This window comes from Marinobacterium zhoushanense (genome assembly GCF_014641945.1).
GTDB lineage: Bacteria > Pseudomonadota > Gammaproteobacteria > Pseudomonadales > Balneatricaceae > Marinobacterium_D > Marinobacterium_D zhoushanense.
On record NZ_BMIJ01000001.1, the window covers coordinates 230,687 to 287,479 of the forward strand.

The window sequence follows — 56,793 nt, forward strand, 5'->3', positions numbered from 1 at the left end:
AGGTACTGCGCGATGTCTACCTGGCCGTCGATGCCAGGAAACCGCTTCGCCTTCGAACCATCAAAATGATGGAGGTGATCCGGGAGTGCGTACAGCAGGAGAACTTGGTCCAGCACTGGATCGGCACGCCGATCAATCGTTAGACAGGATAAGGAACAAGATGGGGAGTAACCAAGGGAAACTGGGGGTGGCCCCACCAGCCTACATCCCGGCACACGAGTCGACCGCTGTGGCTGCTCCCTTCCGGGCCTGACCAGGTTCACGGTGTATCGTTGCGAGAGGACCGGCAGAGCCACCATAACGTGGCTTTCGCCCTGTTCCGGAAAGGCGCAAGAGCCTTGTAAATCGGAACAGGCGCGCAGTATAAGCATCGCGCTCGGTGAATGCAAACGCCAAACGTAACGCCAGACAATGAGGGTTACTCTGCGGGTTTCGACTGTCCCAGACGCTCGACAATCCCCTTCGCTACCGACTTGATCAACGATTGATCGACCTGATCTAACGGCAGCGGACGGCACAGCCGCTGCGCCTGCAACCCGGTACGCGCCGTAAACAGCCCGGCGCCCAGCCCCTGCCCGGCTCGCGCCGACAGGGTCGCTGTCAGCGAGCTGCCCAGCGCCGCCGATCCGGCGTCGATCGCCATCTCGCTGAGTCCGGCGAAGGCCAGGTTGTGCAGCACCCGTTTCAGCAATATCCACTGCGTCGACGCCCCCGGCGCGACACCGTAAATGCCGGCAACCTCACGCAGCATGCGCAGATTGCGCCAGCCCACCAGCAGCATATCGAAACTGGCCCAGGGACTCAGCGCCACCAGCACACCGGACTCGACGGCATAACGCTGAACGCAGCGTCGCGCCCGTTCATCCTGTTCACTGAGCGCATGATGGGACAGGTAGCGCACGATCTCGCTGTCGCTATAGGCCGAATCGAGCAGCCGAATCGTTTCGTTCAACCGCTGCTCCTCCGGAGTGTTGCGGTAGTGTCGTTGCAGTTCTCGGAGCAGCGCACTGGCGCCGCCCTGCCCCTTGTGCTGCAACAAAGCCCTGGCATCCGTCTGAATCCGCTCGATCTGGCTCAACTGGCGCAAGCCCCTGAAGCTGCGCCAGAGTTGCACGCTGCCGCTAATCGTCAGCAGCAGCAACAGGCTACTCACCACCGCGCCCAACGCCGGATGGGTAGTGAAGGACCAGTCCAGCAGGCGGTAGAGCTCGATACTGACACCGGAAACCAGCACGGCACCTACCGAGATACCGAACAGGCGACGCCAGCCGCCGCGACCCTTTCTACTCGGGCCGCGACCCGCATCCGCGGTCTCGTCATCGGCACCAACATCACTAACCTGCTGCAGCGGGAACTCCCGAGCCGGCAATTCAGGCGATCTGGTCGGTGCTGCCGCATCGAGCTGTTTCGGGTCCAGCAATATCGGCTTGCGATACCCGTCGGCCTCACTCATCGAAACTGATCCCCGGTCATATACTCCAGCAGCTGGTCGAGCCGGATATGGTGTGATGGCTGCAGCTCGTTTTGCGGCAGTCGCCTGGGTGCAAAGTCGATAAAACGGAAACGCTCCTGGGTCCAGTCTTCGGCACGCGGCAGTTCGGTCGGCACCTCCCCCGGAAACAGCGCGATCTCCTCGTCGCTATCCTTGCGCCAGCCGCGCAGACAGGAGAGGGTTTGACCGTCGACCTGCGCCTCGGCGGCCTGGGTCGAGCGCACGGACGCAATTGCCATGCAGCGCGTAGCTATCCCCTCGAAACCCATATCCCGCTGTGCATCCTGGATCATCAGCTCAAGGAAACGGTCCAGATTATGGTGCTGATTTGCCGTCACATGGTCGGCCTTGGTCGACGCGAACAGGACACGGTCGATCCGGGGTTTGAACAGACGGCGTAAAAAGCCGTTTCGCCCGTAATTGAAGCTCTGCAATATCCCGTTGAGCGCCCGCTGCATATCCTCGAAACAGGCCTCGCCCCGATTCAGGGTCTTGAGGCAGTCCACCAGTACCACCTGACGATCAAAGCGGGAGAAGTGGCGCAGATAGAAAGGTCGCACCACCTGTTGCCGGTACTGTTCATAGCGCGATTTTAGTAGCGCAAGGAAACTGCCATCCGGAATAGCCCCCATCGGCCAGGAGGGCAGAACCAAGGGGAAGAGCTGCAGCAGTTCGGTGCCCTCCAGCTCGCCCGGCAACACGCAGCGGCCCGGCTGCAGAAGGCTCAGCGCATAGGGGTCAGATCTGAGCCTGTGCAGCAGTCTGGTGTAGGTTCCACTGAGCTCCTGCAACAGTGCCGGTTCGGCCGGCGCATGCCAGTCGACCTGCCGCAATCGCGTCAGCCAGTCCGACGCCACCGACAGGCGCGGCTCCTGCTCAAACAGCCGCTGCTGGCTCGCACACCACTGCTCAAAGCTCAGCTCCAGCATCGGCAGATCGAGCAGCCACTCGCCCGGATAGTCGATAATATCGAGATAGAGCGTGGCCGACTCACCCAGCACTCGACGCAGGCCCGGAGGCCGGCGGTAACGGATCGCCAGCCGCACCTCAGACAGCTCGCGGGTAGACGCTGGCCAATGCGGAGGCTCACGACCAAGGCCCGCTATCGCCTGCTGCAACGGAAAGGGGGTACCGGATTCATCACTGAGATCTCGGGAGCCGATGATCCTGCCACTAGTGGCCACATCAAAGAACGGCAGCGAGCCGCTTCTGTGTGCATGCAGTAGGTGATGCACCAACGCGCTAATGAACACGGTCTTGCCACTCTGACTAAGGCCCGTCACCGCCAGGCGAAGGTGGTGCTCCGTACTTTGCTCGGCCAGTTCGGCCAGCCTGTCGCGCAGCTGCTCTACGCGCTGATCACCGATCCAGGACTTCAGCCTGCCACCGATACCCATGGCCTCCCCTTACTCAGTCTGGCTCTGAAACTGCGATAACTCATGCCCGATGCAACGGCTGACTCAAAGTGTGACCACTCTGACCGCAAGCCCCACCAACAGCGCTCCGGTTGCTCGCTCTACCCACGTCGCACGCCGGCGTAACGCCTTCAGCAAACGTGGATGGGACAGCATCAACGCCACCAGCGAGTACCAGGCACCGTCAACCAGCGTGGCGGTCAAGATCATCACCCACTGTGTCAGACTGCTCTGATCGGCGCTGACGAACTGGGAGAACAACGCCATGAAGAACAGCGCCAGCTTGGGGTTCAACAATGAAATCACGGCACCGGCGCGTGCAGCCCCCAGCAGAGAGTGCACCCGGGCTTCGCCCACATCCAGCGCCCCCGCCTCGCCGGCATGACGCCAGGCCTGAACGCCCATCCACGCCAGGTAGGCGGCACCGGCCCAACTCAATGCGGTAAACACCAGCTGCTGCCCGGTCACCAGCAACGCCAGGCCATGTACGGTCAAAAACGCCCATAGTCCCACGCCTAAGGCGTGCGACAAGCCAGCGACGACACCGTGCCAGCGGCTGTTCCGCACCGTCTCTCGCAGCACCACGGCAAGACTGGGTCCCGGCGACATCGCGCCCATCAAACAGACCAACAGCAGCGAGCCCCACAACATCCACGACATATTCCACACCTTTCCCTGAATGAGCTATCGTCAGATATTATCCACCCTGACAGGTATCCTGTCACACCGATCAGATTTCCGCCGGGCCTCCACGGCAGCGGCAGCATGAGGTATAGTGCCGCCCTTGATGTAACAACGATATTTCGGGTATCAGCATGGCGATTTCACTCCAGGACCAGCTCCTCAAGGCGGGTATAGCCAACAAGCAGCAGGCCAAAAAGGCCAAGCAGCAGAAAAAGAAAGAGAAGAAGGGACAGGCCCCGGCCGACACTGGCGACCAGCAGGCGGCACTGGAGGCCGCACGCAAGGCCAAAGCGGAGAAGGATCGGGAGCTTAACCGTCAGCGCGAGGCGGAGCAGGCACAAAAGGCGGCTACCGCCGAGGTGCGCCAACTGCTCAACCAGCACGCGGTACGCCTGCCCGCGAATGGCGAGACCCGTTATAACTTCGTCCACGAGAAAACGATCAAATCGCTCTGGATCGACGAGTCGCTGCTTAAACAGCTGGCCCGCGGTCAGTTGCTGATCGCGTTCTTCGACGGCCGCTATCAGGTGGTGCCAGCCGAGATCGGTGATCGCATTGCCCAGCGTCTGGCCGATGTCATACTGCCGCGTCCGGAGTCGGAACAGCCGGCGGAGGACGATCCCTATGCTGAATATCAGATTCCTGACGATCTGATGTGGTGATCGATCGGCTCCGGTAAGGGTATACTGTCGGAAACTTAGTTTCCTTTAATCAGACAGTGTTTCTCGACCGGAGCCCTTTCGATGCCCGATCAACCCCGCTTTCTCCAGTCAGACAAACAGAGCCTGCAGGTGGAGCTTGCCGATATCGATGCACAGGTGGAGCCCCTGCACCTCGGTCAGCGCGTGCGTGAGATACGCCTGAGTCAAAACCTTACGCTCGAGGAGGCAAGCAAGCTTACCGGCCTGGCCCGCTCGACACTCTCGAAGATCGAAAACGAGCAGATCTCCCCCACATTCAGCGCCGTCACCAAACTGGTCAATGGATTGGGCATCGATATTCCGCAACTGTTCACCCAACCCAAGCGCGATCGCGCCGCTGGCGGTCGTCGCGACATTACCCGCTCCGGCGAGGGACGCCCGCATCCGACTCCCACCTACGAACATGAGCTGCTGTCGACCACCCTGAGCAGCAAGAAGATGATCCCCTACCGTACCGTTGTGCGCGCCCGTGCATTCGAAGAGTACAAAGAGTGGGTGCGCCATGACGGGGAAGAGTTTCTCTACGTCCTCGACGGCCAGGTAATGCTGTACACAGAATTCTATGAGCCAATCCTGCTCGGAGTCGGCGACAGCGCATATTATGACTGCGAGATGGGACACGCCCTGGTATCGGTGGGCGAAGAGGATGCTTCCGTGCTCTGGGTCACGGCTTAGCACTGGCAATCATCGCGTCGGCGCTTTAATGTTGCGATAAATAATTACGAACGCGCAAGGGAACGCTTAATGTCTCGCATCAATACCGATGACCTGCATATCCTGCTGATCGAGCCCTCGTCGACGCAACGCAAAATCATCATGCAGCAGCTGACCGGTGAGCATGTCGGCGCGATCGACGCAGTCAGCACTCAGGCCGAAGCGATCAGTTTTCTCGGCCGCCTGCGTCCGGATCTGGTGATCAGTTCGCTGCACTATGAAGATGGCTCGGCCGACCAGCTGCTGCGCCATATACGTTCAAACTCAGCCCTGTCCGACCTTCCGTTCATGCTGATCTCAAGCGAGAGACGACGCGCACAGCTTGAGATATTCAAACAATCCGGCGTCGTGGCCATCCTGCCCAAGCCGTTCAACCAGGAACACCTGACCAAAGCGCTCAATGCCACACTGGACCTGCTCGATCAGGACGACATTGAGCTGGAGATGTTCGATGTGGACAGCCTGCGGGTGCTGGTGGTCGACGACAGCCGCATGGCGCGCCGCCATATCATGCGCGTGCTCGGCAACCTGGGCATACGCCACCTGATCGAAGCGGAAGATGGCCGCGAGGCGATCGAGCGCCTGCAGCGGGAAATGGTGGATCTGGTCGTAACCGACTACAACATGCCCGAGGTAAACGGCGCAGAGCTGGCCGAGTTCATTCGTCACTCCGAGCTACATGCCCATCTGCCGATTATGATGGTGACCTCAGAGGCCAACGATGCCCATCTGCGCAACATCAGCCAATCCGGCGTCGACGCGCTGGCTGACAAGCCGTTCGAACCGAATATGGTCAAGCAGTTGCTGATGCGCCTGCTCGACCGGCAGTAGGTCACACACCTACCCTTTACTCGTGGTGGTAGTAACGGGGCACCCGGGGGGTCAGACAGGTTACCAGGGTGTAGGGGATGGTGTCGCACCAGGGTGCCACCTCTGACGCCGGCAACTGCTTGCCGAACAGTTCGACGCGATCACCGATCCGGGCTTCCGGCAGATCGGTCAGATCGATCGTCATCATATCCATCGACACCCGACCGGCGACCGGCACTCGCTGCCCGCGCACAACCACCGGAGTACCATTCCTGGCATGACGGGGGTAGCCGTCACCGTAGCCCATGGCGATCGTGCCGATGCGGGTTGGCCGTTCGCAGACGAAGGTACCGCCGTAACCGACCCTCTCACCCACAGCCACCTCACGGATTGCGATGATCTCGGTGCTCAGCGTCATCGCCGGCTGCAACTGGTCGGCCACCGGCTGTGGCGCCATGAACGGCGTCGCCCCGTACAACATCATCCCCGGTCGCAGCCAGTTCCGGTGAGCCGTTGGCCAAGCCATGACCGCTGCCGAGTTACTCAAGCTGGCGGCAAGACCCGAGCTACCTGCCAACGCTTCGAAACACTCGATCTGCTGCGCTGTAGCGGGCTGGTCCGGTTCATCCGAACGGGCGAAGTGGGTCATCAGGATCACCTCACTTACGCAGGACAACGCCTGCAGACGCTCAACCATCGACGGCACCTGATCCGGTGCGAAACCCAGACGGTGCATGCCGGTATCCACCTTCAGAAATACCGGGAAACGGCTCTTCATCTGCGCCTGCTCCAGAGCGCACAACTGATGCTCGCTATGCACCGCCGGCCAGAAATCCTGGCTATCCACCAGCGGCAGCTCGGCTTCGTCGAAGCAGCCCTCGAGCAGCATGATCGGCTTACGGATACCGGCGGCACGCAGCTCCAACGCCTCCTCGATACAGGCCACACCAAAAGCTGGAACCTCGGGTTCAAGCGCCCGGGCAACGGCGATCGCGCCGTGGCCATAGGCGTTGGCCTTGACGATAGCTGCGGCACGCGCCCTAGGCGCCTGCGCACAGGCCAGTCGGTAGTTATGCCGGATCGCGTTCAGATCCACATCGGCACGCACCTTTCGACTCATTAAGATCCTCCTCCGCCACAGCCGATTAGCCGGCTGTCACCATAATGCCTTCTACTTCAATATCCACGCCTTTGGGCAGTTGCTTGACGGCATAGGCTGCACGCGCCGGGTACGGCTCTTTGAAGTAACGCCCCATGACGCTGTTCACCTGGGCAAAATGATCCATGTCCGACAGCAGGATGGTCAGTTTGACGATATCGGCCAGGGAGCCGCCTGCCGCCTCTGCTACCGCACTCAGGTTTTCAAATACCTGTACCGCCTGAGCCTCGAAGGACTCGGTAACGACCTCCATGGTTTCCGGCACCAGGGGGATCTGCCCCGACATGTACACGGTGGTACCGACCTTAACGGCCTGCGAGTAGGTGCCGATCGCCGCCGGCGCCTTGTCTGTGCTGATAATGCTCTTATTGGACATAGTAAATCCTTTCAATAATGCTTCTGGAATGGGTCAGGAAGCGGCGGAGGACCTGACGCCAGTATCATCCCCTATGCGACCCACTGATCGCCAGCCCCAATCCGACATGCAGATACACATTACTCATACCCGAGTAGCGGGAAGCGCCACTTTGCCTTATCTTGTAGCAGCCGACGCATAACGATTGACCGCTGGCACCAACCGGGATTGAGATTAATTCTAAGCGATCAGACGAATTAATTTTTTGCGAATTTACAGAAAACTCGATAAAATAAACCGGTTAATAAAAGTTTATTGGCGAAAAATACTGAATTATGGCCAGTTTGCAGAAAACAAGAAAACTCGACCGAATCGACCGCAATATCCTGACGATCCTCCAGGGCGAGGGGCGCATCTCCTATACGGAGCTGGCCGACAGGGTTGGTCTATCGACCACGCCCTGCATGGAGCGGGTCAAGCGACTGGAACGCGATGGCGTGATTACCGGGTACCATGCCAAGGTGAACCCGGAGATGCTCGATTTCAATCTGCTGGTCTTCGTCGAGATTGCGCTCTCCTATCAATCGCCCGATGCGTTCGAAAAGTTCAACCGGGCGGTCGATACCCTGCCCTACATTCTCGAGTGCCACCTGGTATCCGGTGACGCCGATTACCTGCTCAAGGCGCGTTTGCATGATATGTCCCAGTACCGCGAACTTCTGGGCCAGATGCTGCTGACCCTACCCGGTGTCAAGAACTCGAAGAGCTATATCGTCATGGAGGAGGTCAAGGAGCAATCCGAACTTCCGACCGACATATCTGCCAGGGGCGAGTGAACCTCCACTCGCCCTGTTCCGCTTGCACCGCCCGCTCCTCTCCAGCCAACCCGGCATATAACCCGGCAAAATCCGTCCCGCGAACCTATGCTAACTTCGTCAGGCAGGGATCGCGCCGCCTTGTTCAAAAAATTTTTTATCCAACTTTAATAGACAGGATAAGATTTAATTTTTAGGATTTGCGCCTTCTGACCTTAAAAACACTGCTACTTTTTATAAAAGCAGTGATAAAAACCATAACAACAACCCATATCAGGCCAGGTCAGCTGATATCTCTAAACTGCGGAGACTCACCATGGCGGCAATTGAATCCATGATTTCGAGTATTAACAGCATCGTCTGGGGTCCGATGATGCTGATCCTGATTCTCGGTGTTGGCTTTTTCCTATCCCTGGGATTGAAGCTGATGCCAATCCTTAAGATCGGCACCGGCTTCCGACTCCTCTGGAGCGGACGTACCGCCTCTGCCGAAGACGCCAGCAAGGGTGAAATACCGCCCTTCCAGGCCTTGATGACAGCACTCTCGGCTACCGTGGGCACCGGCAACATCGCCGGCGTGGCAACCGCCATATTCCTCGGCGGGCCCGGCGCCCTGTTCTGGATGTGGATCACGGCGTTGATCGGCATGGCCACCAAATACTCGGAAGCGGTACTGGCGGTGAACTACCGGGAAACCGATGAAAACGGTAACCATGTCGGCGGCCCGATGTACTACATCCGTAATGGCCTGGGTAAAAACTGGGCCTGGATGGGCGTGGCATTCGCGATCTTCGGCGCCTGTGCCGGGTTCGGTATCGGCAATACGGTACAGTCAAACTCCGTAGCCGCGGTACTTGAGAGCAACTTCCAGATCCCGACCTGGGTCAGCGGTATCATCATCGCGGTGCTGGTGGGCGCCGTTCTGCTCGGTGGCATCAAGCGTATCGGTAGCGTCGCCGGCGCCTTGGTACCGTTTATGGCAATCTCCTACATCCTCGCCGGACTAGTGGTGCTGGCGATCCAGGCCGACCAGGTGCCGCATGCGCTGGCGTTGATTTTTGAACATGCGTTTTCGCCCATCGCCGCCGAGGGCGGCTTTGCCGGCGCAGCGGTCTGGGCCGCCATCCGGTTCGGTGTGGCGCGCGGTGTCTTCTCCAACGAGGCCGGACTGGGTTCCGCACCGATCGCACACGCCGCCGCGCAGACCCATAATCCGGTACGCCAGGGCCTGGTCGCCATGCTCGGTACCTTCATCGACACGCTGATGGTCTGCAGCATTACCGGTCTGGTCATCGTCAGCTCCGGTGTCTGGACTGGCGGTGAATCCGGTGCCGCGTTGACCAGCGCCGCTTTCGCGTCGGCGCTGCCGTCGTTCGGCAACTATCTGGTCGCCATCGCACTGGCCATATTCGCCTTCACCACCATCATCGGCTGGTCTTTCTATGGCGAAAAGTGCGTCGAGTTCCTGTTCGGTGTCAAAGCGATCATGCCCTACCGCATCCTGTGGATTCTGGCGATCCCGGCAGGTGCCGTGCTGAGCCTGGATTTCGTCTGGCTGGTGGCAGACACATTGAACGCCCTGATGGCTATCCCCAACCTGATCGCGCTGGCACTGCTGAGTCCAGTGGTGTTCAAACTGACCCGCGACTACTTCGATACCCACTGATCTTTAAGGCGGCCCATTCGGGCCGCCCTCCTCGCCATGCCCCTTCCTGCAGCGAACGCGCTATACTAGCGCGCTTTCAATTGCGCGGATCCCAACATGCAACGCCTGGATATGCTGCTGGTTCAACGAGGACTGGTCGATAGTCGCGCGCGCGCCCAGCGCCTGATCAAGGAGGGCCGGGTACGCGTGCAGCTCGGTCACTGGCAGTGTGTGCAAAAAAGCGGGCTCAAACTGGCCGACGATACGCCGATCGAAGTGGAGGCCAGCGAGGAGGATCGCTATGTGTCACGCGGCGCACTGAAACTGGCACCGGCACTTGACCGCTTCGCAGCCGACTTGAGCGGCCTGATCGCCATCGATGTTGGACAGTCGACCGGCGGCTTTACCGACTGCCTGCTGCAACACGGCGCCGCACGGGTTGTCGGCATCGAGGTCGGACACGACCAGCTCGCCGAGCGGTTACGCCAGGATGCCAGGGTGGTCTGCCTGGAGGGGTATAATGCACGTCAATTGGGCACGGAGCTGCTCGAGTATACGGAGGACAGGGGCTTCGACCTGGCGGTGATGGACGTTTCCTTTATCTCCCAGACCCTGATCCTGGACTCACTCGCGCCACTGATCCGCCCCGGTGGGCTATTGGTGACACTGGTAAAGCCCCAGTTTGAAGTAGGACCCGAGCATGTCGGCAAAGGCGGTATCGTGCGTGATACCAGCCTATACCCGCAGGTTCGCAAGCGCATCGAGACACAACTGAGCATGCTGGGATTGGAAACGCTGGATGTCAGCGACAGCCCGATCCTGGGCGGCGACGGCAACCGCGAGTTCGTGCTGGTGGCACGCAAACAGACTACAGAGACAGCAACATGCAGATAACCCTGGATCGCCAGATCGAACAAAGCCATGATGGCATCAAGGCGACAGACCTTTTGGCGCAAGAGAGCGGGCTGTCACGCCAGCGGATTAAGGATGCGATGAGCAAAGGCGCCGTCTGGCTCAAGCGCGGTCGCAGCCGCAAGCGCTTGCGCAAGGCCACGGAGGTGCTGCGCAAGGGTGACCATGTCCAGCTTTATTACGATGCGGATCTGCTGGCACGCAGTGCCGACGCGCCCAAGTGCCTGCATGACGCCGGCGGCTACTCGGTCTGGTTCAAACCCGCTGGGGTACTGGCCCAGGGCAACGACTTTGGCGACCACCTGTCGCTGCTGCGGATTGCCGAGCTCAGCCTTGAGCCCAAACGTGCCACCTTCCCAGTGCATCGACTCGACCGCGAAACCGCCGGCCTGATGCTGATCGCGCACAAAGCCGGTGTCGCCGCCAAGCTATCTTCGATGTTTCAGGAGCGGCAGATCGGCAAACGCTATCGTGCACAGGTGTTAGGCCAGCTGGCGGAAAGCGGCACCATCGACACCCGCCTCGACGGCAAGCCGGCGCTGACCCGCTACCGCGCTATCGCCTACGATCAGACCCGTAATGTCAGCCTGGCCGAGATCGAGATCGATACCGGGCGTACCCACCAGATCCGTCGACACCTGGCCGCCATCGGCCATCCGGTGATCGGCGATCCGCGTTACGGAGAGGGCAACAAAAATGAGGAGGGGTTGCAACTGTTCGCCACCGCACTCGCCTTCACCTGCCCGATACGGCGCCAAGCCGTCAGTTTCGAGCTATCGGAAGCCTTTCTGCGTGAGAACTGCCGATACACCTTTGTTTCCGCCAGCTAGTTTGTTTCCGCCAGCCAGGTGGGCAGCTTGACAGAACAGCGGAACCGCTCTCAGGCCCTGTTTCAGATGCGCTGAACGATTCTCTCGTCAGCGCCCAACTGAAACAGAGGGATACCCTGCCCCTGGGCGCTTAGCATCTCGACAATCCGCTCGCTGTCGACCGCTTTGGAGAACAGGTAGCCCTGGCCCAGCAGGCAGCCCTCCGCGATCAGATCATCGACATTCTGCACAAACTCTATCCCCTCGGCGATGACCTGCAGATCCAGACTCTCGGCCAGATTGACGATACTGCGTATGATCCGCGGGTCCTTGGGGGTAATGTTCAGGTCCTGGATAAAGCTGCGATCGATCTTCAACTTATCCACCGGCAGCCGCTTGAGATGATTCAGTGACGAGTAACCGGTGCCGAAATCGTCCAGTGCAATCTGCACGCCCAGCGTTTTGAGGTTATGCAGGGTATCCGGGGAGCTCTCAATATCACGCATTGTGGTATCTTCCGTCACCTCGACGATCAGACGCTCCGGCGGCATGCCTGTCTCCCGAAGCAGGCGGGTTAGCGATGCTGCCAGATCATGCAGTACATACATCGACGGCGAGATATTAACGGCGACACATACCGTCTCGAGACCCAACGAAACCCAATACTGATACTGAAGACAGGCTTGCTTGATAACCCACTCGTTCAACTCCAGCGCCAGCCCATATTGCTCAGCAATTGCCACCACCTCCACGGGAGAGACATAGCCATACTGAGGATTGTGCCAGCGAAGCAATGCCTCAACCGAAACAATCTTGCCGGAGTCGAAGGCGACAACTGGTTGGTAATGAAGCGATAACTCATCGCCCTGAATTGCCGTTTTCAACTCCCTGGCCAGCGTATTCGCGCGCTGTAGAGAGTCGTTCATCTCTGGCTCGAAACGGCGATAACTGACACCGCCGTCACGCTTGGCCCTGTACATCGCCAGATCGGCATTGATCTGCACCTGAGAAACATCATCCGCGTCGACTGGATAGATGCTGACGCCCAAACTGGCTGAAGGGTAGACGCGGCTGCCACTCAGCACCATTTCGTGACCGATCCGCCCACACAGCGTCTTGGACAGCCGGGTACAGTCATCCGCCTGCGTTATCCGCTCCTGTATCACCAGAAACTCATCCCCACCCAGCCGAGCTACGGTGTCGTTCGGACCGATACTGCCACACAGGCGTTGCGCGACCTGCTGCAACAGCTGGTCACCGTAACTGTGCCCCAGTGTATCGTTTATCTCTTTGAAGTTATTCAGATCAATGACATGAACACCCAGCAGAGTGCCGTTCCGACTGGCATCTCTCGCCGCGGACTTAAGTTGTTGATTGATAAATTTTCGATTGGGAAGACCGGTCAATTCGTCGTGCAACGATTGGTGTCGGCTTCGACTGCTCTCCCGTATCAGCATCAGAATCAAAAGGGTACCGCTCAGCACCAGACCGGTGATCGATACGCTGACAAGCCAATTGAGCTCAAAGACACGGCGGATCCTTTCCAGCGCCTCCGGACCGTTATAACTGTCAACGTTGAAGGCTCGAACTCGCGCTTCGAAGGGACGCAGTCGATCCACAAGCGGGTCCGCGACAGCGGCTTCACCCGGCTTTAGCGATAGCACACTGGGTTCGATAAGGGTTAACGTTGCCTGCAGCTCATCCAGCAACGCTACTGCGCCGGGCACTTCTCGAACCTCGCTGGTTTCACTGCCCTCCTGTAGAACTTCGATGCGACTCCACAGCAGGTCAAAACGCAGCGCCAACTCATCCGCAGTCCCGCGCCCTGCTCCGACCGTTTCCAGCATATGCGTAAACCGGAGCAGCTCGAACGCAAGTTCAGAGGCTGCCCAACCGCCCCCTTTCTGGGTTACGGTCAGTAACTGCGCGGTTTCCACGTGACGCTGATAGCTGATCAGGGTACTGGCGGCAAACACCACCACCACACACAGCAGCAATACAACGCGCAGCACCTGGTAACGCGGCATCAGTGGATCTCAAGTGAGCGCAACTGCCAAACCATGTTCGCTTCATGACGTGGCCGGTCAGCGGCGGAAAAGGAGTCCATTGGATAGACAATCCACAACGGTCCCTTGTCGCGAACTCGCATATGACTGCCGTTCAGCTTAACGGCGATCAGCACCGGCATATCGGCCAGCTCTTTGAGGTCGATGGTTGCGTGATAGTCGTTCAAGGCCACGGCACGTAACGTATCGCCCTTGGCGCCCAGCGACTGGAGCAGCTCTTTGAGCGCCACGCCCTGAAAACGCTGCGTCCCCTCGGTCCAAGGCGTCACCATCTCAAGCTCATACAGCGGGTAGGACTCCAGCATTGCAAGATCAAAATCGGATCGCTCCGGCGCATTGGTCTTGGTTATGTTTCCGCTCACACTGAGGATAACGCGCCCCTCCGGGGCTGATAGAGGTGCACTCCAGCCCAGCGGGCCAAGCAGCATTGCCGCCAAAAAGAGGAGGGTGCTGAGTAACACTCGCATAAGTAATAAAAACCTCTAGAGTTGGATGCACGCAGGCCTCCAACCGCACTTTTATGTGAGTCAGGGCATCAATACCGAAACCGATAATGAGTTAGTAGAACGAATATCCCCGCCCTTGTCCACCGCCCCCCCTAACCGAACCAGCCCTTACCGGCGTCAAACCCTCATCTGCCGCTTAAGCTCCATGCGCCTGAGAAACTCGGCCATAATCTCGTGGTACAACGCACCGCCCAACTGCAGGTCTTCCACCCCGGAATCGATACTCGGATTGTCGTTGACCTCGATCACCACCACCCGATCCCCTGATTGTTTGATATCCACGCCATACAGACCATCGCCGATCAGGCGCGTCGCTTTCAGTGCCACATCCAGCACCTTGCGTGGCACCTCCCAGATGGCTGGCGTATCGAAGCCACCGGAATCAGGTTCTCCGCCCCCTTCATGCCGATAGATCTGCCAGTGATCCTGCACCATGAAATAGCGACATGCATAGAGAGGTTTGTTGTTCAACACTCCGATGCGCCAGTCGTAATCGGTGTACATGAACTCCTGTGCCAGTATCAGCGACGAGTTATGGCGTAAATGCTTGAGTTCACGCGCCAGCACCTCCTCCGACTCGGCCTTGACCACACCGCGCGAGAATGCGCCATCGGGTATCTTCAACACCACCGGCAGACCGAGGGTTTCGATGATTGTCGTCACCGTTTCATGACGGGCGTCGCTGACGATCAGCGTCTTGGGCGTTGGAACCTTATGGGTACGCAGCAGATCGGCCAGATACACCTTGTTGGTACAGCGCAGGATAGAGGTCGGATCGTCCATCACTACCAATCCTTCGGCGGCGGCCTTGCGGGCGAACCTGTAAGTGTGATGATCGATCGACGTGGTCTCTCGGATGAACAAGCCATCATATTCGGCCAGGCGCTGATAATCCTGCTTGCCGATCAGCTGCACATTGATGCTCAGGCGCTTGCCGGCGCGGACGAAGCGTGCAATTGCCGCCCTATCGCTCGGCGGAAGCTTTTCCTTGGGGTCGACCAGCATGGCGAGATCGTAGCGGTAATGTTTACGTGCTCGCGGTTTGCGCCAGATACGATTGCTGAAGCGGTCCAGGGCCTGGGCAAACCGCTCCTGATCACTCTCGAGCCTCAGGTCACGCAACGCCCCCTGACGTATACGCTGGATATGCCAGCCACGATCCCGCACCAAGCGAACCTCGAGCAGAGGGATAGGGAAACGCTCAAACAGCTGATGCGCCAGGGGTGCCAACTGCGGGGTATCGATTTCACCGAAAAAGACCTTGAGATCCAGACGTTCGGACTGATCACCATCGGCCAGAGCCAGGCGGTCCAGTGCCGCTTCAACGCCTTCAAGCTCCAGCGACCACAGCGACTTTCGCCGCAGATCATTGATCACCTGAACCGAGGGGATCACGTTATGCCCTCGCGCCTCGGCCAACAGCGAACAGTAATACCCACGCCCCAGGGCACGGGAGTTGCGACAGCAGTTGATCACGCGGGTACGCGCCCTACCCTCCGCAGCCGGTAACGCCATGTACTGCTCAAACGAGATCACATCCCGGCTGGGGAAATAGGGTGCCCAGTCATCAAGATCATCTACCACAACGTAAAAACCGGCCATCTATCGCCCTCCAAAGTTGTCGCTGGAAAGTATGCGCGCGGTTCGCGTCACTGCCCATCCCAAGGCGGAAATTCTTCTGCACAGACGCCGTGGTTTTTGCCCTTCTGGCGGTGTAGCATCAAGCCAAACCCTGCTGAGTCCCTCCCGCCATGGACAACATTCTGATACGCCCGGCACAGCGCAGCGACCTGGACCGGCTCTGCCAACTCGAGCGGATCTGTTTCAATGGCGACCGCCTCTCACGACGCAATTTCAGCCATATGCTGAAATCCGAACATGCGGACCTGATCCTTGCCGAACAGGATGATCTGATCGGTGGCTATGCGCTAGTGCTCTACCGCTCCGGCACCAACCTGGCACGGCTCTACTCGATTGCGGTAACACCACAGTGGCGCGGCCAAGGGGTGTCCTCGCGGTTACTGGAGGCCGCCGAGCAGCAGGCGTTAGGCCATGAGAGTGCGTTCATGCGGCTGGAGGTAAGCGTGCTCAACGAAAGCGCTATCCGCCTGTACGAGCGCAGCGGTTACCACCGTTTCGGCCAGATCGCCGCCTATTACGAAGATGGCAGCGACGCCTGGCGAATGGAAAAAACCATCCGCAGGCGAGCGCAGAGGCCACAGCCGCGTACCGAGTACTATGAACAGAGCACCCCGTTCACCTGCGGTCCGGCCAGTCTGATGATGGCGATGAAACGCCTGGATCCGCAACGCTCGATGAGTCGCATGGAGGAGCTACGGATCTGGCGGGAATCGACCACCATTTACATGACCTCCGGGCACGGCGGCTGTTCCCCCCACGGCCTGGCCTTGAGCGCCTGGCAGCGCGGATTCGATGTCAGTCTATTCGTTACGCCGGCCAATACGCCCTTTATCGACAGCGTCCGCGACCCGCAGAAAAAGAGCGTCATCGAGCTGGTGCATGACGACTATATGCAGCAGATAGGGACTACCGGTATCGACCTGGTCAACGCCGAACTGGATCTAAACACGCTGGTCGGTCGACTGCAGCAGGGCGCGGTGGCGGTCACGCTGATCAGCACCTGGCGGCTCAACCGCAACAAGGCACCCCATTGGGTCGTGATCGGGTCTGCGGATACACGCCATGTGTATATCAGTGATCCGGACTTCGATCGCGATCCCTGGCATAGCGAGACCGACTATATCGACGTTCCGGTAGGGCTGGAGGAGTTTCAAGCGATGGCACGCTTCGGCCGCAGTCGGCTCCGCGCAACGCTTTTATTGACAGGCAAAACGAAAAAACCCGCCTGAGAAATGCAGAACTCAGGCGGGAAACCTGGACGGTTCGTAAACCGTTTCGGTTACGCTTCTTTCCAGCGAAGTGTCAGTCCGCCTGTCGACGCAGGAAGGCGGGAATATCCAGGAAGTCCATATCGTCGGTACCGGTACGTTTCATTTCGGTCGGTTCCGGTTTCACTGCGCGATCTTCGCTCTGACGATTACGCATGACCGTCGGCAGCTCCATCTGCGCAAAGTCGGTGGTCACATTCTTGGCCACACGGGTCGTTGTGGTCGCTGTGCCGCCGTTGGCGACCCGAACCGCCTGGCTCTCGGCCTTCGCCAGACCGGTGGCCACGACCGTTACCTTGATCTCCTCGCTCATATCGGGATCGATAACGGTACCGACCACGATGGTGGCGTTTTCTGAGGCATACTCCTCAACCAGATCACCAATTTCGGAAAACTCACCAAGACCGAGATCCATACCTGCGGTAATGTTGACCAGGATGCCGCTGGCACCCTTGAGGTCCACATCCTCCAGCAGCGGGCTGTTGATCGCCGCCTGGGTGGCTTCCTGTGCACGGTTATCGCCCTTGGCCCGACCGGTACCCATCATCGCCATGCCCATCTCGGACATCACGGTACGCACGTCGGCGAAGTCGACGTTGATCATACCCGGACGGATGATCAGGTCGGCGATCCCCTGCACCGCACCCTTCAATACATCGTTGGCGGTACTGAAAGCCTGGATCAGACTGCAGTTCTTACCCAGAACCGGGAGCAGCTTCTCGTTCGGGATGATAATTAGAGAGTCGACACTCTCCTGCAGCTCGCGAATGCCCTGATCCGCAACCTTCATCCGCTTGCGCCCTTCGAACGGGAACGGACGGGTCACCACGGCCACGGTCAGGATTCCCATCTCGCGCGCAACTTCAGCTACGATGGGCGCCGCCCCGGTACCGGTACCACCCCCCATGCCGGCGGTGATGAACACCATATCGGCTCCGGCAAGCGCCTCGGCGATACGATCACGATCTTCCAGCGCCGCCGAACGGCCCACTTCCGGATTCGCTCCGGCACCCAGCCCCTTGGTCAGCTCGCCACCGATATGCAGCACGGTGCGTGCGGCCATCTTGCCCAGCGCCTGAGCATCGGTGTTGGCGCAAATGAACTCCACCCCTTCAACTTCAGAGCTCACCATATGATCGACGGCATTGCCACCACCACCGCCAACACCGACGACCTTGATAACTGCACTCTGCGGTACGCTATCAATCAATTCAAACATCTCTGCGTCTCCTTCCAGGTTTTGCATGTCCCGCTCTGACGTCGGGTTGGTTCTGCATCTACTCATTTTTGTTGTACCGGATCCGTCACCACTCGACCCGACACTCGCGGAGCCCAGAAAGGCGGCTCCGCGACTAAAAGTTTCCCTGCAACCAGGCCTTCATGCGCCCGAACATATCCGGGAACTGAAAGCTGCTGCGCTCTTCTACCGGTTGCTGCCGACGCGCCGCCAGCGGCTCCTGCTCAACCGCGCCTATCGACTGTCGAGCGTAGTGCAACAAGCCAATCGCCGTCGCGTAGATCGAATTGCCGAGCAGATCCTCCATTCCTCTGACCCCCTGCGGTTTCGACAGGCGCACCGGCATATGGAAAATCTCTTCAGCGAGTTCGACCGCTCCCTCCATCTTCGAGGTCCCGCCGGTCAACACAATACCGCCAGCAATAAGATCCTCGAATCCGGAGCGTCGGATCTCCGCCTGAATCAGGTTGAACAACTCCTCATACCGGGGCTCAACCACCTCAGCCAGCGCTTGACGAGATAGATCGCGAGCCGGTCGATCACCCACGCTGGGTACCTTGATCACTTCGTCGGCACGGGTCAGCTGAGCCAGCGCACAGGCGTATTTGATCTTCAGCTGCTCGGCGTTGACCGTCGGTGTGCGCAACGCCATCGCAATGTCATTGGTCACCTGGTCACCGGCAATCGGTATCACCGCCGTATGACGGATAGCACCATGGGTATAGATGGCAATATCGGTGGTACCACCGCCAATATCGACCATGCAGACCCCGAGGTCGCGCTCATCGTCCGTCAGCACCGCCTGGCTGGAAGCCAACTGCTCCAACACCACAGCATCCACCTCCAGTCCACAGCGGCGGATGCACTTCTCGATATTCTGTACCGAGTTGATCGACCCGGTGACCAGATGTACTTTCGCCTCCAGGCGCACGCCGGACATTCCCAGCGGCTCCTTGATCCCCTCCTGATTATCGATCAGGTACTCCTGCGGCAGAATATGCAGGATCTTCTGATCTGCCGGAATCGCCACCGCTCGGGCTGCATCGATCACCCGCTCCAGATCGTACTCGTTGACCTCCCGGTCTCGCACCGCCACGATGCCATGAGAGTTCAGACTGTTTATATGGCTACCGGCAATACCCACTGTCACCGAGTGAATCTTGCAACCGGCCATCAACTCAGCTTCCTCGACCGCACGCTGAATGGAGCCTACGGTCGACTCGATATTGACCACGACACCACGCTTGAGCCCCTGCGAAGGCTGGGAGCTGAAGCCGACAATTTCGATATCGCCACCCGGCGTCACTTCACCGACCAAACACACCACCTTGGATGTGCCGATATCGAGCGCCACAATCATGTTATTTGCAATCGTCATAGTCGTTTGAGTCGGCTGTCTGTGTTAACAGGTATAAATCGTAACTGCAGCACCGAAACCCTCATTTTCAAAAAGTTTTACAGCAAGAAACGCGCCACTCTTGAAAACCCATTTTTGATGCTGTCTGTAGAGCAAGTATTACGTAGACCTGTTTAAAAAATCAACAAATCCATAATGTGTCATATCGGCAGAACTTTGCCGCACTAAAGGGGAATTTCTTTTTATTTCAAGCCGCTAAGGAAGGTAGAGGTGAAAAGATTTGCCGCTTACCAAAAGCAATATCAAAAAACTTTCATGAATAGATAAAAAGTAAAAATCAATATTTAATTTTGAATAAAACACGAAATATCAATATTGAATTTTGATTAAACACCAAAATATCATTTTTTATTTTTGATTAATCACAAAAATTCACAATGTACTTTTGATTTTAGAATCCCAGCAAGAAACAGCAGTGATTTCACTGAGACGGTCATATTGGCGGCAGGTAGAGCAGTTGCTGCCAGATGAACAATGGCATCAATAGAGCAGGCGTGGCGGATTTAGTTCCTATGCGCGGGGAGCATCAGTCTGGCCAACAGCATCACGGCATACCAGCAAAGCACCATGCTCCATAAGTCATGGGAGAGAAAATGGGCGCCACGCAGCTGCTGCGAGAGCCCAAACAGTAGGCCGCCGCCTAATCCCACCGCCAGCGCGGCATAGCGCCAACGAGGTGCCGCTGTTTTCGCCGCGAAGTAAAGTGCCAGCCAGGCATAGCCGGCACTAGCGTGACCGGCGGGGAAGCAGACCCCGTCACCACCGCCCTGCAGCAACTGCTGCAACAGCGGCAGATAGACCTGAGTTCCACCAAAGGGTTGCAGGTTCCAGGGGCATTCGACTCCTGTCATCTGCTTAGCCAACGCCACCAGCAAACTGGCCGCGCCGGCGCTACCACAAGATACCCCAAAACACGGCGCCACCGGGTCAACCCAGGATGCCACCAACTTAAAACAAGCATGCCCATCATGCCGAGCAGCAACGCAATGCTGAGATCCCGCCCTCCCTTATGGATCAGTTCACCGAACAACCAGCTGTCTCGCAGCGCCCAGCCATAGCCCTCCTGAGCGTAGAGCCAACTGGCGAAAAGCAGATCCAGCTGCTCCATACTGATGATCGCCTGTAGCAGGATGGCGAGTACAAGCGGCTGCAGCAGTAGCTGACGCCCCTGGCTGAGCAGACAAAAGCTAGAGCCAATAGCTGCAGTTGGTACGCGTATATTCATCGCTGATCTCCCCACCTGGCCCGTCAGGCGCCAGGGCGAACAACGGCCTGCTCGCCTGCTGACAAGCATTCAGCGTAGAGGTATGCCTGTACTGGCTTAAGGGGATATTAAGCTGTTGATCGATGAGCTGCGTTTTGCCCGGCGCGCAAAAAACGTTGGCTAACGACAGATGTCGCGCCGTTCAGCACACGCGCTCACGTAATGACGAAGGCACCAGCTCCGGCCTGGTGATCAGGTAGTCGCGTATACTGGTGCGGCCATCGGCGAGGAAGCTGGTATCGAGAAAGTTATCCAGTACCTCATCGCCATGTGCCGCCGCGGAGACGAGGCAAAACTTCAGATAACGTGGAAAGGGCAAAATATCATCGCGCCAGATTGCGCCCTGATAATGGCGCCCAACCCGCTCGTGGTACTCATCCTCGGTCACGCATTTGTTCAGCCGATACTCCAGATCGGTATAGCCGGTGCACATGCGCGCGGCGATCTGCGGCCGGCCCTCCAGATCGATAGGCACCACCTCGATCCAACGATAGCGGTGCTCCCGCTCGTACAGCTCGGTGAACTGGTCGACCGGGCACTCAAACTGGGCGGCGATGATCGATATCGTTGAGCAGGGTTCGGTGGAACAGGAGGAGACCTCGAGACTGTCGGCTGGCTGACCATGACCGGCGATGAACACTATTCCCACCTTGTTAAAGATGCGGCGAAAACCGGGCACCCTGACCAAGCGGTAGTCGTTCAAGCCCGGCACTGTATCCCGCGCCGACCGCTCCGACAGTAATGACCCAAACCCTACAACCGAGATCATCGCCTCCTCCCGCGGTTACCAATAATAGTAGAGCGATACTGCCGCCAGCAGCGTCAACGGAAGCATCAGTATCAGCGCCTTCAGATCGCCGAGCACACGCTGAAAGATCAACAGATGCACTATCGGGAAGGTAATAAACATACAGGACAGCGGTATCCACCAATGCAGTTTCAGAAAGCCAAACGCCATCGCACCCAGCAGAGTAAGCGCGCCGAAGTTCCCTGCCATGATCACCGTGATCTGCCCATTCGGCTTCTGCATGAACGCAGGCCGCTTCTCCTGGGGCTGCTTGTTCAACGCCCCGGCACTGAGCGCTGCGGACATCGATACGATTCCCGCGAAAAGAAAGATGTAGAGTGGTTCGGCCATGGCGCCTCCTTGTGTATGAGTCGCCAATTGTAACGGCAGATAGCAACAGATGATATTTCAGCAGGCATCGGCTAACGGCCAAAAATGGTAAACTGGCACCCTTGATTCACCCGACTTTTCATTCACCACTATTAGCGTTCCCCCTATGCCCGAATTTCTTGTTGATGAAGCTATCGAAGACTACGCCTACCTGCAAACCAGTGCCGAACCGCCGCTGTTGCAGGAACTGATCGATCAGACCAACCTGAATATGGGCTGGCCACAGAAGCTCTCCGGCCGTCTGGTGGGCCGTACGCTGAAGCTGCTGTCGGCGATGGTCAGGCCAAAACAGGCACTGGAGATCGGCATGTTTACCGGCTATTCGGCGCTGTCTATCGCCGAGGGGATGCCGGACGATGGCCGCCTGGTCTGCTGCGAAACCAACCCTCGTGCCATCGAATTCGCCCAGGGTTTTTTCGACCGCAGCGAACATGGCCATAAGATCGAAGTGATCTTCGGCCGAGCCCTGGAAACCATTGAGAAACTGGACATGGCACTCGACTTCACCTTTATCGATGCCGACAAACGCAACTATCTTAACTACTATGAGCGGGTCAAGGAGATGACCCGTCCAGGTGGGCTGATCGTGCTCGACAATGTGCTCTGGTCCGGCAAGGTGTTGCAGCCCGAGTCGGAGATCGACGATATTCTGGTGGAGACCAACCGCCGAATCGCCGCCGATCCGGACGTGGAGAATGTATTCTTGACCCTGCGCGACGGTCTGAACGTGGTACGCAAAAAGGATTGATACCCACGACAGGGAGACGAGATGCGAAAACTGCTGTGGTTACTGCTACCCGTCCCCCTGCTACTCCTGTTGCTGTATATTGCCCTGCCCTACGTTGCCCGCTCATTGATCGAACAGTGGCTTAGCGACCAGGGCTTTCACACCCCAAGGATAGAGCTAACCCACCCCGGCTGGAGCAGTCTCGAAATCCCCTCCCTGTCGCTGTCGCAGCGAGGTGATGAGCGCCAGATCAATCTGCAGGCAAGCGACATCAGCATCCTGTTTGATCCAGGACGGCTGTTGCTGAACCGTGAAATCAGTGAGATCCGCATCCCTCGCGTGCAGATCGAGATCACCGCCGAGCGCAGTATTGAAGCCAGGATTGAGACCAGCGCGGCCGAAAACTTTGACCTCAACCAAGTGCCACCGACGCTGCTGTTCCAGTACGCACCTGCCCGCCGCCTGGTCATTGGCGAGGCCCAAATCGACTACCAAGCCCCTGACCAACCCAGCCTGAATGCGCGGGGCAATATCGACCTCACGCGTGAGCAGCTGCTCAGTCGCATGCAGCTGGATATAACGCCGCAACAGCAGGAGACCCTGGCACCGGTCTACCTGGACCTGCGGCTGCAGTCGGATCAACAACTCAGTCTGGCGCTGCTGCGTAACAACATGCTCATGGCGCAAGTCAGCGGCAAATTGAATACTGAAGGGAGCACATGGGGCGCAGCGCTTAGCAGCAATATCGAGCTGATCCCGTTACAGCAATGGTTGCAATCCCTGCTACCGAACTATCCCGTTGCCCTGACCGAAGGGCGCTTGGATGCGCAACTGACGACACACTGGCCGGCTCAACTGCCACTGGATGGCACGCAACTGATTCAGGCCCTATCTGCGGAGCTTTCCTCAAACCTGAGCCTGCGAAGCGGTGCGCTCTCGATCGATGAAATCGAAGCTGAGCATGGCGATCTGGAGCTGACTGCCCATGCCTCCCTGTCCGCCTCCGAACTGCAGCTACGGGTCCTGCCCGGTAGCAGTGTCGGGGGAAAGGCGGTCCATGCACCCGGCTGGGCCGTACAGGATATCCGCCTGCGGCTGGAGCGGCCATTTGAGCTGGTTCACTCGCTCGACGGAGCCCGAACTGAACCCGGTCCGATCCAGCTGGTGGTGACGCCGGAGGGTATGGAGCTGGATGGGGTGGACTCGCTCTCACTCTCGCCGCTTGAGGTCGGGCTGCAGATCCAACCAGTCCCCCTGGGTGTGGAATTCCGGCTCAACAGCAAAAAGCTGGATCTGGCGGTTGCCGGCAAGCAGCTGCCGAGCATTGCCACTCAACTGTCAGGTCAATGGCATCCCGACACAGCTCGCGGCACCCTGCGACTGCAGACCCAGACTCCCGAGACAGAGCTGAATGCCGACTGGCGGCTCTCCGCTACCGATTTCCACGCCGACTGGCGGGCCTCCCCGCTGAACCTGCCCAGCCTGCAGCCCCTGCTGCGGCAATGGCTGGCAGCCTGGCCCTCAGACCTGGTGCTGAATCGCGGTGAACTCAGGCTCAGCGGCCAACTGACCGGTCCCTCCCCCGGCGACGCCGCCGTGTCGGCAGCGGTCGCCCTGCGCAGTACCGATCTGACCTGGGCCGACCATATCGAGGCAGAGGGTGTCGATGCCGACCTCGATGTGCAGTACCGGCGCAACGGCAGCCTCAGTTCCGGCGGCGTAGTGCATGCCGATCTGCTGCGCACCGGCATCGATATCCGCGATACGCAGCTGGCTTACCGCTATCGCCAGAACCGGGACGGTAGTGCGCAGATGACCACCCAACCCTTGACGCTGAACCTGCTCGGCGGGAGGATCGAGCTTCCGGCAATCACCTTTGACCCAACGGCACCCAGTTTCGAAACCACGGCAACGCTGGAGCAGATTCAACTCAGCGAAGCGCTGCGCCTGTATCAACAACCGGGCCTTACCGGCGAAACGGCGCTAAGCGGTACCTTACCGATCAGGATCAAGGGCCAGGATATTGAGATCAGCAACGGTCATATCAGTAGCACTACCCCCGGCTGGATCCGCTATCAACCCAGCACAGAGTTGGAACTGGCAGCACAATCCAATCCGGGCCTGCAACTGGCGCTGTCGGCCCTGAGCAACCTGCAACTGGATCAGCTTGATCTGGGTGTTCACTACACGCCCAACGGCGATCTGGAACTGAACAGCCGCCTTCAGGGTCAGAACCCGGACTGGCAGCAGGGGCGCCCGATCGATATTACGCTCAATATCGAGGAGAACCTGTTACAGCTGTTAAGATCGCTGCAGATATCACAACGGATCGGTGAGTCACTGCAAAAGCAGCTGACACGCTGAGCCTTAAGACCCTATTAAGCTCGGCCATGAGACCCTGTAGATGACGAATTCAATAATTGCGGAGGAGTACCGACTATGCTGAAACAAGGTTCGTTCTGGCTCGCTCTGCCAATTGCGCTGCTAATGACAACCGCCTGCACACCAACGGTGCAGATTGCCGCTCCCTCGGACCCGATCACCATCAACCTCAACGTCAAGATTGAACACGAGATTCTGGTCAAGGTGGACAAGCAGATCGACACGCTGCTTGAAGAGAACAGCGATCTATTCTGAGAAAGGAAAGCATCATGAAAGTTATTAACCTGCGCGCGACATTGGCTGCTCTGCTGATTCTGCTGGCGAGCCCCGTCTTTGCTCTGACCCTGGATGAGGCCAAAGCCCGCGGCCTGGTTGGCGAGCAGAGCAGCGGTTATCTTGGAGTCGTGACCGGCAGCCCGAGCGGCGAGGTGAAGGCGTTGGTCGACGATATCAACGGCCAGCGCAAAGCGCTGTATATCGAAAAGGCGAAAGAGGCCGGCGTAGAGCTGAAGATCATGGAGCTGCGCACCGGCGAGCGGTTGATCAAGCGCGCCGCCGACGGTGAGTATGTGCGCACCCCCGACGGCAAGTGGCTCAAGAAGTAAGCCGTGTCTGCCAAGTATGCCGCGCTTGCCTGTGCTCTGCTGCTGGGCACGGCACCGACAATGAGCCGGGCTCAGCCGGGCGACGACAGTTGGACACTGAATCTGTATCTGGAGAATGACCTGTTCGCCGATACCGACCAGCAGTACACCAATGGCGTTAGAGCGTCCTGGGTCTCGCCGGTGATCGACAGCTTTATCGATGATCCGGCGATTCCCGCCTGGATACGTAGCGCCAACCGGACACTGAGCGTGCTCGATCCGCAGCCGGCCAAGTTCGAGAAGGAGCCTAGCCGCCGACTGATCATCACCCTCGGCCAGCAGATGTATACCCCGGCCGATAGGGAACGCACCACGCTCGATCCCGACGACCGCCCCTACGCCGGCTGGCTATACCTTGGCTTTGGCTACCATACGCAGACGCGGCACAAGCTCAACTCCTTCGAGGCCAACCTGGGTGTGGTCGGCCCCTGGTCACTGGCGGAGGAGAGCCAGAACCTGATACACGACCTGCGCGGTTTCAAGAGATTCAAAGGCTGGGACAATCAGCTGCACAACGAGCCCGGCATTCAGCTGATCTATGAGTACAAGCAGCGCCTGTTGTTTGGTGGTCTGTTCGACAACTTTCAGCATGACCTGATCGGCCACGCGGGCGGTAGTCTCGGTAACGTAGCCACCTACCTGAATACCGGTGCCGAATACCGCATCGGCTACAACCTGCCACTGGATTTCGGCACCTCGGCCCTGCGTACCGGTGGCGACAACAGCACCCCGATGTCGGTGGATCCGAGACTGCACAACGAGTGGGGTATCCACACATTTCTGTCGTTGGACGGCCGCTGGGTGCTGCGCGACATTTTCCTCGACGGCAACAGTTTCCGCGACAGCCACTCGGTGGATAAAGAACCTCTGGTCGGTGACGCGGCATGGGGCGTGGCCGCCACCTGGAATCACTGGAAACTGTCGTTGGCGCGCTACTACCGTAGCGAACAGTTCCGTGACCAGGACGGGAGCCACAAGTTTGGCTCCATCGCCCTCTCCTACTCGTTCCGCCCCTAGCCCTCGGACGACAGCGAATGCAGACGGCGCCACTTAATGAACTGATCTGGCAGATCGTCGCCTCGATTCCCGAGGGCAAGGTAGCAACCTACGGCCAGATCGCCACGCTGGCCGGTTACCCCAACCACGCACGCTATGTCGGCACAACGCTAAAAAAACTGCCCAAGGATACGGGTCTGCCCTGGCATCGCGTGGTCAACGCCAGGGGAGAGTCCTCGTTCCCCAAGGGCAGCGATGCCTATAAACGACAGATGGAGCGATTGGAGGCTGAGGGCGTTATCTTCCGTAACGGCAGACTGTCTTTCAGCCGGTACGGTATAGAACAACGCCCTTAGGTTCTGAAGCGTTACAGTTCGGCGTTTTCGCGGTCCAAGAGTGCTGCCGGCTCATTCTCGGCCACCGGCAATACCGCATCGATCAGTCGCGACAGGTTGTCATCGTACTCCTGTTGCTGCTCATCAGGGGCACCGAGGTAACGGCTGTCCTGCTGGATCAAACCGGACAGCAGCTCGCGGCCGAACTGACCAGGCGCGCTGAGGAAGCCCAGCGAGGGAGCGCCAACGCTCTCCGCCAGCGCCTTCATCAGATGTCCGAGGCGAAGTCCCGGACGGTCCTGGGGCTGATCCAGCTGCTGCATCTGTTCATAGCTCGACGCACTGGCATACTGACGGCTGTAACTCATGGTCAGACTCATCGAGGCCAGCTCAGAGCTGTCGAAATTGAGACCCGCACTCTGTTCAAATGCTTTCTGCACATCGCCGTCGAAGAACTCATCGGCGAGATTGGAGACATCCTTGATCAGGTTGTTCAGTGCGTCGATCTCGCCCTCATCCAGATCACCCTCGATGCTGAAACGATATTCGCTACGCTCGGAACGGCTGAGGCTGAAACTCGCAGCCAGTCCGCTCTCATCGCTCTGCAAAGCCAGGGAACTCTCCTGCTGCAGGTTGCGCGAGAAGCGAACGGTCACGGCATCCCCATCCTGGGTGCGGATGGTCAGCTCCATGTCTTCGGCATTACTGAAACGCTCGACGATCCCTAAACGAATACTGTCGCTGGAGAAGACAGGCGCATTGCCGCCCGGGGCAATTGCGGCCAGCGCGTCACGCGTCGCGGTCTCGGTTTCATCCACCTGAGCGGCGATCGCGCCCTGCAATACGCCGAGTTGATCGAGTACTTCACGCGCTTCGGCAAACCCCGCCTCGGCCCCCTCCAGTGCGGACTGGTAGAGCTTTTTCAGCTGCTCATCACTGGCCCCGCGCTGTGCAGCGGAGGCCAGTCCTGCGGCCACGAAATCACTGATGCGCGTAGCAACTTTTTCCGGCGTGAAGTCGGCACCGTTGAGCGCTTTCAGCTCATCACTGCCCATCTCGGGAATATTCTCGGCCAACTTACCGAGCAGTGTATCGATCGCCTGACGCTGCCCGTTCGGCGACGCGGTGTCGGCACTACGATTGACAACCGGGGTCTGGGTCTGAGACTGAAGACCCGACGAGGGAAAGTAGATATTGACCACGGCAAGCTCCGCGAATTTAGAGTTTACAGATTTCAGTCTAGCCTGTGCCAAGCGCTGAGGGAGCAGACCGAATACAACAATCTGGTTATCGGTTAACCAGCAGAAAACTTTAATACGTTTGTTTAGAAAATACACCCTTCAGGCTTTGCTTGTCAGCGGCCCCCATCGAATAGTAATTTCAACCGATTAGTCAGCATCAGGAGAATAAGGACAATGCCCATTGCCCCCAATATTGAGATTATCGAAGCAGACCTGGGGTTGGCCGAGCAAGCAGATGCGTTCAGGCAGTTAATAAACGAATACGCCAAGGACCCCATGGGCGGTGGTGAGCCGCTGCCGGCAGATATCCTTGAGCGCCTGCCGCTGGCTCTGGCGCAGCGCGACGACAGCTATACCCTGATCGCATACTCTGATGGCAAACCGGCCGGGCTGCTCAACGCCTTCGAGGGCTTCTCCACCTTCGCCTGCGCCCCGCTGCTCAATATTCACGATGTGATAGTCGCCAGCGCCTATCGCGGCAAGGGGCTTGCGGATCAGCTGCTGGAAGCCGCGGAAGGGATCGCCCGCCGTACCGGATGCTGCAAATTGACGCTCGAGGTACTGGAGCACAACAGCCGTGCTCAGACGGTCTACCGCCGCTGCGGTTACGCAGGTTACGAGCTTGATCCGAACTCCGGCCGGGCGTTGTTCTGGCAGAAGGTACTGAACGCTTAGGCCAGCGGATCCAGTTCACTGGGGGTCAGGTCGGCACTGCCGGCATCGCCGGTGAACCAGAGCTGGCCATCCTGAACGGTACACTGCAAACGCATCTGCCGAGCCGCCAGCTCCGTCAACGCCGCACTCTCCGCTTCAGCGATCCGCAGTACACGCAGGTTGTCAAACCGGGTCAGCGAGCGGCGTACCCCCTGCCACCAGGGATCGACCTGTTGTTCACTGCCGTAGACCAGCAGTATTACCTCCTGGGCACGAGAGCAGGCCTTGCGCAGCCGCTTCTCGCTGGGCAAGCCCACCTCGATCCAGCGCTCGATATCGCCGTTCGGCGCATGCTGCCAAAGATCGGGTTCATCGTCGACACACAAACCGCGGGTAAAGCTCAGCGCCTCATCGGCGAACAGCACGAACGCCAGCAAACGCATCATCAACCGCTCTTCGGTCTCCGATGGATGCAGGGCCAGTGTCAGCGAATAATCGGCGTAATGGTTCCGATCAAGATCGGAAATATTCAGCATCGCTTTATAAATAGTTGATTTCAGTGCCATCTGAGTGTTGATCCTGAGGTTCGCGCAAGCCAGTATTATACTAGTCTGAAAGTCATATTAGGGTTGCGAAGCGGAAGGATAGCGCCATGCCACCTCTATGGATACTGATATTTGCGCTGGGGCTATTGTGGTCCGGCTGGGATCCGAAGGATCGTCTGACCTGGCTTCTTGAGGTCGCCCCGGCTCTGGCCGCGCTTGTCTTGCTGTGGAGCACACGCTTGCGCTTTCCGCTTACACCACTGGTCCTTTGGCTGGTGCTGCTCCATAGCCTGATATTGATGGTTGGCGGCCATTACACCTACGCCGAGGTACCGCTGTTCGACTGGATAGCCGAATGGCTTGGCCAGAGTCGCAACAACTACGACAAGGTGGGACATCTTGCTCAGGGTTTCATACCCGCCCTGTGCGCGCGTGAAGTGATGCTGCGCCTGAATCTTGTCAATGGCCGCTTCTGGGTGGCGTTCTTTGTCGTCTGCTTCTGCCTCGCGCTCAGTGCCTTTTACGAGCTGATTGAGTGGTGGGTGGCGCTGGCGTCGGACGAGGCTGCCGATGCCTTCTTAGGTACCCAGGGCTACGTCTGGGACACCCAGTCCGACATGCTGATGGCGCTGATCGGAGCCGTGCTCGCACTGATCACGCTACACCGCTATCATGACCGCCAGCTGGCGCAGCTCGCCCGCTATCCCGTGCTCCCATCCACCGATTCTGCGTGACCGACGATGAGCGAAGAGATCACCCAGCGCATAGAGCAGCTTATCCGTAGCGAAGATGAGGTCGACGCTAACCTCTACGCCGAGGTATCGGAAGATCTGGAGCCGGACCAGCTCGCATTGCTGCTGGAATCCCTGCCGCGTGAAGCACGTGCCGATTGCTGGGCCCAGGTACCGGTTGAGCAACGTGTGGATGTGCTGGTCGAGATGCGTACCGAAGCACGGGCATCGCTGCTGCGTGACTTCGATAGCCAGGCACTGGATCAACTGATCTCGGACCTGGACGCGGAAACCCTTATCGAGCTGGCTGAATCCTTGCCTGGCGATGTAGTCGATATCGCTTTGGCTCGCATGGACGAGCGCCAGCGCGAGCACTACGAACGGTCGGCACAGTACGCTGAAAACGCCATCGGTCGTTACGTCGATCATCAGCTGCTGATCCTGCCGCAAAACAGCCGGGTGCGCGACGCCGTGCGCTTGCTGCGTCGCGAGACTCCGCTGCATACCCAGCACCTATGGCTGGTCGACCGCACCGGTCGCTATGCCGGAGCGGTGGAGACCCACGCCCTGTTCGGCCAACCCGACCATCTTTCGCTGGTAGAGCTTGAGGACGAGGAGTTTGAGCCCCTGCAGGCTACCACTTCACTGCGCGATGCCAGCGAGGCGTTCGAGCATGCGGAGGTCAGCGCCCTGCCGGTAGTCGACGAGAGCAACCGATTGCTTGGCCGGATGACCCAAACCCTGGCCCTCGAGCTGCTTCACGAACACTACGAAAGCAAACTGATGGCCAGCGCCGGTCTCGACGAGGAGGAGGACCTGTTCGCCCCGGTAATGCGCAGCTCACGCCGTCGCGCCACCTGGCTCGGCATCAACCTGCTTACCGCGTTTCTGGCCTCCTGGGCGATCGGTCTGTTTGAAGGCACCCTGCAACAGGTGGTCGCGTTGGCGGTGTTGATGCCGGTGGTCGCGTCGATGGGCGGCATCGCCGGTAGCCAGACACTGACCCTGATCATCCGCGGTCTGGCGCTGGGCCAGATCAGCGCCGCCAATATCAAGCCGCTGCTGCGCAAGGAGCTTAGCGTAGGCGGTCTTAACGGCGTACTGTGGGCGCTGGTGATCGGATTTGTGGCCGCCTACTGGTTTTCGAGCCCAGGCATTGGCCTGGTGATATCGCTGGCGATCGTCGTCAATATCGCCGTCGCGGCACTGTCCGGGGTCATGGTGCCGGTACTGCTGCAGAGGCTGAAGATCGACCCGGCCCTGTCCGGCTCGGTGATCCTGACCACGGTCACCGATGTGGTCGGGTTTGTTGTATTCCTGGGACTGGGCTCGCTGTTCCTGACCTGACCGGTTGATTTAGCTGCCACTCTTATCCTGACCGCCAACCAGTCTCACCGAAGCCCCATTGCCACTGGGATTTAGCTCCGCATCCTCGCCCTTCTGCTCCGCCTTGTTCAGGTACATGGCGCGATCGGCCTGGCTGAGCAGTTGACCCGCACTGGGGTAGTTATCCGGACCCGCCTGGGCAATTCCAATACTGAGCAGAATAGTGTCATCCACCTCCGCCAGGGCATCGACCAGGCGGCTAACGCAGATATCCCGCGCCTGCTCGGCATTGCAACGCGGCAGAATGATACAGAACTCGTCACCGCCGTAGCGGAACGCACTATCCTCGATTCGCGAAACCTGCAGGATCGAGCGCCCCACATTGCGCAGTATCTCATCGCCCCGCTGATGGCCTTCGGTATCATTGAACAGTTTGAAGTCATTGATATCGATGTAGATCAGACTCAGCATCTCCTGCCGATTTTCCGCCATGCGCAGATAACGGGTCAGAGCCTCGTTGAGATAACGTACTGACTGCAGCCCGGTCAGCGGGTCGGTTCGTGCCATCCGCTCCAGCTGGTGGGTACGCTCACGAACCTTCTCCTCCAATATGCGCGCGTACTCTTCCGATTTCTCACGCGATGCCTCGATCTCCGATAGCAGGCTGCGAATATAGGTTTCGAATACCAGCGTGATATCGAACATAAACACCTTTTCCAAAGCCGAGAGGGTATCGGCACGCACTTGGATATCGGCAATATGGCGACTCAGATGATCGCTGAGTAAACTTTTCAGGGTATAGACGGCGGACAGATACAGCTTGGTATCGACGCCGATCCGCTTGTGCACCAAGCCGATGCGCAGACGGTTGTTGACGTACTCGATATCGTAGACGCCGCTGAACAGGTCCAAAATATAGCGCTGCTGGGCGGTGCGCAGGCGCTTCAGCGTATCGGCATCACCGATCAGCAACGCAATCTCGGGGGTATTGGTCTGCATCTCGTAGAAGGTATCGACGATGCCGCCGAGTCCTGCTTCGACAATCTTGCGCGCATCCACGATCAGCTTGATATCGCGCTCGGTGATCATGAACAGGCGCTGACGATTTTCTATCTCGAACTCGGTGATCCGCAGCTGTTCCAGCAACGTCTGGTCTGTCTGCTTCATTTAGCTTCCCTCTCGTTAACGATCCCTTTCGCTAAACCGAGCGTTGCCCGGCCTCATTAACCAGCAAACTTCGCCAACATATCCGACTGTTTTTATAGGGTATACCAGCTTGTCATGAAATTGGCCAGCGTTTCCACCTTGGTATCCCGACAGTTGCTGACCGATTGAGCGCGTTACAATTGTGGCGGAGATGAAGCGCGTTCACATTAACTGCAGAAGATTTCATCATATAACTAAAAGATCTGAATTCGTTTCACATTTATAATGCATGCCAGCTAAACGAGAGAATGGACAACCACCATGCATCAGAGCCTGCGCGACAAATTTGCCGACCCCAGCCGGGGTGTCTACTTCATCGGAACCACGCCGCCACGGGATAGCACCAGCGACGAGAAGATGCGGGAGATCGCCGGCAAACTGCTGTCTCGGCTAGCCGCTCTGGAGTTTGACGGGCTGATCATCTACGACATTCAGGATGAGAGCGCGCGTATCGATACTCCCCGTCCCTTCCCGTTCAAGGAAACGCGTGATCCGAGGGAGTACTCACGTCTGATTGCCGATCTATCCAATCGGGAGACGATCACTTATAAGAGCGTGGCGCAGCGTGATCGCGCGGATTTCGAGCGCTGGTTGGATGAAGCCTGGAACGAGTTCGGTTTACGCAACCTGGTCCTGGTCGGCAGCCCCTCGTCGGAAGGCGATATTCGCCTGACGCTGCCGCAGGCATACGCCGCGCTGAACGAACACCAATACCCCTTCTATCTCGGCGGCGTCACCATCGCCGAACGTCATGCATTGAAGGGCAACGAACATGAACGGCTGATCAACAAGCAGACCAACGGCGTGGAGTTTTTCGTCTCCCAGGCGGTCTACAACCCTCAGGCAACCATCGATCTGCTGGCAAGTTACGCACGCAGCTGCCGTGAGCAGGGGATCACCCCCAAACGCATCGTGCTCACCTTTACCCCCTGCGGCAGCGCGCAGACACTGGAGTTCATGGAGTGGCTGGGTATCTCGGTACCGGCGGCAACTCGCTGGCGTATTCTGGATGCGGATAACCCGCTGGCGGAGTCGATCCGTATCTGTCAGAACAGTCTGGATCAGATTGTGGAAGCCTGTGTCCCGCTCGGTTTGCCGCTTGGGCTCAATATCGAGAGTCTGACCAACCGTAAAGAGGAGATCGATGCGTCGATTCAGCTCTATCGTCTGCTCAAGGCAACGCTGGACCTGAAACTGGCTGAGCAGCAGCTGAAGGGTTAATCGGGCTCCCGCTCCTGCGAGGTCAATGACTCAATCAGGTCATCGGCCTCCATCTTCTGCTGCGCCAGTAGCGCTTCGCGCCTGGCCTTCAACTCTTCATATCGTTCCGGTTCCCAGATAATCAGATTGCGCTCAAAATCGATGCGATATTGCACCTGACGCAGAAAATCCATGCCCAATAAACCGTCGTGGTTGGAGCGTCCTACCGGGTCGATCACCATCGCCCGCGCCGACTTGATCTTGAACGGTCCGATCTCGATCCGATCAAGGTTGATCGCATGCACGTCGATCACCTCGCCACTGGCCACCCTGGCATGCCCCGCCCGGTAAGTGGACCCGTTCAGCCCCTTCAGCGCTTCACGGTGAAACACCGTACCCGAAGCCCCGGTGTCGAGCAGCATATGGGTATCCGCCCGCCGGGCGCCATACACCGCCCTGACCGGCAGAATCACACCGTTGCCGATCACCTTGACCGACGTTTCCAGCTCGGCAATCGCTTTCTCGACAGAGGCCAGTGAACTGTCGATCTGCCGACGCAGGTTGTTCAGTTGCTGCTCTTGCGGTGACCTCTCCTGACGACTGTTCATCGCCCCCGTCTCATTGCGGGTTTCCACCTGATCACGGTATTGATGCGGGATCTGGCTCTCGCGATTCACGTAGACCTTGCGCCCACGGTCATCGACATAGTGGTAGATCTCCGCCACCGCCGGCAGAGAGATCGCGGCAACCAGCAGCGCCGGCAACAGCCGCGACAAGACGCGGCCACTCGCCAGTAATGCGCTACCGCGTCCGACGGTTTCAGCCACCGGCCAGCTTGACCTTGAATCCTTCGGATTCAAGCAGTTGTTTGATCGGTTCACGATGATCTCCCTGTATCTCGAGTACGCCATCCTTGAGCGCGCCTCCGGTGCCGCAGCGCTGTTTCAAGCGTTTAAGCAGTGCTTTGAGTTCCTGTTCCGTCAGCGGTACGCCGCTGATTGTGGTAACCCCCTTACCCTTGCGGCCAGAGGTTTCACGGCGAATGCGCACGATGCCATCCAACGCCGCCAGGCGTTGCTGGTCAGCCAGTTCGTCGCAGATACAAGCCGCCAGCTCCTTACCGCACTCGGGACAGAGGCGTCCTTTATCGGTGGAGTACACCAGCCGGCTGAGTTGATCCTGCAGTGATGACATGTCGCAACCCTATTCTATTCCTGTTTCTGTTAGCAGACCGTTAAAGCCCGATGCCACCGCCAATCTGACGGGCCAGGTAGGTGGCATAGGTGTCGGTCATTCCACCAATGAAGTCGAGCGCACGGATATAGCACTGATACAGCGGCAGATCGGGCGTCGGCGCATGAATCCCCATCAGGCTGAGGATCTTCTGACTGCGATAGCCCAGCTCATCCGGTCCACTGCTGTGCAGCTCCCATACCGCTTCGATAAACGCCTCCAGCAGCACACCAAGTGTGGTATAGGCTCCCACCTCCAGCTCCGCCTTGCGGGTATCGGGAAACACCCGCTCCCGTGCCAGCTGCTTGGCACGCGCGATACCGTCGCGGACCATCGGATCACCGTCGCTGACCAGCTCACCATTATACTCGCCACGCATGATCGCCGGCAGGTTATCCATGAAGGCCCCTACCACCGAGTTGACCATGTTCTCCATCGCCTTGCCGCGCAGCGCCGAGATCTTGCGCCGCGCCGACGCCTGGCTGGCAAAGATCTCGTCGTCAAACTCCAGGTCGCCGCACAGCTCCAGCAGTATGGGTTTGACCTCATCGAAGCTCAAAAGATGCAGTTCGATCGCATCCTCCAGGTCGAGGATGGCGTAACAGATATCGTCGGCAGCCTCCATCAGGAAAGCCAGCGGGTGGCGGCTCCAGCAGTTTTCGTCGAGCCTGATCAGGCCCAGCTCCCGCGCCAGGGCATTGAGAATTTCGACCTCGGTCTGGAAGCAGCTGAACTTGCCTTTCTTGCCGCCACGCTCGGCGGTCCAGGGGTACTTCAGCAGGGCACCGAGTGTGGGGTAGGTCAGGCGCAGTCCGCCATCGAACAGGTTGTTCTCGATACGGGTCACCACGCGGAATCCCTGGGCGTTACCCTCGAAGGTCTGCAGGTCCAGGCGTTCCCCCGCGCTGAGCCGGTCAAATCGGGGATCATCGCTGCGACGACGAAACCAGTCCCGTATGGCGTACTCTCCGGCGTGCCCAAAGGGCGGATTGCCGATATCGTGCGCCAGGCAGGCGGACTGCACGATCATACCGATATCGTAGGCGCTGACCCAGGTCGGCAGCTGATCGGCAATCAGCTCGCCGACACGAATACCCAGGCTACGGCCGAGACTGCCCACCTCCATGGAGTGGGTCAGCCGGGTGTGGATATGGTCGTTGAGCGCCATCGGATGCACCTGGGTCTTGCGGCCGAGGCGGCGAAACGCGCTGGAGAAGATGATGCGATCATGATCCTTGTGAAAATGGCTGCGCCCAAGCTCCTGCTCGCTGAGCTGCTCGTGTCCGTAGCGCTTGGTGGTCAGCAGTTGGGACCACTGCATCTGCATCTCGATACCCTCTGTGCTCAATACAGCTTCCTGTATACCACACCAAGATGGGCGCGCTCATCCAGCGCAGCACAAAAGCCGGCCAGATTGCGTTGCGGCAGGGCCAGCTGCAGGGCGACGGCAGCGCCATAATCACTGCCCTCGACTCCGACGTCGAAGCGGTTGAGCAGGGCATCGATACTGCCCTGCTGATCGTAGGAAAACTCCAGCGCCACCCCGGCCATCGGTTCACGCAGCTCAAGCGGCCAGTGCGCCAGAAGCTCCTTCACCGCACCACCATAGGCGCGCACCAGACCACCGGCACCCAACTTGATGCCGCCGAAGAAACGGGTCACCACCACGCAGCAGTCGCCCACCCCCTGCCCCATCAACACGTTGAGCATCGGCTTACCTGCGGTACCCGAGGGCTCGCCATCATCATCGCTGCCCGCCGCACGCGGTTGCAGCGGTTGACCGATCACGTAAGCCGAACAGTGGTGGTTGGCGGAGGGAAAGCGCTGGCGCTGAGCTTGAATAAACGCACGCATCTCCGTTTCAGAGCCCACCGGAGTGCCGGTGGCGATGAAGCGGCTTTTCTTGACCTCGGTTTCCACCTCAAATTGGGCCGCCGGTACCCGGTAGCCCTCTTTTACAGCATTCTCCGCCACTCAATTCTCCGCACAGATCGGTTGTCGCTCGCACTCGATATGTTAAGGATTCATCCGCCGGACTGATAGTCATCAAGCGCCGTCTGCCTGGCCTGTTTGTAATCGATGATCGGCTCGGGACGTCCCCGAGCGGAGCCGGCACCAGGCCGCTGACGAGCCTTGCCCGGTTCGATATCGCGCAGTTCCGGCAGCCAGTGCGCGACGAACGTACCATTCGGATCGAACTTCTCGCCCTGGACCTGCGGATTGAAGATACGGAAATAGGGCGCGGCGTCGGCCCCCACCGAACTGCTCCACTGCCAGCCGCCCAGATTGGAGGCGAAATCGCCGTCGATCAGGTGGCGCATAAAGAAATCGGCGCCTAAGCGCCAGTCGACACGTAGCAGCTTGGTCAGGAACGAAGCCACAATCATGCGCAGTCGGTTGTGCATCCAGCCGGTATCCAGCAGTTGCTTCATCGCCGCATCGACGATGGGGAATCCGGTCTCGCCCCGACACCAGGCCTGGAAAGCCGGATCATCCTGCTGCCAGCTGATTCTCGCCTCCACCTCCGGTCGAAAGGGCTCCAGCCTGGACAGGCCCGGATAGGCCACCAGCAAGTGGCGGTAGAACTCACGCCAGATCAGTTCGTTCAACCAGCTTGAGTGAAGCCAGTCGGGATCGTCGTTCTCGGCTCGGAGGGCCGCCAGGCATTGACGTGGCGACAGGGCGCCGATACTCAGATAGGGCGATAACCGAGAGGTGCCCTCGCCGGCGGGATCGGTCTGCGGAAAATCCCGCTTGCGGGCATAGTCCTGTACCCGTTCCTGTACAAAGGTGTTCAGCCGTTCACTGACGTGCGCTTCACCCACCGGCCAGATATCCCGCCTATAGCGGATTGCACCATAGTCGAGATCCGCAGGCAGCGGCTCGCTGGCGCATACCGCCCGCCGCCTAGCCGATGGGCAGGGTATAACCGGTGAGTCGAAGTCGATCAAACGTCGACGCCAGGCGTTGCCGAATGGGGTATAAACCTTGAACATCCCCCCCTGCCCGGTCAGCACCTGACCCGGCGGAATAATCAGTTCGCCGTGAAAGGCGCGCGAACTCACCCCAACACGCTCCAGCGCACGACATACGGCGGCATCACGGTTGCGCTCGTTCAGTGGATACTCGTAGTTGAAGCAAAGCTCAGCGGCACCGAGCTGCTGCGCCAGATCAGCCAGTGCCGGGGCACAATCGGCGAAGCGCTGCAGGTGCAACACGCGTAGCGGCAGGTTCAGCCGTTCGCACTCCGGCAGCAGGGAGCGGAGCTGATCGTTCCAGAGCCCCATCCGAGCCAACGACTCACCATGCGCGTGCCAACTTTCGGGGGTCAGCGTCACCACCAGCACAACGGCTGCGTCGTCGCGACAGGCGTGGGTCAGGGCCGGGTTATCGGTCAGGCGCAGATCGTTGCGCAGCCAGACCAGACGTACAGGGGTAGTCATGTCCGAGCGTCCATAGACTTAGCGGTGTTTAGATGAAGTTGCGCAACCCCAGCTCGTGGGGGTAGGGGTTGAGATAGGTCTGCTCACAGACATATTCACTACCGTAGCGCTTCAAGTAGTGTTTGAGCAGCGCCAGCGGCACCACCAGCGGTACCTGCCCCAGTCGATACTGCTCTATCCCCTCCAGCAGCTCCTGCTTGCAGTCCGGATCCAGCGATTTTTTCATGTACCCCAGCAGGTGCATCAGCACATTGGTGTGGGTCTTACGCGATGCGCGGTGGGCCATATGCTGCATAAAGTTTTGAATATACTGCTGCATCGCCTGCTGCAGTGGCAGCTGGTGCGCTTCGGCCAGGTAGCGTCCCAGCTCACGGTAACCCTGATAGTGGTGTGCCATCAGCAGATACTTCTGTCGGCTGTGGAACTGGATCAGGTTGTGGTAACTGGGGTCGGCTTCGACACTGCGCTTCCAGTCGTCATAGGCAAACACACGGGCGATGAAGTTATCACGCAGCACCGGATCGTTCAGCCTCGCCTCCTCCTCGACCGGCAACTCCGGGTTGGCCTCGCACAACGCACGCACGAAGATGCCGGTACCGGCGGTATTGGGCATGCCGTTGGGATGGTAGACCTTGACCCGCTCCATACCGCAACTGGGGGAGCCCTTCATCAGAATATAACCGCGCAGCTCGGTAGACGATTCACCGATCTGGCGACCGTACTCGAGCAGTCTATCGGTCACATCGACTGTCGCATCCACAGTACCAAGAGCTCTGGGCTGATCATCACCCTCGGCAACCAGACGTATGGGTTCCCGCGGCACGCCGAGGCCGATCGCCACCTCCGGGCAGTAGGGGCGGTAACTGAAGCAATCGGCGAGCACTTCGAGACAATAACGTGAGCGCTTGTGACCGCCGTTGTAGCGTACCTGCTCACCGAGCAGGCAACTGCTGATCCCTACCGGGATTTTCTGTTCCAGCACCAAGGGTTTAATCTCTGCCATCTTGCTCACCGTTCGGATTGAAGACTCCCTACCCGAATTCTACAACGTCAAGGCAGGCTGTGGGATCAAACCCGGAAACGTCCGACCAGCTTGTTCAGGCGCTGCTCGATCTCAGCCATGCCGGAGGACATGGAGGTCACCTGCACAGCATTTTGCGTCGCACTCTCCGCGATATCCGCGATCTTCTGCACGTTCTGGCTGATCTCGTCGGCTACCGCAGTTTGTTGTTCCGCGGCGCTGGCGATCTGCGTATTCATCTCGGTAATCAAGCCCACCGCCTGGGTAATCCGGCCCAGTGAAGCGTTGGCGGTCGAGGCATTCTCCATGGTTTCCCGGCTTTGCAACTGGCTGGCCTCCATTACCGAAACCGCCTCACGGGTGCCACTCTGCAAGCGCTCGATCATGCGCTGAATCTCTTCCGTACTCTGCTGGGTGCGGTTAGCCAGCGTGCGCACCTCATCCGCGACCACAGCAAATCCACGCCCCTGCTCGCCGGCCCTGGCCGCCTCGATAGCGGCATTCAACGCCAACAGGTTGGTTTGCTCAGCCACGCCCTGAATGACACTGACGATCGAGCCGATTTGATCGGCATGTTCCCCCAGCCGGGTGATCACTTCGGCGGCGCGGTTCACGTCCTCGGCAAGACGAGTGATGGAGTCGATGGTCCTGGCCACAATTTTCTGGCCATCCTCGGCCTCAAGATCCGCCTCGCGCGCCGCGCCTGCCGCCTGGGAGGCACTGCCGGCAACCTGCTGTACAGCGGCCGCCATCTCATGGATCGCGGCAGCGGCGTGACCGGTTTCCTGCTTTTGACGATTGGCGTCACTATGGGATTTTTCCACGATTCCGTTCAGGCTTGTGGTCGAATCGGTCAATGCCGTGACCGCGTGCTTCACCTCTCTGATCACCTGCTGAATATTTTCGGCAAAGTCATTAAACCCCTGTGCGACCTCCGCCACCTCATCCCGACCGCCCGTGGGCAAGCGCTGGGTCAGGTCGCCCTCGCCTTTACCGATGGCATTCAGAGCGAGAGCCGTATTTTGCAGAGGGCGTACTATAATCCCGGCGGCAAACAGCGCAATCAGAATCACCAAGAGCAGGATCCCCGCGACAATGCTTGAGATCGTCAGCATGGTGCTGCTGATTTCGTCGTCAATCGCGGCTTGGCGAGCGGCAACGGCGGCGTCGACCTCATCGATATAAACGCCCGTGCCCACCATCCAACCAAAGCTGTCGATTCCCGCGGCATAGCTGAGTTTGGGCCTCACCGCGTTGACGCTGGGCTTAAGCCAGTCGTAATTGACAAAATCCCCACCGGATCGGGCTGCAGCAATCAACTCCTTGATCACGTAAACGCCATTTGGATCCTTCAGATCGATTCGGTTCTTCCCTTCAGCCGCCTGATCCACCTTGTAGGCAACAGCAGTGCCCTGGTAGTCATAGACAAAGATATAGCCATCCTTGCCGTAGCCTATCGAGCGCAGTACATCGCGCGCTTGTTCTCGCGCCTCATCGCTGCCATCCCTAACCAGGGGTGCCACCGCACTAATCGCCGCATCAACATAGTTTTTAAGCTCGGTTCTCTTGGCCTCCAGCATACCCGCGCGCGCGGCGGCCACCTCCGATTGGCCAATAACGGCCATTTCGTAGCGCACCACCAGCATGACAGCAACGGTAATCGTTAGAACGGGAAGAATGGAAAACAGCAGAAATTTGCCTTTCAGGCGAAGTGTAAGCATGTTGCGCCCGACCTCGGGTACCACCAGAGAAAGCCAACGGCCCTTGTTATGGCTTTTCCAGAACAGGAAATATTGAACCCCGCCAGCCGCTATTCGTTCCGCGAATAAGTGGTGAGTCAAGCGAGGTGCACTCAATATGTACTAAATCGATATTAGACACAAATGTCCTGACTACCACATCTGCACGTTAGTCTTATAGACCGAGTACCGCTTTGCTCTTTATTCGCCGGGGCGCTTGATGTCATAGTACGGGCCCTTTCTGACTGGATAGAGATTGGCGCAGGCTAGTCACCCTAAATTACCAGTCAGCCATGCCGAAGGAGATAGATCGATGCGTATCCATATATTCAAAGCGGCCTTAGCTGTCATGGCAGTACTGTTACCCCTGACCGCCAACGCGGAAAGCGTAAGGCTGACCACGACTCAAGGCACTATCGAGCTGGAGCTGTTCAGCGATCAAGCGCCTAAAAGCGTCGAGAACTTCATCACCTATGTGGAGAGCGGATACTACGATGGCCTGATCTTCCATCGCGTCATTCCGGGCTTCATGATCCAGGGCGGTGGCATGGATCAAGAGTTCAAGCCACGCAAAACCCGTCCGCCGGTGGATAACGAATCCAGCAATGGATTGAAGAATCTGCGCGGCACCCTGGCCATGGCCCGCACCCGTCACCCCGATAGCGCAACCAGTCAGTTCTTCATCAACAGCGTGGATAACTTCACGCTGGACGCTCGGCCGGGGCAGCCGGGTTACACGGTATTCGGCCGCGTTACCAGCGGTATGGACGTGATCGATCGGATCAGTGCCGTCGAAACCACCAGCCGCCCACCGTTTCGGGATGTCCCCGTTACACCGATCGTGATCGAGCGGGCCGAGGTAATCGCGCCGTAAAGCGGGGTCCGCAACAGACTGCGCCGACAGCCATTGCTGACACAGCCACCGATGGGGATCCCCTCATCGGTGTCGCTCTCCCTGACCTAGCCAATATCGGCCTGCGGCACCGGTGCATCGTGCTAGCGCTTGATCGCGACGTAGCGCCCCAGCATGAGAAAGGTCACCCTGTCGTCACACAGCACCTCGATCTGGAGATCGAGCCGTCCCCGTCCGCGCTCGGCGATTCGTGAGGTCAGGTGATCGAGCTGAATATCACCCGGCAGGCGCACACGAGCAAAAAATGCACTCTCATTCGGCGCTTTGTAACTTTGATGGGCATCGGCGATCACCACATCGCAATCCAGCCCCTTCTCCCTGAGATAGAGGGTGGTCAGGCACCATCCCGCCAGAGTAGCCAGTGCCGCAATGGAACCACCGAAGCCTGTACCCTTGTCGTTAACATTGGGCGCCAACGGCACATGAAGTTCAAGCACCTCGCCGTCGTATTCGAGCCGCTCGATCTGCATAGCGCTGGTCAGCGGGATACTGTCGTACAACCAGGCAAGAAACTGCTGCGGATCGGTGGTCATATTTTCCATACTGCTATCCCTGTAAAATAGGCCAATCGGTGATCAGACGTGCGGTATCAGCCTCAGGTACCGTTTTCTCTTTCACCGTCTGACCAAGGTAGATAAAACCGATGATCTGTTCGTTTTCGGCCAGCCCCAACCCCTGAGCCACCTTGGGATTGAATGCCATATCGCCTGATCGCCACATCGCCCCCACCCCCTGAGCACAGGCCGCTTGCACAACGGCATGGGCGGCGCAGCCGGCGGTAATCACCTGCTCGCTAACCGGCACCTTCGGGTGCTCCTGAGTTACCGCCACGGCCACCAGTATCATCGGTGCCCGCAGGGGCATATTGCGCAGCTTGGTCGCCTGCGCCTCGCTAAGCTCGCCCGCGCTGGCCCGGCCAGCCGTTAAAAACAGCTCGCCCAGGGCACGCAAGCCCTCCCCTTCCACCTTGAGAAAGCGGTAGGGGGTCAGAGAGCCGTGATCCGGCGCCCGCGAGGCGGCCTTCATCATCAGTTCCAGCTGATCAGCCGTTGGTGCCGGCTCTTGTAGAAGCGGGCTGGAGGTACGGGTAAGCAAGAGTTCGAGTGCATCCATGTTGCGCTCCTTACTGACGGGCCAGGCGTGGATTGCCGGGTTCATCCACGATGCTGGAACGATAGGGATTGATATCCAGGCCGCCACGACGTACATAGCGGGCATAAACACTGAGTTTCTGCGGTCTGCAACGCTGCCAGATATCCATGAAGATGTTCTCGACACACTGCTCATGGAAATCGCCATGTTCACGATAGGATACGATATAGGCCAACAGTCCCTTCCTATCGATCTTGCCGCCCTTGTAACGGATCTGAAGACTGCCCCAATCCGGCTGGCCGGTCACCGGACAGTTGGACTTCAGCAGATGGCTTACCAGCGTTTCGCCGACCACTTCGTTGCTGGACAGCAGCAGGTTCGGTGCCGGGGTATAGTGCTCCACGTCGATATCCAGATCATCGATGCAGCTGCCCTCTAACTTGCCCATCTGCAACGGAGCGTCGGGGCGGATAAGCTTTACCCCCACATCCCCGCCGGCGGCCTGAGACAGGTCCTGTTTCAAGTGGGTCTGCACCTCCGCTTCGCTGCCAAAGCGGGTCAGGTTGTAGGAGTTCAGGTAGAGTTTGAACGACTTGGATTCGATGATATGGCTGGAGCTGGCCGGAATGCGGAACTCCGCCAGCCGCACCACCGGCTTGCCACGACTATCCAGCCAGGAGAGCTCATAGGCGTTCCAGATATCCACACCGCGAAACGGCAGGGTCGCTCGATCTATCCCTTTCGCCTGCCAGTTGATATCCCGCGCAATCGGGTAGAGCAGCTCAGGATCGTAACGGTTGACGTAACGTGTCCCCTGCCCAAGTGGAGATTGCTTGATCGACTCATGTTCACTCATCAGCTGCGGATACCTTTACCAATGTTAAGAAGGTGCAGCGAAAAACCGGCCAGCACTGCAATGAACACCAGGATCATCGCGAATGCGAAACCGACGTTGATGTCGCTTACCCCCAGAATGCCATAACGGAAGGTGTTGACCATATAGAGAATTGGATTTAACTGCGAAACCCCCTGCCAGAACTCGGGCAGCAGCTGGATACTGTAGAACACACCGCCCAGATAAGTCAGCGGTGTAAGCACGAAGGTGGGGATGATCGAGATATCGTCGAAGGTGTTGGCAAACACCGCGTTGATAAAACCGCCCAACGCGAACACGATCGAAGTCAGCAACACGATACCGACCGTCACGCCCAGGTGGTGGATCTGCAAATTGGTGAAAAACAGTGACAGCAGCGTCACGATCAGGCCGACCGCGAGTCCTCGCGCCATACCACCGATCACATAACCGGCCAGGATCACCCAGTTGGGTACCGGCGCCACCAGCAGCTCTTCGATATTGTGCTGGAACTTGGTGCCGAAAAAGGAAGACACCACGTTCCCGTAGGAGTTGGTGATCACCGACATCATGATCAGTCCCGGTACGATGTACTCCATGTAGTCGAACCCGCCCATCTCGCCGATACGCGACCCGATCAGGTTGCCGAAGATAATGAAGTAAAGCGTCATGGTGATTGCCGGGGGCAACAGGGTCTGGGCCCAGATGCGGGTAAAACGGCGCACCTCCTTGACCACGATGGTCCAGAAAGCGGTGAGCAGCAGTTGGCTGTTCATATCAAGTCCTTACAGATTCTTATCCACCAGCGAGACAAACAGCTCCTCCAGGCGATTGGCCTTGTTGCGCATGCTCGCCACGTTATAGCCCAGAGCCGACAGCTGTTCGAAGATCGGATTCAGTCCCTTGGACTTCTCCACATCCACCTCCAGCGTATGGGGATCCGTCTGCCTTACGCCGTAGCCATCGATCTCCGGCACGGATGCAATATCCTGCTCCAGGTCGAGCACGAAGGTTTCCAGATTAAGCTTGGCCAGCAGCGCCTTCATGGTGCTGTTCTGGATGATGCGGCCATGATCGATAATCGCGATATTGCGGCACAGGCTCTCCGCCTCCTCCAGATAGTGGGTGGTGAGGATGATGGTCGTGCCGGCGGCATTGATCTCGCGCAGGAACTCCCACATGGACCGGCGCAGTTCAATATCCACCCCCGCCGTTGGCTCATCGAGAATCAGCATTTTCGGGTCATGCACCAGCGCTCGTGCGATCATCAGACGGCGTTTCATGCCGCCGGAAAGCATCCTCGCCCGCTCGTTACGCTTCTCCCACAGACCGAGCTTGCGCAGATAAAACTCCGCCCTCTCGCCTGCTCGTTTACGCCCGATACCGTAGTAACCGGCCTGGGTTACGACGATATCGAACACCTTCTCGAACGGGTTGAAGTTGAACTCCTGGGGCACAACCCCCAGGCAGAGCTTGGCAAGTGTCAGCTCGCTATCGATATCGTGCCCGAACACCTTCACCTGGCCTTCGCTTTTGTTCACCAGAGAAGAGACGATACCGAGCGTGGTTGATTTGCCCGCGCCGTTGGGGCCGAGCAGGGCGAAGAAATCCCCCTGCTTCACTTCCAGCGAGATACCTTTCAGCGCCTCGAAGCCGTTACCGTAGGTCTTGCGCAGATTGTCGATACTCAGCGCTAAGGTCATAAGCATCCTGTTTCGTTAATCATAAGGAAGCGTTGAATATGGGGGCCGTTGTGGAAAAATCAACCGGACCACTTGTGATCCTGTCGCTATGCCCCAATTGAAGCAGCCTAACCGTCCAAACAGCGCGGAGCGAACGTGACCGACTTCCACACCTATCACCTGAACCTGCTAAAACTGGCCTACAACAACCTGATCACACAGCCGCCGTTCAACGACCCGGCGATCAATAGCGTGGACGCCGAATTTCTCGAGCAGTTCGCCGCCCTGATATCAGGTTTCGAGCAGCATGAGCCCTGGGTGTATGAGGAGGGACAAAACCTGTTGACGCGCCTGGTCCGCGCCTACCCCCAGCTGGTCCATCTGGTGGCCCGCGATCTGTTCTGGCTGTTCGGCGGCGACTGCCTGCACCATATGCCCGACGAAGAGATCGCGCTTTTCTCCAAGCTTGACGAAGCCCGCGCCAATGCCGAGCGCAACGGCGAGCCTTTTGACTACCTCGCCGAGCGCACCCGCTTATTCAACTAGTTTCCGGGTAATGGCGGAGCCTGTTCGCGAGAACAAGCGCTTTGCCGATTCCCCCAGCCAATCTAAAGCGTGCTGGGGTTATCCATTGATTGATCCTGCCGCCGGGAGATCAGCATTTCGTCAGCTCCCTCCTGTTCTCGGGGGGCATCCAGTCGCGCCATATACTGCCTAAGCAGTGCATCAAACTCCTTGCGGCTCTTGCCCTCCAGTTGTTTCGTGATGGGAATGGCCGCCTTGACGGCGTCCACTGGCCGGCCGGCAATATGGAATTCGTAATGCAGGTGAGGACCGGTGACTCGCCCACTGGCACCGGACAATGCGATTTTCTGACCTCGGCTGACACGCTGCCCCTTGCGCACCATCGATTTGCTCAGATGCAGGTAGCGCGTGGTGTAACGTTCACTGTGCTTGATCTCGACATATAGTCCGGCGTATTTGTGATCAACTACCCGGGAGACGACACCATCGCCAGAGGCCAGTATCGGCGTACCCGTGCGCATGGAAAAGTCGGTACCGTTATGTGGACGGAACAGGCCGGTTACCGGATGGTGGCGTTTGGGGTTAAAGCCTGACGAGACACGGTAACTGCCACCAAACGGATAGCGCAGAAAAGCCTTGCTCAGGCTCCGCCCCTTCTCATCGTAGTAGCTGCCATCGTAATAGAAGATCGAAACCGGCGATCGGTTCGCCAACATGCGCACAGCTTCGATCTTGGTCTCCCCGGTCGGCTCATCTTCGATATATTGCCGTGACAGCAGTACTTCGAAAGAATCCCCCTTGCGAATATCACGACGGAAATTGATCTTCTCTTTGAGCAGCCGGGTGATCAGATGCACATCCCTGGCATCCAGCCCTTCCGCTGCAGCATCAAGCGAAAAGCTGCGCCCGATCTCCCCTACCAGCGCGATCTCTTTCCATGTTCCGGGCAGGATCGTCTCCTTGAACTCGAAGCCTGCGTCTTGCTTACGCTGATAGGCTACCTTGTGGGCCGGAGAGAATCGTAACTCCAGGGTTTGCAACTGGTCGTTTTCTATATCTACCAGCAGCTCGACACCCGGCTTGATATTATCCAGCGCGAGTACGTTTTCATCCGCCTCCAACACCTGGTACAGGTCCTGAATCGGCAAACCAAGCTTGGTGAAAATACCGGTCAGTGTGTCGTCCGGCTGGATCTCGTAACCCCACATTCGGCTTTCATCGATTCTGCCACTGCCCCCCTTATGAGCCTGAGCCGGGACGAGGGCCTCCGGTATCAGTTCAGCGGCATCGTCAATTTCATCGAGTGGCAACGGCAATGCGATGCGGACGCTCTCGCCAGTGGCGGACATTTGCCCTGGTAGCGTCGTCTTGTGATCGCCACTGCTAAGCTGCGCTCCTGCACCAGTCTCGTCATTGTCGAAGAACGCCAGGGTCAGGACGAGAACGGGAAGGACGATAAGTGCAACGCGGTACGCATTGGGGAGAAGTTTGAATATGGCGAGCAGGTGCCGAACAGGGTGCGATAACTTGACCAAAACAATTACCTGTAAAATGAACGCCGGCGAAGAACTCCGCGCTGAAATAGTTCAATGCACCCAGTATCCTGTAAAACCGGTTTTATTTCGAGAGGGAGTTTATTGATCTTTTAAAACAGCGAGTGACTGGTTCGCCAAGTTATACCGCAGACATGCCGCTGGACCCGGTAACTCAGGCCAGCAAACCCTAGTGCCAACAAAAAGCCGCAGACGTAGCTGCGGCTTGAAGCCCCTTACCTGGCGCTGCCGAGAGGCTTATGAATATCAATGATTGCCGCCAGGTCCCGAAAGCGCAACTCTAGCCCCTTGTCCGATTCTCTGACACCCCAGCAGTGAGATACCGCCCTTTGACCCAGCCAGTGGCCAGGCTTAACCTGAAATCCCCCGCAGTCGCTCGCTGCGCCGACGCAACACCTCCAGCACCGTCAGGAGCAGAATCGACATCGCCACGAGAATAGTCGCCACTGCCAATATCGTCGGACTGATCTGTTCACGGATTCCAGCCCACATCTGCAACGGCAGGGTGCGCTGCTCAACGCCGGACAGGAAGATCACCACCACCACTTCATCGAACGAGGTGATGAAAGCGAACAGCGCCCCGGATACAACCCCCGGGGTCACCAAGGGCAGTATCACCTTGAAAAAGGTGTAGCCGGGAGATGCCCCCAGACTGGCCGCGGCTCGCGTCAACGAGTGATCAAACCCCGAAAGCGTCGCGGTGACCGTGATCACCACGAAGGGGATGCCCAATGCGGTATGGGCCAGGACCACGCCCAGATAGGTTTGCGAGAGATTCACGCTGGAGTAGAAAAAGAACATCCCTGCCGCCGAAATAATCAACGGCACGATCATCGGCGAGATCAGGATACTCATGATCAAGCCGCGAAACGGCATATGCGGGCGAGACAAACCAAGTGCGGCCAGGGTACCCAGCACCGTCGCCAGTGCTGTCGACGCGATACCGATCAGGAAACTGTTCTTGATGGCGTGCAGCCAGGTGCTGCTGGAGAAAAACTCGTTATACCAGCGCATCGAGTAGCCCGCCGGATCGAGCGCCAACATCTCCCTCGAGAACGTGAAGTAGGGCTCCGCGTTGAACGACAAGGGAATGATGACCAGAATAGGACCGATCAGGAACAGGAAAATCAGCGCACACAGGGTTCGGTATCCGTAGTGCCAAATCCGATCGAGTGTTGTGGCATAAGCCGGTAATGCTGCCATGAATCACCCCATTTTTATCTTGTCGATGCCGATCAACTTGTTATAAACCGCATAGAAAACCAGTACCAAAACCAACAGCAGCATACCCAGTGCACCCGCGAGCCCCCAGTTGAGGGATTTCTGCATGTGGTAGGCGATCATGTTGCTGATCATCTGTCCCGACTGCCCACCAACGAGGGCCGGGGTAATGAAATAACCTATCGAGAGAATAAAGACCAACAGACTGCCGGCACCGATGCCGCTCACGGTCTGCGGCACATAGACTCGCCAGAATGCCACCAAAGGGTTTGCGCCGAGTGAACGCGCCGCCCGCACGTAACTCGGCGGTACCGTTTTCATCACGCTGTACAGCGGCAAAATCATAAATGGCAGCAAAATATGGGTCATCGCCACCAGCGTACCGGTTTTGTTGAAGATCATCTGAATACGGCCCTGATCGTCGACGATATGCATCCAGACCAATATATCGTTAATCACCCCCTGGGACTGCAACAGTACGATCCAGGTCGTCGTGCGGACCAAGAGCGAAGTCCAGAAAGGCAGTAGTACCAAAATCATCAACAGGTTACTGGTACGTAGCGGAAGATTCGCCAGCAGATACGCAACCGGATAACCAAGCAGGATACAGAACAGAGTCACTGTGGCGCTCATGGCCAAAGTTCTGATGAACAACGGGCCGTATACGCGCTGCTCTTCCGGCTGCAGCACAATATCGCCGTTATCGTCGTAACCCATATCCAACGCCGCCAACAGATAGGAGAGCGTGTAAGGTGAGGACTGACGCTTGATCATCCTCCAGGTAGCCGGCTCCCCCCAGGCCGAATCGATATCGATCAACGCCTCCTTGTAGGGACCGCCAGTGAGCCTCTTCGCCTTTCGCGCCGACCCCATGATGACACTGCGCATGCCATTCATTTCATAGTTCAGACGAGTGGCCACCTTGCCGATACTTTTCTCTTCGTATCCCCTCTTGAGGTCCTCGGCCAGCGCTGCGAAAACAGGCTCCGCCGGCAAGCCTTCACCATCCCAGTCGTCCAGGGCGGCAGCTGTGTTCGGCATCGTTTCGTAGACCTGAGGGTCTTCAACCCCACGCAAGGCCATATTAACAACGGGGACAATAAACGTGACCAGAATAAACGCCAGCAACGGCAGAACCAGCAACAGCGCCCATAACCGCTGACGACGCTGAGCGCGCCGTAGGCTGACCTTCAGCGGCGTTCCGTCGGCCGTAGTCATGCCTGAATTCGCTCCAGCTAGGCCGCTATTGTCCGCGATCCCCGCCGAGATCTGTGCTTGACTCATCTTTATAAACCTGTTGAAACGGAAGGTATTGGGATTACGCGATAGAAAAAAGTCTGCGGGGTGACAGAATCACCCCGCAGCCGTTAGCTTACTGCGACAACCAAGCGTTGAAACGCTCACGCATCTCATCGCCGTTGTCCGCCCACCAGATGGCATCTTTCTTGATCGGATTAAAGAAGTTCTCTGGGGAAGTCGGCATGTGCGGCTTCATATCGATACCGGTATCAGCGTGAGTCGATACCAACGGGGCAGAAGACGCTCGCGCCGGACCGTAGGAGATATACTTGGCCTGATCCGCCAGCTTCTGCGTGCTGGTCGCGAAGTTAAGGTACTTCTTCATGTTTTCGGTCAGCTTACCCTTGGGTACAACCCACCCGTCGAGTTCGAACATCTGACCGTCCCAAACCACGGTGAAGGGTTGCTTTTCATTCACCTGCGCGTTGAAGAAGCGACCGTTGTAGCCGGAAGCGATCGTAACTTCCTTATCCGCGAGCAGCTGCGGCGGCTGAGCACCCGCATCCCACCAAATCACCTGATCCTTGATCGTATCCAACTTTTTGAAAGCACGTTCCAGCCCTTCTGGCGTACTCAGTACATCGTAAACCTCTGCCGCCGGAACACCCTCGGCAAGCAGTGCCCACTCCAGGTTACCGTCAGGGATCTTCTGCAGGGCACGTTTGCCCGGAAATTTCTCGAGATCAAAAATATCGGCAATTGTGCTCGGCTTCTCACCCGGGAACGCAGTGTCGTTATAAGCAACTACAGTGGCATAAACAATCTGCGGAATAAAACAGCCACTCAGCGAGCCTTCCACGAAATCCTTGCTTGGCAGGGTACCGTCCGGCGCTGCAGCCAGGATCTCATCGTAATCGATCTCCTCGACGATGCCCTCGTCACACGCGGTGATTGAATCCCCCTCGAGCATGTCTACAAGATCCCAGGTCACATTGCCTGCCTCAACCTGGCTACGCAAACCAGCAAGGCCCTGTGCGGACTTGGGCTCCATAAAGATTTTGTCGCCGGTCTCGGCAGTCCACGGGTCGTGGTACGCACGCTTCTGAGATTCAGAGTACGCGCCACCCCAAGAGACGATCGTCATAGACTCTTCGGCCTGTACAACACCGCTGAGTGAGCCGCTCAGCACGGCGCCAGCCAGAAGAGAGAGTTTAAAAACGTTCTTTATCATTGGCATTTCCTCGTGGTCATTTGGCCAAAACGGCCGACATTTGCGTAACAAAAGTCCCACTTCCGAAGTACAAGCCTTCGCAAGCCATGCAAAATTTGATTATCGTGCGTCCAGCGCGCGGCAATCCTCTGTTGCCCAGCCGATTCTTACCATCTCACCCTTCTTGAGCTGACTATGGCGCTGTGTATTAGGTACTTTGGTGATGAAGTCGGAGTTGCCGGATACCGTCATCCTGGCGCGAATGTGATCTCCCAGATAGATCAGCTCTTCGACTCGCGCCTCGCACCGGTTCGGGTAGCGCCCATCCTCGGGATCGATCACCACCCGCTCGGGGCGGATGGACAGCATCGTGCGCTCGTTGACGCCATCGACATTGACCTTGAGCGCATTGACGATACCTGCTCCGCCGTCCAGTTCGACCGCGCAGTTCACCCCATTGACCGAGGTGACTTTGCCGCCCAGACGGTTGTTCTCGCCGATGAACCCTGCAACGAATGCGTTTTCCGGCTCTTCATACAGCTGGGCGGGTGTCGCCAACTGTTGCACGATACCGTCCTCGAATACCGCGATTCGGTTAGACATGGTCAGCGCCTCCGACTGATCATGTGTAACGTAAACCATCGTGACGCCTAGGTTTTCGTGGATGTGCTTGATCTCGTACTGCATCTCTTCGCGCAGATTTTTGTCCAGGGCCCCCAAGGGTTCGTCCATCAGCACCAGCTTAGGTTCGAACACCAGCGCCCTGGCGACCGCCACACGCTGCTGCTGACCACCGGAAAGTTGAGCAGGACGACGACTACCAAAGCTTTCGAGCCGTACCATCTCCAGTGCTCGTTTTACCTTGGCATCAATATCGGCCTGCGGCACCTTGCGCACCCGTAAAGGGAAAGCGAGGTTTTCAGCCACGGTCATATGAGGAAAGAGTGCATAGTTCTGGAAAACCATGCCGATATCGCGCTTGTGGGGAGCGACGTTATTGATCGACTGCCCGTCGAGAATAATGTCGCCATGCGTGGCGGTTTCAAAACCTGCCAGCATCATCAGGCAGGTGGTTTTACCGGAGCCGGAGGGCCCCAACATTGTAAGAAACTCCCCCGCGGCAATATCGATATTGAAGTTCTTTACAACCAGAGTTTCTCCGTCGTAGCTCTTTTGCACATTGACAAAGCGTACGAACTGATCCGGGTTTCCACCCATATGTCTGCCACCTCTTTTGTTTTACTTCGCCGATACACAATGCAACTTGTCTTGACCTCTGTCAAACCAGTGAAATGGCACAGAACATTTTGCAAATGCGGTATTTGGGGTGACGTAATAAATACTCAAATCCAGTGCTACTCCTTCAGTTATCCATGCTCAGACGACAATAACAGGCATTAAACACCAAGTCTGAAACCCGCCATTCATGCCGACAAACGACCCAAAAACGTCGCTCACAGGCCTTCAGACGACGCATCTGGAGCACAAAATCCCGACATTTCTTCTACGCCAGCACCACTCCACACCGGTTTAAAACAAACAAGCAAGCAAAATACATAATAATTAATTTACTGCAGCTCGTTTTAAGAATCGGGAGACAGGAAGAGGTGAATATGGGTTAGCAGAAAGCCAGACAAATAACCGCCAAGTAACCGCCAAGAGCGACGTGATTAAAACAAGCTTTATCTTTTTCTAACGGTGTAAAGGAAGTGGTACAAGCGTGAAAACCGGGTTTCGTATCAGCCTGCACTTCGGTCGCGATCCCAACCAATTGAAAGCGGAGTCGCCCGGCCGCGGCCCCAACAAACAATAACAGCGGGGTTGCTCTGGATAGGGGCACGAACTATTGAATCGGAAGGAGAAATTTGGAGCGGGAAACGAGACTCAACCGGCCGGCGCTCCGGTCGTGGCCCCAACAAACAATAGCAGTGGGATCGCCCAGCTTAGGGGCTCGAACTATTGAATCTGAGGAGAAATTTGGAGCGGGAAACGAGACTCGAACTCGCGACCCCAACCTTGGCAAGGTTGTGCTCTACCAACTGAGCTATTCCCGCATAATTCATGACAAGCATGCCATGAAAAGATGGCGTCCCATAGGGGGTTCGAACCCCTGTTACCGCCGTGAAAGGGCGGTGTCCTAGGCCACTAGACGAATGGGACGCAGCCGTGGAAAACGTATACCGACTTTGGAGCGGGAAACGAGACTCGAACTCGCGACCCCAACCTTGGCAAGGTTGTGCTCTACCAACTGAGCTATTCCCGCATATTTCATGACACGCATGCCATGAAAAGATGGCGTCCCATAGGGGGTTCGAACCCCTGTTACCGCCGTGAAAGGGCGGTGTCCTAGGCCACTAGACGAATGGGACGTAGCCGTTACGCTCTCGCGTTCCTCATTGAGGAGGCGCAAATAATACGTAGAGGCCCTGCTGGCGTCAACACCTAAAACGTATTTTTTTAACCTCCACATTTATGACGCTCTAACGCTAAGCCTTTGAAATAACAGTTGAATACTTTTTATACAAGACGATCACTTCAGCACCCAAGTGCAGGCACAGGGCTCGCCGAACGTCACCAGCGCCAGCCAAAGCAACGCTGGGACAGGCTGGAACACAATGGGAGAGAGCATTCCGCCCCTCTCACTGACTCGAGCAAAGGAGATCGTAGACCTAACGGGTCGCCCGGTTGAGGGCAAAACCTATTGATGCCAAGGAAAGAAGTTGGAGCGGGAAACGAGACTCAACCGACCGACGCTCCGGTCGCGGCCCCAACATACAATAACAACGGGGTCGCCCAGCTTAGGGGCACGAACCATCGAATCGAAAGGAGAAACTTGGAGCGGGAAACGAGACTCAACCGCCCGGCGCCCGGTCGCGGCCCCAACAAACAATAACAGTGGGGTCGCCCAGCTTAGGGGCACGAACTATCGAATCGAAAGGAGAAATTTGGAGCGGGAAACGAGACTCGAACTCGCGACCCCAACCTTGGCAAGGTTGTGCTCTACCAACTGAGCTATTCCCGCATAATTCATGACAAGCATGCCATGAAAAGATGGCGTCCCATAGGGGGTTCGAACCCCTGTTACCGCCGTGAAAGGGCGGTGTCCTAGGCCACTAGACGAATGGGACGCTTAGGACGCAACCCGCAGCAGCGGGATGCGGGGCGCATATTAATGAGACCGACATGAAGGGTCAAGAGTTTTTTTACGCTTTTTGCTATAGAATCAAACGTTTCAGAGCTCAGAGCAGTGAACCGGTTGAGAGGATAGGTCATGAGTCCGACGCAGATAGGCATGCTGATATTAGGCGGTATCGTGGTAATGGCAGTGACCGCCTATATCATCCAGTCGATCGAAACTCAGCGTCGACAGCGTCGCATGCAACTGCTGGCGTTGAGGGACCAGATTCGCCGCGCCGACCACCTGCTCGGAAGCCTGCCCTCCTTTTACGTCACCCCCGATATCCGCGCGGTACTGATCAAGTATATGGAGCTAAGATGGCGCCAGGTTGTAGAACTCGACGCCAATCCCAACTACAGGAAGGAGCTGGACCAGCTGGCCCAGCAAGCATCCGAACCATTCGAACCCGGCCACTATCCAGCTGGCTCCCTGACCTACTGCTCCGACCGTGATACCGCCCGCCGCGCCAGGGCTCTATTGCGTGAGCTGGCGCAATTCCTCATCGATCTACAGAAGCAGCAGCTGTTTTCCCAGCAAACCCTGAATGAGATGATCAGGCATATCAAGCAGAGCTATACGCGACTCACGATTGAGCTGGAGTTGATGGACGCACAGATGACCGAGGAGATCTCGGGACCGCAAGTGGCATTGCACACCTATCGCAGCGCCATGACCAGGCTTCAGGGATTCAACAACGCCTACCAGATCGACGCCCAAATATTTGCCCTGACCCGCAAGATCGAGGAGTGTGAGCAGATCGCAGAGGAGATCCGCCAACAGACCGAAGAGGAGATGCGCCAGCGCGACGAGAAAGAGCGAGAACGCGAGCAGCGCGAGCGATATCGCTAGCCGCGTAGACCAGGCTCAAACGATCACCGGAACAACGCTCGCTTTACTCAGGCACCACCAAGCAGCTTCATCTTCAGCGTCACATTGTTGCGTGAGTCTGCATTGTGCAGCACCTCATCCTCGGAGATCTTACCCGCACTGTAGAGCTCGAGCAGGTCTTCATCGAAGCTATGGCTGTGGGAGTCGCTACTCTGCTCTATCGCCTCGCGAATGCGGTTGAACTCCCCGCGCCCTATCAGCTCTGCCACAAACGGGGTATTGACCAACACCTCGGTTGCCGGCAGGAAGCGCTTCCGGGTATCGCGTACCAGACGCTGGGACACGATCGCTTTCAGATTCAACGACAGATCCTGGCAGATCTTCTTCTGCTCGTTCTCCATGAAGAAATTCGCGATATGTTCGATCGCCTGAACGGCGTTGTTGGCATGCAGTGTCGACAGGCAAAGGTGTCCGGTCTCTGAATAGCGTATCGCTTGCTCCATTGTCTGCCGATCACGGATCTCACCGATCAGAATCACGTCCGGTGCCTCGCGCAGCCCGTTCATCAGCGCGTTCTCATAGGAGAGCGTATCGATACCGATCTCGCGCTGGTTTATCAACGAGCGCTTGTTGGTATGCATAAATTCGATTGGATCTTCGACCGTAAGGATATGCCCGCTGGCACGCTGGTTGCGATGCTCGATCATCGATGCCAGGGTGGTCGACTTACCGGCACCCGTCGCGCCGACGATCAGCACCAGCCCGCTACGCAGCATCACGAAATCCTGCAGGCAGTCGGGCAGGTTGAGGTCTTTAAGTGACGGAATATCGCTGCGGATATAACGGATGACCAGCGCCACGTCGCCACGCTGGCGGTAAACGTTGACACGGAAGCGGCCAATATCCTTCGGGCTGTGGGAGAAGTTCATCTCCATCTCGGCAGCGAACACCTCTCGCTGCTTGTCGGTCATCAGTGATTCGGCCAACTC

57 protein-coding genes, 6 tRNA genes and 1 other RNA gene (2 of these 64 only partly in view) are annotated in these 56,793 nt (G+C 57.9%); 22 read left to right on the forward strand and 42 right to left on the reverse strand.

Translation table 11 applies throughout. From position 1 onward, the window contains the following. On the forward strand, positions 1-143 hold the 3' end of the coding sequence (locus tag IEX40_RS01100) for a LysR family transcriptional regulator (protein ID WP_188745267.1). It extends 790 nt beyond the left edge of the window; the window shows 143 of its 933 coding nt (coding positions 791-933); the start codon falls outside the window, past its left edge; the stop codon is at positions 141-143. Between the two features lie 48 nt (positions 144-191). On the opposite strand, the gene ffs is transcribed toward IEX40_RS01100, so the two are convergent. The 4 genes from ffs to IEX40_RS01120 all read right to left on the reverse strand — a co-directional run bounded on the left by ffs (position 192) and on the right by IEX40_RS01120 (position 3,567). Then, an RNA gene (gene ffs, locus IEX40_RS01105) (signal recognition particle sRNA small type) lies at positions 192-289 on the reverse strand. Between the two features lie 129 nt (positions 290-418). Continuing rightward, positions 419-1,453, reverse strand: coding sequence for a TIGR01620 family protein (locus IEX40_RS01110; RefSeq protein WP_188745268.1), 1,035 nt, complete (start codon positions 1,451-1,453; stop codon positions 419-421). Beyond that, on the reverse strand, positions 1,450-2,889 hold the full coding sequence (locus IEX40_RS01115; RefSeq protein ID WP_188745269.1) for a YcjX family GTP-binding protein: 1,440 nt from the start codon (positions 2,887-2,889) through the stop codon (positions 1,450-1,452). The genes IEX40_RS01110 and IEX40_RS01115 overlap by 4 nt, the downstream gene beginning before the upstream one ends. Before the next feature lie 63 nt (positions 2,890-2,952). Further along, positions 2,953-3,567 carry a LysE family translocator gene (locus tag IEX40_RS01120; protein ID WP_188745270.1) on the reverse strand — a complete coding sequence of 205 codons (615 nt, stop codon included), beginning with the start codon at positions 3,565-3,567 and terminating at the stop codon, positions 2,953-2,955. 155 nt (positions 3,568-3,722) lie between these two features. On the opposite strand from IEX40_RS01120, the gene IEX40_RS01125 reads away from it, so the two are divergent. From IEX40_RS01125 to IEX40_RS01135, 3 genes are all read left to right on the forward strand, one after another. Next, entirely contained in the window at positions 3,723-4,253 is a 531-nt protein-coding gene (locus IEX40_RS01125; RefSeq protein WP_188745271.1) for a DUF2058 domain-containing protein, read from the forward strand. A gap of 81 nt (positions 4,254-4,334) precedes the next feature. Next, positions 4,335-4,967: a helix-turn-helix domain-containing protein gene (locus tag IEX40_RS01130; RefSeq protein ID WP_188745272.1), complete on the forward strand. Its 633-nt coding sequence runs from the start codon at positions 4,335-4,337 to the stop codon at positions 4,965-4,967. 69 nt (positions 4,968-5,036) lie between these two features. Further along, on the forward strand, positions 5,037-5,837 hold the full coding sequence (locus IEX40_RS01135) for a response regulator (protein ID WP_188745273.1): 801 nt from the start codon (positions 5,037-5,039) through the stop codon (positions 5,835-5,837). A gap of 16 nt (positions 5,838-5,853) precedes the next feature. Here IEX40_RS01135 and alr read toward each other — a convergent pair whose 3' ends face one another. Together alr and ridA are read right to left on the reverse strand one after the other, a co-directional pair. Next, complete coding sequence (alr, locus tag IEX40_RS01140; protein ID WP_188745274.1) at positions 5,854-6,936, reverse strand: alanine racemase; 1,083 nt, start codon at positions 6,934-6,936, stop codon at positions 5,854-5,856. Positions 6,937-6,961: 25 nt separating this feature from the next. Continuing rightward, a complete protein-coding gene (gene ridA / locus IEX40_RS01145; protein WP_188745275.1) occupies positions 6,962-7,351 on the reverse strand; it encodes a deaminase RidA in 390 nt (129 codons plus the stop codon). A 314-nt stretch (positions 7,352-7,665) separates the two neighbouring features. On the opposite strand from ridA, the gene IEX40_RS01150 reads away from it, so the two are divergent. The 4 genes from IEX40_RS01150 to IEX40_RS01165 all read left to right on the forward strand — a co-directional run bounded on the left by IEX40_RS01150 (position 7,666) and on the right by IEX40_RS01165 (position 11,532). Continuing rightward, the gene (locus tag IEX40_RS01150) at positions 7,666-8,166 is read left to right on the forward strand and encodes an Lrp/AsnC ligand binding domain-containing protein (protein WP_188745276.1); all 501 of its coding nucleotides are present in this window, start codon (positions 7,666-7,668) and stop codon (positions 8,164-8,166) included. A gap of 295 nt (positions 8,167-8,461) precedes the next feature. After that, on the forward strand, positions 8,462-9,811 hold the full coding sequence (locus tag IEX40_RS01155) for an alanine/glycine:cation symporter family protein (RefSeq protein ID WP_188745277.1): 1,350 nt from the start codon (positions 8,462-8,464) through the stop codon (positions 9,809-9,811). Between the two features lie 96 nt (positions 9,812-9,907). Next, positions 9,908-10,684: a TlyA family RNA methyltransferase gene (locus IEX40_RS01160; RefSeq protein ID WP_188745278.1), complete on the forward strand. Its 777-nt coding sequence runs from the start codon at positions 9,908-9,910 to the stop codon at positions 10,682-10,684. Beyond that, complete coding sequence (locus IEX40_RS01165) at positions 10,675-11,532, forward strand: RluA family pseudouridine synthase (protein WP_188745279.1); 858 nt, start codon at positions 10,675-10,677, stop codon at positions 11,530-11,532. Before IEX40_RS01160 ends, IEX40_RS01165 begins: the two co-directional genes overlap by 10 nt. Before the next feature lie 62 nt (positions 11,533-11,594). Here IEX40_RS01165 and IEX40_RS01170 read toward each other — a convergent pair whose 3' ends face one another. The 3 genes from IEX40_RS01170 to IEX40_RS01180 all read right to left on the reverse strand — a co-directional run bounded on the left by IEX40_RS01170 (position 11,595) and on the right by IEX40_RS01180 (position 15,685). Beyond that, positions 11,595-13,538: a putative bifunctional diguanylate cyclase/phosphodiesterase gene (locus IEX40_RS01170; protein WP_188745280.1), complete on the reverse strand. Its 1,944-nt coding sequence runs from the start codon at positions 13,536-13,538 to the stop codon at positions 11,595-11,597. Continuing rightward, positions 13,538-13,939: a putative pterin-binding protein gene (locus tag IEX40_RS01175; protein WP_229680451.1), complete on the reverse strand. Its 402-nt coding sequence runs from the start codon at positions 13,937-13,939 to the stop codon at positions 13,538-13,540. Before IEX40_RS01175 ends, IEX40_RS01170 begins: the two co-directional genes overlap by 1 nt. Positions 13,940-14,200: 261 nt before the next feature. Continuing rightward, entirely contained in the window at positions 14,201-15,685 is a 1,485-nt protein-coding gene (locus tag IEX40_RS01180; RefSeq protein WP_188745281.1) for a RimK family ATP-grasp domain-containing protein, read from the reverse strand. 149 nt (positions 15,686-15,834) lie between these two features. Here IEX40_RS01180 and IEX40_RS01185 point away from each other — a divergent pair, with 149 nt between their 5' ends. After that, the gene (locus IEX40_RS01185; protein WP_188745282.1) at positions 15,835-16,953 is read left to right on the forward strand and encodes a GNAT family N-acetyltransferase/peptidase C39 family protein; all 1,119 of its coding nucleotides are present in this window, start codon (positions 15,835-15,837) and stop codon (positions 16,951-16,953) included. 73 nt (positions 16,954-17,026) lie between these two features. Here IEX40_RS01185 and ftsZ read toward each other — a convergent pair whose 3' ends face one another. The 6 genes from ftsZ to IEX40_RS01215 form a co-directional block, all read right to left on the reverse strand. Continuing rightward, a complete protein-coding gene (ftsZ, locus tag IEX40_RS01190) occupies positions 17,027-18,211 on the reverse strand; it encodes a cell division protein FtsZ (protein ID WP_188745283.1) in 1,185 nt (394 codons plus the stop codon). A 133-nt stretch (positions 18,212-18,344) separates the two neighbouring features. Beyond that, complete coding sequence (gene ftsA, locus IEX40_RS01195; RefSeq protein WP_188745284.1) at positions 18,345-19,607, reverse strand: cell division protein FtsA; 1,263 nt, start codon at positions 19,605-19,607, stop codon at positions 18,345-18,347. A gap of 542 nt (positions 19,608-20,149) precedes the next feature. Continuing rightward, a complete protein-coding gene (locus tag IEX40_RS01200) occupies positions 20,150-20,497 on the reverse strand; it encodes a phosphatase PAP2 family protein (RefSeq protein WP_229680453.1) in 348 nt (115 codons plus the stop codon). Continuing rightward, complete coding sequence (locus IEX40_RS01205; RefSeq protein ID WP_188745286.1) at positions 20,494-20,871, reverse strand: phosphatase PAP2 family protein; 378 nt, start codon at positions 20,869-20,871, stop codon at positions 20,494-20,496. The genes IEX40_RS01200 and IEX40_RS01205 overlap by 4 nt, the downstream gene beginning before the upstream one ends. Before the next feature lie 181 nt (positions 20,872-21,052). Further along, entirely contained in the window at positions 21,053-21,679 is a 627-nt protein-coding gene (locus IEX40_RS01210) for a gamma-glutamylcyclotransferase (RefSeq protein ID WP_188745287.1), read from the reverse strand. Between the two features lie 15 nt (positions 21,680-21,694). Continuing rightward, complete coding sequence (locus tag IEX40_RS01215; RefSeq protein WP_188745288.1) at positions 21,695-22,048, reverse strand: hypothetical protein; 354 nt, start codon at positions 22,046-22,048, stop codon at positions 21,695-21,697. A 145-nt stretch (positions 22,049-22,193) separates the two neighbouring features. On the opposite strand from IEX40_RS01215, the gene IEX40_RS01220 reads away from it, so the two are divergent. The 6 genes from IEX40_RS01220 (at position 22,194) to IEX40_RS01245 (ending at position 27,192) form a co-directional block, all read left to right on the forward strand. Then, positions 22,194-22,835 carry an O-methyltransferase gene (locus tag IEX40_RS01220; protein ID WP_188745289.1) on the forward strand — a complete coding sequence of 214 codons (642 nt, stop codon included), beginning with the start codon at positions 22,194-22,196 and terminating at the stop codon, positions 22,833-22,835. Positions 22,836-22,856: 21 nt separating this feature from the next. Beyond that, positions 22,857-25,178, forward strand: coding sequence for an intermembrane phospholipid transport YdbH family protein (locus IEX40_RS01225; protein WP_188745290.1), 2,322 nt, complete (start codon positions 22,857-22,859; stop codon positions 25,176-25,178). A 75-nt stretch (positions 25,179-25,253) separates the two neighbouring features. Next, the gene (locus tag IEX40_RS01230; RefSeq protein ID WP_188745291.1) at positions 25,254-25,451 is read left to right on the forward strand and encodes a YnbE family lipoprotein; all 198 of its coding nucleotides are present in this window, start codon (positions 25,254-25,256) and stop codon (positions 25,449-25,451) included. Between the two features lie 14 nt (positions 25,452-25,465). Next, entirely contained in the window at positions 25,466-25,801 is a 336-nt protein-coding gene (locus IEX40_RS01235) for a YdbL family probable chaperone protein (protein WP_188745292.1), read from the forward strand. 3 nt (positions 25,802-25,804) lie between these two features. Then, the gene (locus tag IEX40_RS01240; protein ID WP_229680455.1) at positions 25,805-26,857 is read left to right on the forward strand and encodes a lipid A deacylase LpxR family protein; all 1,053 of its coding nucleotides are present in this window, start codon (positions 25,805-25,807) and stop codon (positions 26,855-26,857) included. 17 nt (positions 26,858-26,874) lie between these two features. Beyond that, the gene (locus IEX40_RS01245; RefSeq protein WP_188745293.1) at positions 26,875-27,192 is read left to right on the forward strand and encodes an MGMT family protein; all 318 of its coding nucleotides are present in this window, start codon (positions 26,875-26,877) and stop codon (positions 27,190-27,192) included. 11 nt (positions 27,193-27,203) lie between these two features. Here the strand turns inward: IEX40_RS01245 and IEX40_RS01250 are convergent, their stop codons facing one another. Continuing rightward, entirely contained in the window at positions 27,204-28,373 is a 1,170-nt protein-coding gene (locus IEX40_RS01250; protein ID WP_188745294.1) for a DUF5610 domain-containing protein, read from the reverse strand. 213 nt (positions 28,374-28,586) lie between these two features. Between IEX40_RS01250 and IEX40_RS01255 the strand changes: the two genes are divergently transcribed. Further along, complete coding sequence (locus IEX40_RS01255; RefSeq protein WP_188745295.1) at positions 28,587-29,087, forward strand: GNAT family N-acetyltransferase; 501 nt, start codon at positions 28,587-28,589, stop codon at positions 29,085-29,087. On the opposite strand, the gene IEX40_RS01260 is transcribed toward IEX40_RS01255, so the two are convergent. Further along, positions 29,084-29,632, reverse strand: a complete 549-nt coding sequence (locus tag IEX40_RS01260; protein WP_188745296.1) for a YaeQ family protein — start codon at positions 29,630-29,632, stop codon at positions 29,084-29,086. The genes IEX40_RS01255 and IEX40_RS01260 overlap by 4 nt on opposite strands. Positions 29,633-29,718: 86 nt before the next feature. Here IEX40_RS01260 and IEX40_RS01265 point away from each other — a divergent pair, with 86 nt between their 5' ends. Further along, a complete protein-coding gene (locus IEX40_RS01265; protein WP_188745297.1) occupies positions 29,719-30,345 on the forward strand; it encodes a DUF2238 domain-containing protein in 627 nt (208 codons plus the stop codon). Positions 30,346-30,351: 6 nt separating this feature from the next. Next, entirely contained in the window at positions 30,352-31,689 is a 1,338-nt protein-coding gene (locus tag IEX40_RS01270; protein ID WP_188745298.1) for a magnesium transporter, read from the forward strand. 9 nt (positions 31,690-31,698) lie between these two features. Here the strand turns inward: IEX40_RS01270 and IEX40_RS01275 are convergent, their stop codons facing one another. Beyond that, positions 31,699-32,835 carry a GGDEF domain-containing protein gene (locus tag IEX40_RS01275; RefSeq protein WP_188745299.1) on the reverse strand — a complete coding sequence of 379 codons (1,137 nt, stop codon included), beginning with the start codon at positions 32,833-32,835 and terminating at the stop codon, positions 31,699-31,701. A 300-nt stretch (positions 32,836-33,135) separates the two neighbouring features. Here IEX40_RS01275 and IEX40_RS01280 point away from each other — a divergent pair, with 300 nt between their 5' ends. Then, positions 33,136-34,095, forward strand: a complete 960-nt coding sequence (locus tag IEX40_RS01280) for a hypothetical protein (protein ID WP_188745300.1) — start codon at positions 33,136-33,138, stop codon at positions 34,093-34,095. Here the strand turns inward: IEX40_RS01280 and IEX40_RS01285 are convergent. The 7 genes from IEX40_RS01285 to IEX40_RS01315 form a co-directional block, all read right to left on the reverse strand. Beyond that, on the reverse strand, positions 34,092-34,901 hold the full coding sequence (locus IEX40_RS01285) for an aspartyl protease family protein (RefSeq protein ID WP_188745301.1): 810 nt from the start codon (positions 34,899-34,901) through the stop codon (positions 34,092-34,094). The genes IEX40_RS01280 and IEX40_RS01285 overlap by 4 nt on opposite strands. After that, the gene (locus IEX40_RS01290; RefSeq protein ID WP_188745302.1) at positions 34,894-35,268 is read right to left on the reverse strand and encodes a translation initiation factor Sui1; all 375 of its coding nucleotides are present in this window, start codon (positions 35,266-35,268) and stop codon (positions 34,894-34,896) included. The genes IEX40_RS01285 and IEX40_RS01290 overlap by 8 nt, the downstream gene beginning before the upstream one ends. Before the next feature lie 40 nt (positions 35,269-35,308). Next, positions 35,309-36,634, reverse strand: a complete 1,326-nt coding sequence (locus tag IEX40_RS01295; protein ID WP_188745838.1) for a deoxyguanosinetriphosphate triphosphohydrolase — start codon at positions 36,632-36,634, stop codon at positions 35,309-35,311. Positions 36,635-36,651: 17 nt separating this feature from the next. Continuing rightward, on the reverse strand, positions 36,652-37,281 hold the full coding sequence (locus IEX40_RS01300) for a YigZ family protein (RefSeq protein WP_188745303.1): 630 nt from the start codon (positions 37,279-37,281) through the stop codon (positions 36,652-36,654). Positions 37,282-37,331: 50 nt separating this feature from the next. Next, positions 37,332-38,750, reverse strand: coding sequence for a deoxyribodipyrimidine photo-lyase (gene phrB, locus IEX40_RS01305; RefSeq protein WP_188745304.1), 1,419 nt, complete (start codon positions 38,748-38,750; stop codon positions 37,332-37,334). 28 nt (positions 38,751-38,778) lie between these two features. Beyond that, positions 38,779-39,744, reverse strand: coding sequence for a YbgA family protein (locus IEX40_RS01310; protein WP_444543214.1), 966 nt, complete (start codon positions 39,742-39,744; stop codon positions 38,779-38,781). 74 nt (positions 39,745-39,818) lie between these two features. Further along, positions 39,819-41,492, reverse strand: coding sequence for a methyl-accepting chemotaxis protein (locus IEX40_RS01315; protein WP_188745306.1), 1,674 nt, complete (start codon positions 41,490-41,492; stop codon positions 39,819-39,821). 331 nt (positions 41,493-41,823) lie between these two features. Here IEX40_RS01315 and IEX40_RS01320 point away from each other — a divergent pair, with 331 nt between their 5' ends. Continuing rightward, positions 41,824-42,384 carry a peptidylprolyl isomerase gene (locus IEX40_RS01320; RefSeq protein ID WP_188745307.1) on the forward strand — a complete coding sequence of 187 codons (561 nt, stop codon included), beginning with the start codon at positions 41,824-41,826 and terminating at the stop codon, positions 42,382-42,384. 122 nt (positions 42,385-42,506) lie between these two features. Here IEX40_RS01320 and IEX40_RS01325 read toward each other — a convergent pair whose 3' ends face one another. The 5 genes from IEX40_RS01325 to IEX40_RS01345 are packed head-to-tail and all read right to left on the reverse strand — an operon-like array spanning position 42,507 to position 46,071. Next, on the reverse strand, positions 42,507-42,965 hold the full coding sequence (locus IEX40_RS01325) for a YiiD C-terminal domain-containing protein (RefSeq protein WP_229680457.1): 459 nt from the start codon (positions 42,963-42,965) through the stop codon (positions 42,507-42,509). Between the two features lie 4 nt (positions 42,966-42,969). After that, positions 42,970-43,536 (reverse strand): nitroreductase family protein, encoded by a 567-nt coding sequence (locus IEX40_RS01330; RefSeq protein WP_188745308.1) that lies wholly within the window; start codon positions 43,534-43,536, stop codon positions 42,970-42,972. A 10-nt stretch (positions 43,537-43,546) separates the two neighbouring features. Next, on the reverse strand, positions 43,547-44,371 hold the full coding sequence (queF, locus tag IEX40_RS01335) for an NADPH-dependent 7-cyano-7-deazaguanine reductase QueF (protein ID WP_188745309.1): 825 nt from the start codon (positions 44,369-44,371) through the stop codon (positions 43,547-43,549). Beyond that, positions 44,371-45,144 carry an ABC transporter permease gene (locus IEX40_RS01340; RefSeq protein WP_188745310.1) on the reverse strand — a complete coding sequence of 258 codons (774 nt, stop codon included), beginning with the start codon at positions 45,142-45,144 and terminating at the stop codon, positions 44,371-44,373. The genes queF and IEX40_RS01340 overlap by 1 nt, the downstream gene beginning before the upstream one ends. Positions 45,145-45,153: 9 nt before the next feature. Further along, the gene (locus IEX40_RS01345; RefSeq protein ID WP_188745311.1) at positions 45,154-46,071 is read right to left on the reverse strand and encodes an ABC transporter ATP-binding protein; all 918 of its coding nucleotides are present in this window, start codon (positions 46,069-46,071) and stop codon (positions 45,154-45,156) included. A 135-nt stretch (positions 46,072-46,206) separates the two neighbouring features. Here IEX40_RS01345 and IEX40_RS01350 point away from each other — a divergent pair, with 135 nt between their 5' ends. Further along, the gene (locus tag IEX40_RS01350) at positions 46,207-46,596 is read left to right on the forward strand and encodes a PA2817 family protein (RefSeq protein WP_188745312.1); all 390 of its coding nucleotides are present in this window, start codon (positions 46,207-46,209) and stop codon (positions 46,594-46,596) included. Between the two features lie 62 nt (positions 46,597-46,658). On the opposite strand, the gene IEX40_RS01355 is transcribed toward IEX40_RS01350, so the two are convergent. From IEX40_RS01355 to IEX40_RS01405, 11 genes are all read right to left on the reverse strand, one after another. Further along, complete coding sequence (locus tag IEX40_RS01355) at positions 46,659-48,110, reverse strand: peptidoglycan DD-metalloendopeptidase family protein (RefSeq protein WP_229680459.1); 1,452 nt, start codon at positions 48,108-48,110, stop codon at positions 46,659-46,661. Between the two features lie 369 nt (positions 48,111-48,479). After that, positions 48,480-49,331, reverse strand: coding sequence for an ABC transporter permease (locus IEX40_RS01360; RefSeq protein WP_188745313.1), 852 nt, complete (start codon positions 49,329-49,331; stop codon positions 48,480-48,482). Between the two features lie 3 nt (positions 49,332-49,334). After that, positions 49,335-50,567, reverse strand: a complete 1,233-nt coding sequence (locus IEX40_RS01365; protein ID WP_188745314.1) for an ABC transporter permease — start codon at positions 50,565-50,567, stop codon at positions 49,335-49,337. 154 nt (positions 50,568-50,721) lie between these two features. Further along, on the reverse strand, positions 50,722-51,819 hold the full coding sequence (locus IEX40_RS01370) for an ABC transporter substrate-binding protein (protein ID WP_188745315.1): 1,098 nt from the start codon (positions 51,817-51,819) through the stop codon (positions 50,722-50,724). Positions 51,820-51,918: 99 nt separating this feature from the next. After that, positions 51,919-53,016 (reverse strand): ABC transporter ATP-binding protein, encoded by a 1,098-nt coding sequence (locus IEX40_RS01375; protein WP_188745316.1) that lies wholly within the window; start codon positions 53,014-53,016, stop codon positions 51,919-51,921. A gap of 760 nt (positions 53,017-53,776) precedes the next feature. Beyond that, positions 53,777-53,852: transfer RNA gene (locus tag IEX40_RS01380), tRNA-Gly, on the reverse strand. Positions 53,853-53,882: 30 nt separating this feature from the next. Next, a tRNA-Glu gene (locus IEX40_RS01385) sits at positions 53,883-53,958 on the reverse strand. Positions 53,959-53,985: 27 nt separating this feature from the next. After that, a tRNA-Gly gene (locus IEX40_RS01390) sits at positions 53,986-54,061 on the reverse strand. A gap of 30 nt (positions 54,062-54,091) precedes the next feature. Continuing rightward, positions 54,092-54,167: transfer RNA gene (locus IEX40_RS01395), tRNA-Glu, on the reverse strand. A gap of 577 nt (positions 54,168-54,744) precedes the next feature. Continuing rightward, positions 54,745-54,820 (reverse strand) — tRNA-Gly (locus IEX40_RS01400). 30 nt (positions 54,821-54,850) lie between these two features. Continuing rightward, positions 54,851-54,926: transfer RNA gene (locus IEX40_RS01405), tRNA-Glu, on the reverse strand. 143 nt (positions 54,927-55,069) lie between these two features. Here IEX40_RS01405 and IEX40_RS01410 point away from each other — a divergent pair. Next, a complete protein-coding gene (locus IEX40_RS01410; protein ID WP_188745317.1) occupies positions 55,070-55,825 on the forward strand; it encodes a hypothetical protein in 756 nt (251 codons plus the stop codon). A gap of 47 nt (positions 55,826-55,872) precedes the next feature. Here IEX40_RS01410 and IEX40_RS01415 read toward each other — a convergent pair whose 3' ends face one another. Further along, positions 55,873-56,793: the 3' portion of a PilT/PilU family type 4a pilus ATPase gene (locus tag IEX40_RS01415; RefSeq protein ID WP_188745318.1), read on the reverse strand. The gene runs 147 nt beyond the window's last position; 921 of the gene's 1,068 nt are visible here — the last part of the coding sequence; its start codon lies beyond the right edge, outside the window; its stop codon occupies positions 55,873-55,875.

Coding starts and splice junctions, on each gene's coding strand:
- IEX40_RS01110 (WP_188745268.1), bottom strand. CDS start 1,453: ATGAGTGAGGCCGACGGGTATCGCAAGCCGATATTGCTGGACCCGAAA.
- IEX40_RS01115 (WP_188745269.1), bottom strand. CDS start 2,889: ATGGGTATCGGTGGCAGGCTGAAGTCCTGGATCGGTGATCAGCGCGTA.
- IEX40_RS01120 (WP_188745270.1), bottom strand. CDS start 3,567: ATGTCGTGGATGTTGTGGGGCTCGCTGCTGTTGGTCTGTTTGATGGGC.
- IEX40_RS01125 (WP_188745271.1), top strand. CDS start 3,723: ATGGCGATTTCACTCCAGGACCAGCTCCTCAAGGCGGGTATAGCCAAC.
- IEX40_RS01130 (WP_188745272.1), top strand. CDS start 4,335: ATGCCCGATCAACCCCGCTTTCTCCAGTCAGACAAACAGAGCCTGCAG.
- IEX40_RS01135 (WP_188745273.1), top strand. CDS start 5,037: ATGTCTCGCATCAATACCGATGACCTGCATATCCTGCTGATCGAGCCC.
- alr (WP_188745274.1), bottom strand. CDS start 6,936: ATGAGTCGAAAGGTGCGTGCCGATGTGGATCTGAACGCGATCCGGCAT.
- ridA (WP_188745275.1), bottom strand. CDS start 7,351: ATGTCCAATAAGAGCATTATCAGCACAGACAAGGCGCCGGCGGCGATC.
- IEX40_RS01150 (WP_188745276.1), top strand. CDS start 7,666: ATGGCCAGTTTGCAGAAAACAAGAAAACTCGACCGAATCGACCGCAAT.
- IEX40_RS01155 (WP_188745277.1), top strand. CDS start 8,462: ATGGCGGCAATTGAATCCATGATTTCGAGTATTAACAGCATCGTCTGG.
- IEX40_RS01160 (WP_188745278.1), top strand. CDS start 9,908: ATGCAACGCCTGGATATGCTGCTGGTTCAACGAGGACTGGTCGATAGT.
- IEX40_RS01165 (WP_188745279.1), top strand. CDS start 10,675: ATGCAGATAACCCTGGATCGCCAGATCGAACAAAGCCATGATGGCATC.
- IEX40_RS01170 (WP_188745280.1), bottom strand. CDS start 13,538: ATGCCGCGTTACCAGGTGCTGCGCGTTGTATTGCTGCTGTGTGTGGTG.
- IEX40_RS01180 (WP_188745281.1), bottom strand. CDS start 15,685: ATGGCCGGTTTTTACGTTGTGGTAGATGATCTTGATGACTGGGCACCC.
- IEX40_RS01185 (WP_188745282.1), top strand. CDS start 15,835: ATGGACAACATTCTGATACGCCCGGCACAGCGCAGCGACCTGGACCGG.
- ftsZ (WP_188745283.1), bottom strand. CDS start 18,211: ATGTTTGAATTGATTGATAGCGTACCGCAGAGTGCAGTTATCAAGGTC.
- ftsA (WP_188745284.1), bottom strand. CDS start 19,607: ATGACGATTGCAAATAACATGATTGTGGCGCTCGATATCGGCACATCC.
- IEX40_RS01200 (WP_229680453.1), bottom strand. CDS start 20,497: ATGACAGGAGTCGAATGCCCCTGGAACCTGCAACCCTTTGGTGGAACT.
- IEX40_RS01205 (WP_188745286.1), bottom strand. CDS start 20,871: ATGAATATACGCGTACCAACTGCAGCTATTGGCTCTAGCTTTTGTCTG.
- IEX40_RS01210 (WP_188745287.1), bottom strand. CDS start 21,679: ATGATCTCGGTTGTAGGGTTTGGGTCATTACTGTCGGAGCGGTCGGCG.
- IEX40_RS01215 (WP_188745288.1), bottom strand. CDS start 22,048: ATGGCCGAACCACTCTACATCTTTCTTTTCGCGGGAATCGTATCGATG.
- IEX40_RS01220 (WP_188745289.1), top strand. CDS start 22,194: ATGCCCGAATTTCTTGTTGATGAAGCTATCGAAGACTACGCCTACCTG.
- IEX40_RS01225 (WP_188745290.1), top strand. CDS start 22,857: ATGCGAAAACTGCTGTGGTTACTGCTACCCGTCCCCCTGCTACTCCTG.
- IEX40_RS01230 (WP_188745291.1), top strand. CDS start 25,254: ATGCTGAAACAAGGTTCGTTCTGGCTCGCTCTGCCAATTGCGCTGCTA.
- IEX40_RS01235 (WP_188745292.1), top strand. CDS start 25,466: ATGAAAGTTATTAACCTGCGCGCGACATTGGCTGCTCTGCTGATTCTG.
- IEX40_RS01245 (WP_188745293.1), top strand. CDS start 26,875: ATGCAGACGGCGCCACTTAATGAACTGATCTGGCAGATCGTCGCCTCG.
- IEX40_RS01255 (WP_188745295.1), top strand. CDS start 28,587: ATGCCCATTGCCCCCAATATTGAGATTATCGAAGCAGACCTGGGGTTG.
- IEX40_RS01260 (WP_188745296.1), bottom strand. CDS start 29,632: ATGGCACTGAAATCAACTATTTATAAAGCGATGCTGAATATTTCCGAT.
- IEX40_RS01265 (WP_188745297.1), top strand. CDS start 29,719: ATGCCACCTCTATGGATACTGATATTTGCGCTGGGGCTATTGTGGTCC.
- IEX40_RS01270 (WP_188745298.1), top strand. CDS start 30,352: ATGAGCGAAGAGATCACCCAGCGCATAGAGCAGCTTATCCGTAGCGAA.
- IEX40_RS01275 (WP_188745299.1), bottom strand. CDS start 32,835: ATGAAGCAGACAGACCAGACGTTGCTGGAACAGCTGCGGATCACCGAG.
- IEX40_RS01280 (WP_188745300.1), top strand. CDS start 33,136: ATGCATCAGAGCCTGCGCGACAAATTTGCCGACCCCAGCCGGGGTGTC.
- IEX40_RS01290 (WP_188745302.1), bottom strand. CDS start 35,268: ATGTCATCACTGCAGGATCAACTCAGCCGGCTGGTGTACTCCACCGAT.
- IEX40_RS01295 (WP_188745838.1), bottom strand. CDS start 36,634: ATGCAGATGCAGTGGTCCCAACTGCTGACCACCAAGCGCTACGGACAC.
- phrB (WP_188745304.1), bottom strand. CDS start 38,750: ATGACTACCCCTGTACGTCTGGTCTGGCTGCGCAACGATCTGCGCCTG.
- IEX40_RS01315 (WP_188745306.1), bottom strand. CDS start 41,492: ATGCTTACACTTCGCCTGAAAGGCAAATTTCTGCTGTTTTCCATTCTT.
- IEX40_RS01320 (WP_188745307.1), top strand. CDS start 41,824: ATGCGTATCCATATATTCAAAGCGGCCTTAGCTGTCATGGCAGTACTG.
- IEX40_RS01325 (WP_229680457.1), bottom strand. CDS start 42,965: ATGGAAAATATGACCACCGATCCGCAGCAGTTTCTTGCCTGGTTGTAC.
- IEX40_RS01330 (WP_188745308.1), bottom strand. CDS start 43,536: ATGGATGCACTCGAACTCTTGCTTACCCGTACCTCCAGCCCGCTTCTA.
- queF (WP_188745309.1), bottom strand. CDS start 44,371: ATGAGTGAACATGAGTCGATCAAGCAATCTCCACTTGGGCAGGGGACA.
- IEX40_RS01340 (WP_188745310.1), bottom strand. CDS start 45,144: ATGAACAGCCAACTGCTGCTCACCGCTTTCTGGACCATCGTGGTCAAG.
- IEX40_RS01345 (WP_188745311.1), bottom strand. CDS start 46,071: ATGACCTTAGCGCTGAGTATCGACAATCTGCGCAAGACCTACGGTAAC.
- IEX40_RS01360 (WP_188745313.1), bottom strand. CDS start 49,331: ATGGCAGCATTACCGGCTTATGCCACAACACTCGATCGGATTTGGCAC.
- IEX40_RS01365 (WP_188745314.1), bottom strand. CDS start 50,567: ATGACTACGGCCGACGGAACGCCGCTGAAGGTCAGCCTACGGCGCGCT.
- IEX40_RS01370 (WP_188745315.1), bottom strand. CDS start 51,819: ATGATAAAGAACGTTTTTAAACTCTCTCTTCTGGCTGGCGCCGTGCTG.
- IEX40_RS01375 (WP_188745316.1), bottom strand. CDS start 53,016: ATGGGTGGAAACCCGGATCAGTTCGTACGCTTTGTCAATGTGCAAAAG.
- IEX40_RS01410 (WP_188745317.1), top strand. CDS start 55,070: ATGAGTCCGACGCAGATAGGCATGCTGATATTAGGCGGTATCGTGGTA.